The following is a 57,671-nucleotide window of genomic DNA, read 5'->3' on the forward strand; positions in this document are numbered from 1 at the left end:
CGCCACCAACTGTGAGTGGGCGACCGACCATCGGTTGGTCGCGCGCGCGTTCGGCGAGATCGAAGACCGGCCGAACACCCACTGTCTCGAAGCGTTTCAACACCGGTATCTGCAGGGGTACCGGGTGTTTGAGGCTGACTTGGTGTTGACTCAAGACGGTCATTTGGTCGCGAGGCATGATTGGCAGCCGTACCTGTATGAGTATCTGATGCAGGATCTGCCGGAGGATCGAAAGGGAGAGCGGCTGACACGCGAGGAGTTCAAGTCTCTCCCCATCCTGAAACGGTACACACCGCTCGACTTCGAGGACATCTGTCGCCTGATGCGCGATCATCCGGACATGTACCTGATCACCGACACGAGAGCGGTCGAGAGCGACGAGATCCGGCAACAGTTCACGGTGCTGGCGGAAACGGCCCGCCGCATCGATCCGGCGATCTTGGATCGCATCATCCCGCAGTTGTATCATGAGCGGATGCTGGAGGAGGTGCGGGCGATCCACGAGTTCAAGTCGTACGTCTATACGCTGTATCAGACACATGCGACCGATGCGGAAGTGATCTGGTTTGCCTATCGAAACGGCATTCGGGCCGTGGTGATGTCTGAGCAGCGGTATACACCGAAACTGGTGGAGCAGTTGCAGGAAAAGGGGATCATGACGTATCTGCACACATTGAATGATCCTGTCGTCATGGCAAAATATTTCCTGCAGGGCGTGCATGGGTTCTACTCAGACCGGACGCCGCCGCACGATCTGAACAAGATGAAGATCCAATCGGAGACAAAGCGTGAGGTCCTGCTCGATATTTTGAAAGACTATTGGGCGCTGCAATACCCGGAAGAGGTGGTGTCGGCGCTGCTGGAGCAGGTGGAACGTATTCGTTCCGTGGACAAACTAGACAAAATCGTGTCGGGTGTGTTCAAACTGGACAACCTCGCGGGCATCAAAGACCTGTTGGCGACCGAGGCGGAGTTTTATGACGAGCGGACGTGACGATTCTCCCCTTTTTGACTTGGGATATGTTACCTTAAGAAGCGTACAGGTTGAGAAAACAGGAGCGAGCATTCGATATGACGTTTGAATTGCGTGAAGGAGAGCGCTTGGACGATCTGCAGGCCAAGGGGTTGCAGATCATTCAGAGCGACGAAGTGTTTTCATTTTCCCTCGATGCCGTGCTGCTGGCCCGGTATGCGACCGTCAGACGGCGCGACCGGGTGATCGACCTTGGCACCGGCAACGGCGTGATGCCGCTGCTGTTGACCGCGAGATCCGATCTGCCGCGCGGCGAGATCGTCGGCCTGGAGATCCAGGAGCGGCTGGCCGACATGGCGGAGCGCAACGTGCGGGGCAACGCGCTGGAGGACACGATCAAGATCGTGCACGGCGACACCCGCGAGGCGGTCGATCTCTTTGGCAAAGAGTCGTTCGACACGGTGATCTGCAACCCGCCCTATCGACCGGCCGGGGTGGGCGACCAGAGCGAAAACGAGCACGTCCGCATCGCCAAGCACGAGATCACCTGCACGCTCGATCAGGCGATCTCGGCGGCGGCCGGACTGTGCCGCTACGACGGTCGGGTGGCGTTCGTGCACCGGCCCGACCGGCTGGCCGACATCATCGCCTTGATGCGCCACCATCGGTTGGAGCCAAAGCGCCTGTGCCTCGTGCACCCGCGCCCGCACAAACAGCCGAACATCCTGCTGATCGAAGCGTTGAAGGGCGGACGTCCCGAACTGCGCATCGACCCGCCATTGATCGTGCACCGCGAGGACGGATCGTACACCGACGCCATCCTCGACATCTACGCCGGACGAGGAGAGTGGCCCCGATGATGAAGCACCGCTATTCGTTTCAGGAGCCGGACGGCAGCGGCACTTTGTACCTGGTCGCCACGCCGATCGGCAACCTCGACGACATGACCTACCGCGCCGTCGAGACGTTGAAAGCGGTGGAGGTGATCGCCGCCGAAGACACGCGCCAGTCGCGCAAACTGCTCAACCATTTCCAGATCGACGGTCCGCGCCTGATCTCGTACCACGAGCACAACAAAAAGAGCAAGGAAGAGGCGATTCTCTCCTTGCTCCGCGAAGGCCAAAGCGTCGCCCTTGTCACCGATGCCGGCACCCCCGGCATCTCCGATCCGGGAGCTGACATCGTGCGTGCGGCCGTCGAGGAAAATCTCCCCGTCGTGCCGATCCCGGGTGCGGTCGCAGGCATCGCCGCCCTGATCGCGTCGGGAATGCCGACCGACCGTTTCACATTCGTCGGCTTTTTGCCCCGTGACAAAAAGGATCGCATCGCCGAATTGAAAAAGATCCAGCACCGGCCGGAGACGCAGATCTTCTACGAGGCGCCGCACCGCATCGGAGAAACGGTGAAGGCGTTGCTGGAGGTGTTCGGCGACCGCGAGATCTCCATCGGCCGCGAACTGACAAAACGATACGAACAGTTCTCTCGCGGAAAAATTTCGGCATGTGTCGAGTGGGTCGCCGAGGAAAAACCACGCGGCGAGTTTGTCCTCGTGGTGGCCGGCGGGGACGGCGAACTGGAAAATTCCCATGTCGAATCTTCGTGGTGGGAAGGGCTAACTTTGTCGGAACATGTCGACAAAATTGTCGAAACAGGCGTCTCCAAAAAAGATGCGATCAAAGTCGTCGCCAAAGACCGCGGGCTGCAAAAACGCGATGTCTACAACGAAGTGATGACCTGATCCCGGCCCAGTTGCCAAAAATACACATGAAAAAGCCCTTGGCTCATCAGAGTCAGGGGCTTTGTCGTCTATGGAAAAAGAAACGGCAGCGACTAGCGGCTCATCTCGCCCACGCAAACGGAGCAGATGTTTTTGCCACGGAAATGGATGATATCGTCAGCGGAACCACAGAACACGCAAGCCGGCTCATACTTTTTCAGCACGATGCGCTCGCCGTCCACGTAGATTTCCAGAGCGTCTTTTTCCCCGATGCCAAGCGTGCGGCGCAGCTCGATCGGAATGACAACGCGGCCCAATTCGTCAACTTTACGTACAATCCCGGTAGATTTCATTGTTGCACTCTCCCCTGAGTCATTGTTATTTTATCGTCTCTTTCGATTCTACAAACTTCGACAAACTTTCGACATCCCTAGCGTACCAGTTACTCCCATAATAGTCAATAAGTTTGGAAGAAAAAGAACAGAGGGTTTCATCGAAGAGTTTCGATAACGTACTATATTTTCGAAAATGGTTAAAAAATCCTGCCCGTCTTGACATTTATTTGAATAACATGGTACGGTTTGGGTAAGATATATGATGCACGAACCATGTGTAACAAACGCGCAATGAAGGAATGAGTACCCGAAAACGGGCCCAACCAGAGAGCCGGGAGTGGTGGAAACCGGCAGGGAGACGAGCGGCGAAGATGGTTCCGGAGCGCTCGAAGTCGAGAGGCTGACATGCCTTGAGGCTTTGACGGGGTGGCCCGTTACAGCCGTGTGGTCAGCGACAGTGATGCATCTGACCCACTGAGGTCGTGGGCTGCGAGGCCCCGGCAAAGCCAGGTGGTACCGCGAGAGCACAGCTTTCGTCCCGGCAGACGGGATGAGGGCTTTTTTTATTTCCTAATTTTTCAGTCAAGGGGGCACCATCATGAGCAAACCTTCCTTCTACATCACCACCCCGATCTACTACCCGTCCGACAAGCTGCACATCGGACATGCGTACACGACGGTGGCCTGCGACGCGATGGCTCGCTACAAGCGGCTGCGCGGCTATGACGTCATGTTCCTGACCGGCACCGACGAGCACGGTCAAAAGATCGAGAAGCGCGCCAAAGACGCGGGTCTTGAGCCGCTGAAGTTTGTCGACAAGATCGTCGAGGGCATCCAGGCGCTGTGGACGAAACTGGACATCTCCTACGATGACTTCATCCGCACCACCGAACCGCGCCACAAAGACGTGGTGCAGGCGATCTTCCAACGCCTGCTCGACCAAGACGACATCTACCTCGCTGAGTACGAAGGTCTCTATTGCACCCCGTGCGAGTCGTTCTGGACGCAGCGCCAAGTCGAAGAAGCGGACGGCAAATGTCCGGACTGCAAACGCGACGTCGCGCCGCTGAAGGAAAAGTCGTATTTCTTCCGCATGCAGAAATACGCGGATCGTCTCATTCAGTACTATGAAGATCACCCGGGCTTCATCGAGCCGGAGTCGCGCAAAAACGAGATGCTCAACAACTTCCTCAAACCGGGCCTTGAAGACCTCTGCGTCTCGCGCACGACGTTTGAGTGGGGCGTGAAAGTGCCGTCCGACCCGGAGCATGTCGTCTACGTCTGGCTGGACGCGTTGACCAACTACATCACGGCGATCGGCTACGGCTCGCAAGACCCCGCGATGCAAGAGACCTACAACAAATACTGGCCGGCCGACGTCCATGTCATCGGCAAGGACATCGTCCGCTTCCACACGATCTACTGGCCGATCTTCCTGATGGCGCTCGACCTGCCGCTTCCTAAGAAAGTGTTTGGCCACGGCTTCTTCCTCTCCGGCGGGGATAAAATGTCCAAGTCGAAAGGCAACGTCGTCGACCCGGTACCGCTGATCGACCGCTACGGCCTCGACGCGCTGCGCTATTTCGTCCTGCGCGAAGTGCCGTTCGGCCAAGACGGGACGTTCACCCCGGAGGCGTTCGTCCACCGCGTGAACTCCGACCTCGCCAACGACCTCGGCAATCTGCTCTCCCGCACCGTGGCGATGATCGAGAAATACAACGACGGCATCATCCCGCAGCGCGGTGAGTCGACCGAGCTCGACCTGACCCTGCAAGCGCTCGCGTCCGACTCGGTCGTGCGCGCTGAAGAGGCGATGGACCGCATGCAGTTCTCGCTGGCGCTGGGGGCTGTGTGGGATCTCGTCTCCCGCACCAACAAATACATCGATGAAAACGCACCGTGGGTGCTGGCGAAGGACGACGCACAAAAGCCGCGCCTCGACACCGTGCTCTATCATCTGGCCGAGTCGCTGCGGGTGTCGGCGATCCTCGTCCAGCCGTTCTTGACCAAGGCTCCGGCGGAGATCTTCCGTCAGCTCGGCGTGGCAGATGCCAGCCTGACCCTGTGGGAGAGCGCGAAAGAATTCGGCGCGCTGCCGGCGGGCGTGAAAGTGGAGAAAGCACCGGCCCTCTTCCCGCGTCTCGATGTGGCGGTGGAAGTGAAGGCGATTGAAGACATGCTGGGAGGTACGACTGTGAACGCTGAAGAAACCACGCAACCGGCTGTGGAAGAGAAACAAGAAGGCAAGCCGGGTCAAGAAACTCCGGACCCGAAAGGCGAGGAGAAACCGGCCGTCGCCGCTGCCGATGAAAAACCGGAAGGCGTCGCCCTGATCGGCATCGATGATTTTGCGAAAGTCGAGCTGCGCGTGGCGGAAGTCCTCGAGTGTGAGCGCATCCCGAAAGCGGACCGACTGCTCCTGTTCCAACTGGACCTTGGCACCGAAAAACGCCAAGTCGTCTCCGGCATCGCCAAATACTACGAGCCGGAACAGTTGATCGGCAAAAAAGTCATTCTCGTCTCCAACCTCAAGCCGGTCAAATTGCGCGGCTACGAGTCGAACGGCATGATCCTCTCCGCATCGGTCGGCGAAGAGCTGTACGTCACCACCGTGGACGGCCCGATTGCCAACGGCGCGCTGGTGAAATAAGCATGACGACGCCGCACCTGTTTGACACACACAGCCACCTGAACTCGCCCAAGTTCGAGAGCGAACTGCCGCAGTTGATCGAAGCCGCCCGTGCGAACGGCGTGCACAACATCGTCATCCCCGGCTACGACTACGAGTCGAACGTGCGGGCGGTGGAGATCGCCGAGGCGAACGACGGCATCTACTGCGCGGTGGGCTATCACCCGTGCGACCTGAACGATCTGACCGACGATCACTACCAGCAGTTGTATACGTGGGCCAAACTCGACTCGGTCGTCGCCATCGGCGAGATCGGCCTCGACTACTACTGGGACACGACGACCAAGGAACTGCAGGATGAAATGTTCCGCAAGCAGATCGCGATTGCAAAAGACCTGAGCTTGCCGATCGTCATCCATGACCGCGACGCGCACGGCGACATCCTGCGCCTCCTGCAAGAAGAGGACGCCGCCAAGGTCGGCGGTATCATGCACTGCTTCTCCGGCTCGTGGGAGATGGCGCAGGAATGCATGAAGCTCGGATTTTACATCTCCTTCGGCGGCCCGGTCACCTTCAAAAACGGCAAACGCCCGGCTGAAGTCGCGGCCAAAATCCCGCTCGACCGCCTGCTCGTCGAAACGGACGCCCCGTACCTGACGCCGGAACCCTATCGCGGCAAACGCAACGAACCCGCCTATGTCAAGCACGTGGCGGAGAAGATCGCTGCGTTGCGCGAGATGCCGTTTGAGGAGCTGGCAGCGGCGACGACGGCGAATGCGAAGACGCTGTTTCGAATCAGCTAAAAAAGAAATGACGAACAAAAGAAGGCGTTCCAGGCAGGTACCGAGCGATGTAGGCTGGAACATCTACTGATACGACAGAATGAAATTTTTCAGCTTCTGAAACGACAGGATCCCGTATCCGATTCGTTTCAGAAGCTTTTTTATTTCCGGTTCAGTAAGTGAAAAGGGACGATCGCCTCTGCTCAAAAAAGAGAGGGGATCGTCGCCCGGCGACTAGTCTACACGCAATACAGCTCCCGTGTTGGCCGAGGTCACCAACTTTGCATAACGCCCCAGCCAGCCGGATTTGACCTTTTGTTCCGGTTGTTCCCACGCGGCGCGACGCTGTGCCAGCTCCTGCTCGCTCAGTTTCACTTCGATCACGCGCGTCTCGACATCGATGCTCACCCTGTCCCCGTCGCGCAGCAAGGCTATCGGCCCTCCCGCTGCCGCCTCCGGGGAGATGTGACCGACGGAGATCCCGCGCGATGCGCCAGAGAAGCGCCCGTCTGTGATCAGCGCCACATCGGCATCCAGCCCCATGCCGGCGATGGCGGCAGTCGGCGCGAGCATCTCCGGCATCCCAGGGCCCCCTTTCGGTCCTTCGTAGCGGATCACCACCACATCGCCTTTCTGGACACGACCTGCCAAGATGCCGGCCAACGCGTCTTCCTGCGATTCAAACAGGACGCAAGGGCCTTCGAAGCGAACGACATCGGTCGCGCCGCTTTTGATGATCCCGCCATCGGGCGCGAGGTTGCCTGTCAGAACGCGCAGCCCGCCCTGCTCACTGTGCGGGTGTTCCAGCGTGCGGATCACCTCCGGATCTTGAATGTCCGCCGCGGCGATGTTTTCACCCAGCGTGTATCCGGTGACTGTCGGCCGGTCGAGATGAAGCACGCCAGGTTTCCGGGCCAACTCTTTCAGGATCGCGCTGATGCCGCCTGCCCGATGAATGTCTTCCATATGCCAGTTGGAGGCCGGGCTGACTTTGCACAGGTGCGGCACGCGGCGCGAGATCTCATCGATGCGCGACATGTCGTACTGGATGCCCGCCTCTTGCGCGATGGCCAGCGTATGCAACACCGTGTTCGTCGAACCGCCCATCGCCATGTCCAGCGCAAAGGCATCGTCGATCGCCTCACGAGTCACGATGTCACGCGGCTTCAGATCCTGTTCGATCAGCAGTTTCAATTTCTCGGCCGCCTGCGCGATCAGCGTCTTGCGCGCCGGATCGGTCGCGAGAATCGAGCCGTTGCCCGGCAGTGCGATGCCCAGCACTTCGCAGAGGCAGTTCATCGAATTGGCCGTAAACATGCCCGAGCAGGAACCGCAGGAGGGGCAGCCGTGATCCTCGATGTCCTTCAGTTCCTCTTCGGTGATGCGACCCGACTGATAGGCGCCGACGCCTTCAAATACAGAGCTGAGGTCGACCACCTGCCCTTTCGACGTCTTCCCGGCCGCCATCGGCCCGCCTGACAGAAAGACGGTCGGAATGTTGATGCGCATCGCCGCCATCATCATGCCGGGCGTGATCTTGTCACAGTTGGGAATGCAGATCATCCCGTCAAACCAATGGGCGTTGACCACCGTCTCGACCGAATCGGCGATCAGTTCCCGGCTCGGCAACGAATAGCGCATGCCGATGTGGCCCATCGCGATGCCGTCATCGACACCGATTGTGTTAAATTCGAACGGAATCATCCCGGCTGCCCGCACCGCTTCCTTGACCAGACGGCCAAATTCGTTCAAATGCATATGACCTGGGATGATCTCGACAAACGAATTGCAGATCGCCACAAACGGCTTGTCAAAATCCTCGTCTTTCAGACCGGTTGCCTTCAATAAACTGCGATGCGGCGCTCGGTCGAACCCTTTTTTGATCGTATCGCTTCTCATGCGCTGTCCCCTCCTTTACCGCTCGATCCAACTCATCATCTCGCGCAGGCGTGCCCCCACCGTTTCAATCGGATGATGCGCTTCGGCCTGTTTGATCGCGTTGTAGGACGGTCGTCCGGCTTGATTTTCCAAGATCCATTTTTTCGCAAACTCACCGCGCTGGATCTCGGCCAGCACGTGTTGCATCTCCCGTTTCGTCTCGTCCGTCACGATCCGCGAACCGGTCATATAGTCGCCAAACTCCGCCGTGTCGGAGATCGAGTGCCGCATGCGGGACAATCCCCCCTCATACATCAGGTCGACGATCAGTTTCAGCTCATGCAGACATTCAAAGTAGGCGATCTCCGGTCGGTACCCCGCTTCGGTCAACGTCTCAAATCCCGCCTTGACCAATGCGGTCACGCCGCCGCACAGCACCGCTTGCTCACCGAACAGATCGGTCTCCGTCTCTTCGCGAAACGTCGTCTCGATCACGCCGGCACGGGTGCAGCCGATGCCTTTTGCGTAGGCGAGCGCCAGGTCTTTCGCCCGCCCCGTCGCATCCTGATGCACGGCGACCAATCCGGGCACACCCGCCCCTTGCACATACACCCGGCGCACCAGATGACCCGGGCTCTTGGGTGCCACCATCGCCACATCGACATCTTCCGGCGGTTGGATCTGCCCGAAGTGGATGTTAAAGCCGTGCGAGAACAACAACATCTGGCCTTTGCGCAGATGCGGGGCAACCTCCTCCCGATACGTATGGGCCTGACTCTCATCCGGCAGCAGCATCTGCACCACATCGGCCGCTCTCGTCGCCTCGGCCACCGTCATGACTTCAAACCCGTCTTGTTCAGCCCGTGTCCACGACTTTCCACGACGGAGTCCAACGACGACGCGGACACCCGCATCGCGCAGATTTTGCGCTTGCGCATGACCTTGCGATCCATACCCGACCACCGCTACCGTTTTCGCTTGCAACAGCCCGAGATCCGCCTGCTGGTCATAGTACATTTCCATAATATTAAAACTCCTTTGAATATTATTTTAATTCGGAAAATATTCGACCTTGATCACGTCGATCAGCTTGTTCAGTTGTCTGACAAATTGCCCGCCTGCCCTTTCATCGATCCCGACGACGATGGTCATCTGCGCCATGCCCGGCTCTTCCGGCTTTTGACGGGATGTCAGCGAGACGATGTTGTACCCGCGCCTGACAAACTGTCCGGTCACCCGCGCCAGAACGCCCGGACGGTCATGGGCGGTGACGAAGATCGATACGCTCATTCCTCCCACCCCCTCAGCAAGATCTCATGATTCCCTTTCCCCGGCGGCACCATCGGGAATAAATTCTCTTCTTCCTCGACGAGGAAGTCGACCACCACCGGCCCTGGATGCGCCAACGCTTCGACGATCACTTGACGCGCTTCGTCCGGCGTCGTGGCTCGAAGCCCCTTTACCTTGTACGCTTCCGCCACCCGGACAAAATCAGGCGCACCGATCCGCGACTCGGACAGCCGATTTTCATAGAACATCTTTTGCCATTGGCGCACCATGCCCAAGAAACGGTTGTTGATCACCATCACCTTGACCGGAATGTTTCGTTCGGCGACCGTTTGCAATTCCTGAATGTTCATCTGGAACGATGCGTCGCCGGCGATGCAGACCACCGTCGCCTCCGGGACGGCCAGTTGTGCGCCGATCGCAGCCGGAAACCCAAATCCCATCGTGCCGAGTCCGCCCGAGGTCAGAAACGTGCGCGGTCGTTTGGCGCGGTAAAAATGCGCCGCCCACATCTGATGCTGGCCCACCTCCGTCGTCACTATCGCCTCCGAGCCGGTCATCTCATTCAGCAGATCGATCACATACTGAGGTTTCAAGCTCGATTCGTCCTGCGAATAGGTCAAAGGATGCTCCTGCCCCCACGCCTGTACTTGAGCCAACCAACTCGCGCATGTGCAGGGCGGCGACATCGACCGCAACGCTTGCAACGCCTGTTTGGCATCGGCGATGACCGGATAGTCCACCCTCACATTTTTCTCGATCTCAGCGGGATCGATCTCGATGTGCACCTTTTTCGAGTGCGGGGAAAACAGTTCCAGCTTGCCCGTCACCCGGTCGTCGAAGCGGACACCGCACGCGATCAGGAGATCGCACTGCTGCACCGCCAGATTGGCCGCATACGTGCCGTGCATCCCGAGCATCCCCAGAAACAGCGGATCATCCGGCGGGAAGGCTCCGAGCCCCATCAACGTGGAGACGACCGGAATCCCCGTCTGCCGAGCGAACGCCCGCAGTTCCTCTGATGCTCCCGCGCTGACAATGCCCCCGCCGATGTAGAGCAACGGACGTTGCGCCTCCGTGATCGCGGCACAGACTCGTTGCAGTTGCAGCGCATCCGGCAGTGTGGGAGGATGATATCCCGGAATCTCCACTGCCTCCGGGAACACAAAGGGTGCCACTTGGCTCGATACATCCTTGGGGATATCGACCAATACGGGGCCGGGACGTCCGGTACTCGCGAGATGATACGCTTCGCACAAGACGCGCGGCAGATCTGCCGTCTCTCGCACCTGATAATTGTGTTTGGTGATCGGCATCGTGATCCCGACCACATCGGCCTCTTGAAATCCGTCGCGACCGAGCAGCGGAGTGGCTACCTGCCCGGTGATGATCACCAGCGGCGTGGAATCCATAAAGGCATCGGCGATCCCGGTCACCAGATTGGTCGCGCCAGGTCCTGACGTGGCAAATACGGTCCCTGTGCGTCCGGTCGCCCGCGCATATCCTTCCGCGGCATGGATCGCGCCTTGCTCATGCCGTGTCAACACATGGTCGATCGAACTGCCGTGCAGCGCATCGTAGATCGGCAAGATCGCCCCGCCCGGATAGCCGAACACCGTCTCGACGCCCAATCTCTCCATGCATGCGATCACCATCTGCGCTCCTGACATCGTGGTTTGCGCGTGATTTGTGACGTTTGCATTCACAGTCATCACTTCCTTTCGGGATGGATATCAGATTAATTCAGGAGCCAGCCCCGGCACCTTGACACCGCGCTCTCTCGTCAATTTTCGAAACTCTTCGGTCAGCAGGAGCGTCGTCGCGCCGGGGGTGCCGTCCCCGATGGTGCGGGAGTCCACGTCGACGACCGCGATCACCTCGGCAGCCGTGCCGGTTAAAAACACCTCGTCGGCCACGTATACATCGTGGAGCGTAAACGGCTTCTCCTCGCAGGGGATGCCGTGCAGTTCGCACAGCTCCATCACCGCGTTGCGCGTGATCCCTTCGAGCGCGCCCAAGTAGGTCGGCGGCGTTGTCACTTTTCCGTTTTTGACGAGAAACACGTTGTCGCCCGAACCTTCGCACACATACCCTTCATGGTTGAGCATTAGTGCTTCCAAGACACCAGCTTGTGCGGCTTCGATCTTGACGAGGATGTTGTTCAGGTAGTTCAAGGACTTGATCTTCGGATTCAGCGCATCCGGCACGTTGCGCCGCGTGGGAACCGTCACGATCCGCAATCCCCGGTCGTAATTTTCCTGCGGGAACAGTTTTAACTGCTCGGCGATGATGATCACGTTGGCCTGCTTGCAACTTCTCGGGTCCAAGCCGAGATCGCCGACTCCCCGCGAGACGATGAGCCGGATATACGCATCCGGGTAGCGGTTGACCCGCAGCGTTTCCAAGACGGCCTGTTCCATCTCGTCCGGTGACATCGGGATCGTCAAGAGGATCGACTTCGCAGACTCATACAGCCGTTTGATGTGCTCGTGCAGGCAAAACACGTTGCCCGCATAGCTGCGAATCCCCTCAAAGATCCCGTCGCCGTACAGGAACCCGTGGTCATAGACAGACACCACCGCCTTGTGCTTTTCCACAAACTCGCCGTTCAGATAGATCAACTGCTCACTCATTCTCCACCACTCCTTGTTTTTTTGTGTTCTTGCAGGGGTCGGGAATAAAAAATTCCCTCGCCCCAGTCTTGGAATCTCTCGTAGGAGAGAATTATTCCAAGACTGGGGCGAGGGAATCGCGGTACCACCCAGTTGCTCCATCTTCTCACGAAGATGGACTCTGCGAGTTTTTGAAAAAACTCCGGCCTGATAACGAAGGCCCTCCGTCGCCCACTACTCGGACGCATCCGCGTCCTTTGGCAGGCAAAGCTCCAAGGTGATTTTCAACGTCGAGATGGTCACCGCCCTCCCAGCCTAGGGGCAGCTCTCTGACACCAGCGCTCACGTCTACTCTTCCTTTTCTACGCCTTTTATTTGGTTGTCTGAAAATAAAAACGCCCCAGTCATCGGAATGCCGATGACTGGGGCGAGGGGATCGCGGTACCACCCAGTTGCTCCATCTTCTCGCGAACATGGACTCTGTGAGTTTATCAAAAACTCCGGCCTGATAACGAAGGCCACTCCGTCGCCCACTACTCGAACGCATCCGCGTCCTTTGGTAGGCAAAGCTCCAAGGTGATTTTCAACGTTGAGATGGTCACCGCCCTCCCAGCCTAGGGGCAGCTCTCTGACACCAGCGCTCACGTCTACTCTTCCTTTTCTACGCCTTTTATTTTGTTGTCTGAAAATAAAAACGCCCCAGTCATCGATTTTTCGATGACTGGGGCGAGGGATCGCGGTACCACCCAGTTGTTCCATCTTCTCACGAAGATGGACTCTGCGAGTTTCTCAGAAACTCCGGCCTGTTAACGAAGGCCACTCCGTCGCCCATTACTCGGACACATCCGCGTCCTTTGGCAGGCAAAGCTCCAAGGTGATTTTCAACATCGAGATGGTCACCGCCCTCCCAGCCTAGGGGCAGCTCTCTGACACCAGCGCTCACGTCTACTCTTCCTTTTCTACGCCACGATATCGAGTGCGATCTGCTCGTTTACAGATCACATCAGGTTTGTTGAGTTCAATACTAGGCAACTCATAACCGAAAGTCAAGCCCCTTCGATGAGAATTTTTTTGGTCGGGGTGAATTTTGTATTGGGTACTCCTATTTAACAATACGACCAAGAAAGGGAGCGGGGGCTGAGGAATATCATTTAACAGATAAATGCAAACCATACCCTGATAATTGTAGTGTTCTTGTTGTGGAATACTCGAATGAATTCACACTTTACTGTAAATGTTTCCGTAACGAATCCTTCCTTTTTTTACTCGTAGGTAATCAAAAATTTGTATGTTAATGAATGACTTGTGCAAAACCCACAATGAAAACCGATTGACAAGGGGCTACCTGAAAAAGGTGAACCTCCAGGCTGGGAAGCACAAGGGAGGTCTATTTCTTTTTACATGATCATTCCTTCTGCCGCATATCTTTCAATTGGAAGGAAATCCTATTCCGACGCACAACTGTAACCCCTTTTTCACAGGATGTTTGCTATAATGGTACGGACTCTATAGAAGTGAGGAAACGCAGAATGGGGACTTATCATTCTCGATGGTATAAAGACTTAGATTTGTTCTTGATCTTTGTCGTGCTCGCGATCTGTGCGGCGAGTGTCGTGGCGATCTCGTCGGCGACGCATACGAGCGGCAATGGGTATGCGATCAAGCAGATGGCGTTTATCGGCATCGGGCTGGTCGCGATGATTTTCTTTATTCGGACTGATTATCGGCTGTTGGTCAGGCATGTGGAGATTCCGTATTGGTTTGTGATTCTGCTCCTGATCGTCGTGTTGTTTCTGCCGGAGATCAAAGGGGCGCATGCGTGGATTCCCATCGGGCCGTTCTCGTTGCAGCCGTCGGAGTTGTTCAAGGTCGTATTTGTTCTGATGATGGCGAAGTTTCTCGCCAATGAGGATGAGGACGAAAATGGGCATCGACCCGACCCGCTTCGAAATTATCTCTTCCTGGCCGCTTACGGCATTCTGGGCATCGGCTTGATCGTCATCGAGCCGGATCTCGGGCAGACGATGATCTTGATGGCGTTGATCGGTTCCGCCATGTTTGTCCATCTGCCGTCGAAGGTGTTCTGGTCGCTGGCGTTGGTCGCTGTCATCTTTATCGTGATCTTTTTCTCGGTTGTGGCGGTGTACCCGGATGAAACTTTGGCGATCTTTAAGGCGTGGAATGAAAAAGGCATTTTGGAAGACCATCAATACAAACGTTTCCTTACGTTCATCCACCCGGAGGACGATCTCGCCGGGGGCGGCTACCAAGTCTATCAAGCCAAGGTCGCCATCGGCTCCGGGCAGTTGTTCGGGAAGGGGCTCTACCAAGGCTCGCAGACGCAGGGCAACTGGGTGCCGGAGCAGCAGACCGACTTTATCTTCACCGTCATCGGCGAGGAACTCGGCTTTGTCGGTTCGGTCGCGGTGATCTTCCTCTACTTCCTGATGTTCTACCGGATCATCATGAACGGCCTGCGGGCCGGGGACCGCACAGGGATGTATATCTGCGCGATGGTAGCGGGGATGTTTACGTTCCAGTTGTTTGAGAACATCGGCATGAGCTTGCAGTTGATGCCGATGACCGGCGTCACCCTGCCGTTTATCTCCTACGGCGGCTCGTCGGTGCTGGCGAACTTCATGTTGATCGGCATCGTGCTCAACATCGGATTCCGTCGCCGCAAATTGAGTTTCCGCAACGCATGACCCATTTTAAAATACGTGTCGAGGAAGAGCGTCCGAACCAGCGGCGCTCTTCTTTTTCTTTCGCGACCGCATACTTGCCGAAAAATGACAATATTGATAAGGTTGTGCATGGATGAAGTCTACATCATCGCATCAGTCAGAGGAGGTCCTGCTGCCATGGCTTTTCTGCACGGATTTTTGTTGGCTTTCGGCTTGATCCTGCCGCTCGGTGTGCAGAATGTGTTCGTATTTAACCAAGGCGCGACGCAGCCACGCTATGTAAAGGCGTTGCCGGTGGTGCTCACGGCCTCCTTGTGCGATCTGCTCTTGATCTTGCTCGCTGTCACCGGAGTGTCCGTTCTGGTGCTGCAGTTTGCATGGTTCAAATACATCCTGCTGGTCGGGGGCCTGCTGTTTCTGCTCTATATGGGGTGGGTGACGTGGAAGAGCGGAGCCGCGCCGAATGAGGAAGACTCGGAGGCTCCCTCCGCGACCCAGACGGCACCCGTCTCCGCGAAAAAGCAGATCTTGTTCGCCGCCTCCGTCTCGCTGCTCAACCCGCACGCGATCCTCGATACGGTCGGCGTGATTGGCACGTCGTCCTTGCAATACGCCGGTGCGGACCGGGTGTGGTTTACGGCGGCATGCATCGCGGTGTCGATCCTGTGGTTTTTCTCTCTGGCGGCGGCCGGGCATTGGGTCGGGCGGCTCAATCCGAATTTCCTGCCGATGCTCAATCGCGTCTCGGCACTGGTCATGTGGGGAAGTGCGGTGTATCTGGCCGTCTCGCTGGCGTAGCGAATACCGCTCCATGTCCGTGGGAAAACTTTGCTATAATAAGATCAAGCAAACTGCGAGTCTCCGTATACGAGACTCGTTCTTTTTTGAAAAGAGGGAATCCCGAGTGAAGATCAAAGAAGTGATCGTCGTCGAAGGCTATCACGACAAGCAAGCGATTGACGCAGCGGTGGAGGCAGACTGTCTGCTGTCGAATGGCTCGGAGGTCAGTGAGAGCTTTTTGAAACAGGTGGAGCGCGCCGCCAAGGAGCGCGGTGTGATCATCTTCACCGACCCGGACTCGGCCGGCGAGCGGATCAGACGCCTCGTGTCCCGCCGGGTGCCCGGATGCAAGCACGCCTTTCTGTCCCGAGAGGAAGCGCGGGCGAAGGACGGCGACCTCGGCATTGAAAACGCCAACGCCGACTCGATCCGCCGCGCGCTCGAGAGCGTACGCACGGAGTGGACGGGCAGCGAGCCGGAGTTTTCCTGGGTGGAGATCATCGAGTATGGCCTGACCGCTCACCCGGCGGCTGCGCAGCGTCGGATGGCGATCGGGGAGCGGCTTGGCATCGGCTATGGCAATGCGAAGACGTTTTGGAAAAAGCTGAACATGCTCGGCGTCTCCCGCGCAGAGTTTGAAAGGGTGTACGCGGAGGTCGAACCTGACTATGTCCCGGAACCGCGTCCGGAATAGGAGGAGTACATACGGTGAACAAACGATTGGTCAACCCGTCGGTCACACGCGAGATCGTGAACCGTTTTGAGTTCCAATTTAAAAAATCGCTCGGTCAGAACTTCCTGATCGACGGCAACATCCTCGACAAGATCGTCGAAGCGGCCGAACTGGACAAAGAGTCCGGCGCACTGGAGATCGGGCCCGGCATCGGGACGCTGACCCAAGAGCTGTGCGAAGAGGCGGGCCGGGTGCTGGCGGTGGAGAAAGACAACCGCCTGCTGCGCGTGCTGGCCAAGACGCTGGAAGACTACGACAACGTCCACGTCCATCACGCCGACGTGCTGGAGGCGGATCTGCATGCGCTGTTTGCCGAGCACTTCGCAGGGCGCAAGGTCAGCGTCGTGGCCAACCTGCCGTACTACGTGACGACGCCCATCGTCATGAAACTGCTGGAGGAAAAACTGCCGCTGCGCTCCATCGTCGTGATGGTGCAGCGCGAGGTGGCCGACCGCATGGCAGCCAAACCGGGCGGCAAAGACTACGGGGCGCTGACGATTGCCGTTCAGTATTACACCGAGCCGTCGATCGTCTGCCGGGTGCCGGAGTCGTCGTTCATGCCCGCGCCAAACGTCGAGTCGACGGTGATCAAGCTGAAAGTGCGGGAGACGCCGGCCGTCGAGGTGGCGGATGAGCGCTATTTCTTCCATCTCGTCAAAGCGTCGTTTGCCCAGCGTCGTAAAACGCTGCTGAACAACCTGCAAAACAACCTCCAGCCGAAACTGGAAAAAGACGCGCTCCTCGCCGCTTGCGAACGCGCCGGCATCGAGCCGCAACGTCGCGGTGAGACGCTGTCTCTGGAAGAATATGCAAAATTGGCAACGGAACTGAAAGCAGCCCTCGTGTGAGGGCTGTTTTTGTTTTATAATGGATGTAAATATTTGGGCGACACAGAAGGGGGCGAGCTATGTGAAGGAAACGAAGTTTCACGAAACACAACCGCCGTATCTGTCAGAAGCTCCAGACCGGGAATCAGCCCTCGACCCGCAGATCGCGCAGTTGCAACGCATCGAAGCAGGCGGCCTGCTCAAACCGGTCCAGTTGAGCACGATGCCAAGGTGGTTGCGGATCGGGGGCTATGTGGTGCGGGCGATTTTTGTGATGATGCTCCTGTTTGGGTTGTATATGAGCTTGACGGGCCATTGATCGAGAACAAATAAGCTTATGATGTATTCTTACATCTGCCGGGTGATAAATAGGCACTCGTCTACATGATCCCTGCCGTTCCCGAATAAACTAGGGGCAAAGGCGGTGAGATCATGGACTTTGTGAACGCAACGAAGGGCAAGCTCAGCCTCCCTCTGGTCGTACAAGACATGCTGTCCTATATGCGCGAGGCACCGGATGCCGAATACAAGATCACGATCGGCTCCGATTCGCAAAACAAAGAACAGCGTCGGCAAACGACGTTCGTCACGGCGGTGATCGTGCATCGCGTGGGGAAAGGGGCCCGCTACTACATTCATAAAAAGTCACGGCCTCTGTTCAAAGCGATGCGACAACGCATGTATACGGAAGCCTCCATGTCTCTCTTGGTCTGCTCCAAACTGCAAGAACTGTTTGAAGAACTGCCGCAACAATCTCCCAACCTCGAAATCCACCTCGACATCGGCCAGAACGGCGCCACCCAGCCCCTGATCAAAGAACTGCTCGGCTGGGTCGAAGGCAGCGGCTACGAGGCCAAGATCAAACCGGATTCGTTCGCCGCTTCGAAAGTGGCCGACCGGTATACGCGCGTCTGAAAAACAGCCCGTCTCTCCACGAGATCGGGCTGTTTTTTTATCGTTGCGGTGCTGTCCTCGAATAGTCGGTCAGATCGCGCGGGAACCATTTGACGCCGATGCTGCCGCGTCCGGTGTGATCCGGTTTGTTGACTTGGTACTCGTCGGCCGACAAAGGCTTCATGTTGACCAACAGATGCGTTTTCTCCGGGTCTTCCACGTAGAAGGTCAGGCCGCGCACCTTGTCGAGCACGAGCGGTTGCGGACCGAACAGCGGGTCTTGGATCGCGGTGATGTTCAGCCAGGTCTCGCCGTCCTTATGAGCGACGGCATACTGGACGTATTTTTGCGCGACCGAGTAGTTGAGCAGGCGCGACGTGCGGGCGACGAGCACATGGCCTTGCTCTTGGTAGCTTTCCAGCATGCGCAGGGTCTGGACGCCTTTTTCGTCGAACGGGAACCCGATGTTGTAGCCGCCGAGATGTTGGCCGATCACGGCGTATTGCTCGTTCTCGATCAGGGCATCGAGGCGTTCCTTGGTGATCTGACGGTGTACCTCGCGCGGGACCCATGTCCAGTCGTGGGCTCGATTTTTTTGCTCGTGCGTGTAGCGGTGGATGCCCCAGATCTTTTGCCCGTCGCGCAAGGAGATCTCAAAGATCGGCGAGTCGTTGCCAAATTGGGACTCGCCCTTGGAGTTCCAGACGAAGTGGACGCCGTTTTTGATTGTCAAGTCGGTGTGGTAGTTCGGTGATTTGGGGTTGTCGCCTTCTTGGTATTTGGAGAACTGCTTCGGGTGAAAGGCACCGAAAGCATCGACGTTGGCTTCGTTGCCGTGGTTGATCCAGACTTCACACTGGATGCCGTTCGCCTTCATTTCCTCCCAGGCTTTGACTGCATACTCGCGCTTGAACACGACGTCCTTTGGATTTTTGCGGGAGAAATCGCCGAACGTGTGCATCGAGTCGATCCAGCCGGACTGCCAGTAGTGTTTGATCAGGTCTTTGTAGCGGTATTTCGTCATGTCGGTGTAATCGAACCACGTCATGATCCCTTCAAAGCCGTGACCCGATTTGTCGGCGATGTTCGGCTTGTCATTGGCGAGGTAGAACCACATCGAGTCGCCGACGTCGAGACCGACTCCCGGCCCCACGCCGGGGATCTCTTCCTTTGTATTTAAAAAGCGATGGTATTCGGCGAACTCCTCCGGTGTCGTATCGTCGATGTCGGACGCGAACGCCAACATGCCGCGATACGGGTGCGGAAATTTGCGCAACTGGCGCTGATTGGCGGGAACAGACCGTTGCAAGGCGGCTTTGAGATCTTCCGGCACGGCCACCGATCCGGCCCGCTGTCGGAACAAGATCGCGTCTTCCAGATGCGGCGGGTAGAACGCGGGCGTTTCCGCTTTGAAAGAAAGCTCAGTCCCAGGCTCCGTGCTGGTCTTCTCCGCAGCCGGAACGCAGCCGCTGACCGCAAGCATCACAATGAGACTGGACGCGAACCCTGCTTTTTTTATGTGTTTCATCCCTTATCCCCCCCAGGTCGGCTTCCTCTTCATTATCAGAGGAATCCCAATTTTTGTCTATTGGTAATTTGATGTTTATTTATTGAAGGTAATATTTACATATCTCCGAAGTATGATAAAGTAGGGGTAAGAAGCGATCCTTGAAATCGCATACAAAGAGGGAGGAATATTTATGAAAAAAATTCTGAAGATTACAACAGCGGCAGCGATGCTGGGTGTCTCGCTGGCTCCGCAAGCGGTGATGGCGGCGGCTCCGGCCCCGATCTTGCACAATGACAACGCAACGTACAAGTTTGGCGACTGGTACCACGGGGCGATCCCGCCGAACGTTGATTCTAACAAGCCGGTCATCCTTTTCGTTCAGGGGCTGCACTCCGACTACACGACGTGGTACAACTCGGACGGTTTTTATGACGCCGCGTACAACGCAGGCTACCGCACGGCGTTTGTCCAACTGAAGGACGCGGACGGCGGCGGCGGCAACATGTGGACCAACGGTCCGGTGCTGGCGAACGTGATTCAGAAAGTTCGCACCTACTACGGCGTGAACAAGATCAACATCGTCGCCCACTCCAAAGGCGGCATCGACACGCAGACGGCGTTGGTGCATTACGGCGCGTATCCGTACGTCAACCTCGTGCACCAGCTCTCCACTCCGAACAAAGGCTCGGAGATCGCCGACATGGCGTACAGCTCGTGGACGTGGTGGCTGGCGGCGATCATGGGGCAGCGCGATGACGCGGTGTATTCGTTGCAGACTTCCTACATGAGCAATTTCCGCAATCAAACGGATGGTCGGTCGGAAAACAACTACACCCGCACCTACATGTCGGGCGGCACGGGTGATGACGGGTTCTTCTCGGCGACCTATTACTCCCGCGCGTTCCTGCCGGGCGAGGATGACGGCGCGGTGGCGATCTACTCCGCGTTTGGCCTGCCGTACGGGTACTACGGATTTACAGACAACGGGTCGGACCGCCTGTCGCACACCGAGATGCGCTACGCTTCAGAGACGTGGTGGCAAGTCAGACCGCGCCTGACCACGACTTCCTACTACGGCGCAGTGGCACCGAACATGCTGGCTTCGAAGGATCTGATCTCGCCGACCGCATCGGTGGAAGAGAGCAGCAACTACATCCTGCGCGGCGGTGAGATCGCCGGGACGGCAACCGACACCTTCACGCTGGAGAGCGGCCTGAACGCGATCCGTCTCGACCTGATGACCGCGTCGAAAGCGACCCAAGTCACGCTCGTCTCCCCGTCCGGCAAAACGTACACCGGCACGGCGTCTGACGGCTCGACTGACGACCTCGCGTTTGCCAAGGCGTCGCACAACCTCTTCTCTATCGACAAGCCGGAAGCGGGCACTTGGACGGTGCAGATGGAGGGCGCGAACGACGCGTACTTTATGAACGCGGTCCTCGAAGGCGGCTCCCAAGTAAAAGTGAAAGCGAACAAAAAAGTCCACAGCAAACAAGACGCGACCGTCTCGCTCTCCCTCGCCCTCGACGGGGCGAAAGTCGACGGTAAACAGGTGAAGATCGCCAAGCTGAACAAAGCGGAGAAAAACGGCACCTCGAAGAAGAGCGACGTCGAACTGAAAGCCGACAGCAAAGGCGGCGTGACCGCAACCTTCGTCAAGCCGACCGAAGCGGGCGTCTACAACCTCTCCTTCGACGTCGTCGGGACGAACGCAAAAGGCGAGGCTGTGACCCGCTCGGTCAACTACAACTTTGCCGTGACCGACGAAGCGGGCAATCTGCCGAAGTAAGGAAAGGAATAGGAAGGCAACGAACCCCTGTGCGGATGCACAGGGGTTTTTGGGGTGGGGGGAGGTTGGATCGGGGAGCATTGCGGAGGTTACAGCAGATTTGAAGGAATGTTGCAGTAAACATTTATTGGAAGCCGTTGTAAAGTGATGGTAGTATTGGATTACACCAATTAGTCATTTTTTCGAGGTGAATCCTGATGAGTCGCATGATTGATACAGCAAACATACGAGTCGGTGCGCGAAATTTTTACGCGGCGGCACATGAAATGCACGGGAATGCCAAGCATTTGGATCACATCTATCAGAACCTTTCCAGCGGTCAAAACGGGTGGAAAGGCGAAGGGGCAGAGGCGTTTCAAACGGTGAACAATCAGATGCGGGATGACTGTTATGCAGCGGCCCGGGCGTTTGAACGCACCTCGTCTGTACTGAGTACGTTGGCCGGGATGTTCGATCAGGTCAACCAATTGCGTCAACAGGCTGACCATCTCGACCGGCAGATCGATTCTCTGGAGTCGCAACTTTGGGGTGCGGAAGAGACCCGTCGGTCCTCGTTGCGCAGTGAGATCACGCAGTTGCGTCATCGGAAGTCTTCGCTGGAGCATGAGGCGGACTCGCTGGAGTATCGGGCTCATTCGGCTGCTTCGTCGCAATTCCAACAGATTGAGGCGATGGCCAATCGCTTGCATTACGGGCCTGGAGGCTCTGCTCATGCAGAAGAAGGGGGCCTGATCGACAAGACGAAAAATTTCCTTGGCGGCTTATGGGATTCTGCAAAAGAAGCCGTGGACGAGATCGGAGACAAGGCCGAGGAGTTTGGTGACTTTCTCGAAGCCAAAGCGGGAGACCTTGAGCACTTCGTCGAAGAGAAAATGGATGAGTGGCTAGATGATGAGATGGAGTACTACGCCCGGATCGCATGGGGCAACTTCGGCGATTTTGCCGAGGGGGCTGTGTGTTCATTTGCGAACAATATGACCTACGGGTTGTTTGAAGAGTATTTGCTTGATGACGATCCCTCGCGCGGACAAGCCTATTTCCTCGGCCGCATCGGCGGCGATGCGGCCGCCGGCGCGGTAGGGGCCGCACTCACAGAAGTCGGTTTCGGCGCCGCATCCGGCGGTGGCTCGACCGCTGTCGCCGCCTTGGCAGGAGGCCCGGCAGGCTGGGTCGTCTCCGGCGGAGCTCTGGTCGTCGCAGGTGTAGGCGTCGCCGGCATGGCATACGGCGGGGGCGTGGCTCTCCATTCGGCTGCACAGGCCTCGAAGGACTGGGATCTTTTGATGCGGGCACAGGGGAGCGGTGGAGGAAAATCCGGTGGGAACGGTACTGTTGAAAAGCCTGTTAGTTACGACCGTCCATCTGGTTTCAGAAAAGGAGTTCGTGACAAGGTATGGGATAATGCAAAAGACGCGGATGGAAAAGTAAAAGATCCGCTAACCGGTCAAGAAATGGATAGAGGCCAGCCTTGGGATATGGGGCATAAGCCAGGTTTCGAGTTCCGTAAACATAAGGAGAGCGCAAAAGAACGTGAAATCACACGTAAAGAGTTCTTGGATGAATATAACGAACCGAATCATTATCGACCTGAATTGCCAAGCTCTAATAGAAGTCATAAAGGGGAAGACATGTCAGATGATTACTTTGGGCCATGATACGTCGAGGAGGAATTGTAAATGACAGTATCCATTCAAAAGAAACAGATCGCAAAAGCTGCCTTTCAAGTCTTTGGTGGCAAGCCTTCTGTCTTCAAATATTGGGATAACCAGCAAAAGAACGATGTCGACATTCTTTCTTGTCCGGACCGCCCGCAGGCGGGGGTGACCTCCTATTCGACGATTGGACTGTCGGATGCGTCGATTGGCCTGACTTCGGATGAAGTCCCGTTGCGAGTGGAGATTGTGGGGGCTTGCGGGAGTGCGTTTGCGGGATATGCGAATGTATTGGCGACGTGTGCGTTTGATGTGATGGAAGCGAATGCAGAGTGTCGACCGGGTGCTGTTCTTCGCGATGCGGTGGCGGTGAACGTTCCGGATGTGGAGATGAAGCATGTGTGGCTCGTTCCGCCGTTTTTATGGGAAGAGGAGCTAAAGACGCTGGAGTTTCCTTCGATGAAAGTGGCTTGGTTGCTTGCTGTGCCGATCTCAGAGGCGGAGCGGGCCTTTGCCGAGGAGCAGGGGGCAGAGGCGCTGGAATCTTTGTTTGAAGAGAAGCAGATCGATCTGTTTGATCTGCGCCGTGCGTCCGTTTTATAAGTTTCATGGAGGAAGGAGCCGTTGCCGGGTGCAAAGGCCCTTTTTCTTTTCATTGACGCCCCGCCGCCTGAGGGTGGATAATAAAGCTAAATGTGCATTACGGAGAGCGGTTTGTACTTTATAAAAATTTGTAAACGGGAAGAAGGAGCGAGGGTGAAAAAGGTCGGGATCATCTATCTGCTGATGCTACTCGTGCCGCTGTTCTGGGGCGGGGCGTTTGGGGCGGGGAAGCATGTGGTGACGGAGTTGCCACCCTTTACGACGGCGGCGATCCGGTTTGGGATGGCCAGCGTGTTGCTGGTGATCTGGTTGACGGTGCAGAAGGGCTGGGATTGGCAGCTGATGCGGGAGCGGTGGAAGGGGCTCTTGTTCGTGTCGGTGACCGGGATCTTTGCGTACAACGCGTTTTTCTTCCTCGGGCTCCAGTACACGTCCGCGACGAACGGGTCGCTGGTCGTGTCGATGAATCCGATGACGACGACGCTGCTCGCCGTGCTGTTTCTCGGCGAGGTGTGGAACCGGCAGATCGGGTTCGGGATGGTGCTGTCCTTGCTCGGGGTGCTGACGGTCATCTCCGGCGGATCCCTCGATGTGATCCGCACCTTGTCGTTCAACGTCGGCGATCTGATCTTGATCGGGGCGGTCCTCTGCTTCTCCACGTACGGGATCGTCTCCAAGGCGGTGCTCAAAGGCGTGCCGTCGCTGCTCGTGACGACGGTGACGATGACGATCGGCTCGCTGTTGCTCTTTGCCGTCTCGCTGTTTGAAGGCGGCTGGGGGCAGGTGCCTGCGATCTCCGGGCAGTCGTGGCTGGAGTTGGTCTACATGGCGGTGTGCGCGACGGTGGTGGCGTTTGTGATCTGGAACATGGGCATCGCCCGCCTCGGACCGAGCAAAGCCAGCGCGTATGTCAATCTGGTGCCGATCAATGCGATGTGGATCTCGTCGGTCTTTTACGGCGAGTCGCTGCATCTGTCGCAGTTGGTCGGGGTGGTACTGGTCATCGGCGGTGTGGTGCTGACGACGCGTGCGCCGGGGAAAAAGACCGCGCCGCTCCCGCAAAAAGGAGCAGAGGTGTAGTTTTCAGGCAAGTTTTGGGACAGGATAGTAGATGAACCGTTTCCATCGCGATCTCATATCCTATATAATAATGTTTGATTCTGTAGACAGGCGCGATAGGGTTTATTTGTAAAACGGAGCCAGTTCAGGTTTCAATATAGGATGGTGCAGCTTTTCCATGAATTTTGCAGAGACGATAGCGAAGATGAGAGGAGAGCACAACCTGGTGCTCTGTCATGATCAGGCTGACAGCGACGCCATCGGCGCCGCCTACGCGGTGTCCCGCTACATCGGGGCCGATGTGGGCGTGCCGGGGGCGGTGGCGACTCATGCGTACCGCCTGATGGACGAACTGGAGCTGGAGGTGCTGATCGCACCCGACCCGAGCCGCTACGACAATGTCGTGATCGTGGACGCCGCTTCGCCCGTGCAGTTGAAGGAATCGCTGCCCGACAGGTATTATTTTGTCGATCATCACCCGGAGAACACGTTGCGGGAGAAGGCGCTCGGCGGCCTGTATGATCAGGTGTCATCGACCTGCCAGTTGGTCTACCGCCTGCTGTGCGAGCTGAAGGCACCGCTCGACCGCAAGACCGGCCTCGCACTGGCGGCGGGGATCATGACCGATACGATCAATTTCCACAAAGGCGACTCGGAGGCGTTCCGCTCGTTCGGCGAGATCTTGGCGACGTGCGGGCTGACGTACGAGGAGATCCAGCGGCTGTACGTGGTCGACGAGCGCAAGGATCGCGGCGCAATCTGTCAGGCTGCGCTCGATGCGCAGAAGTACACGTTCAACGGCTATCACGTGCTGGTGACGACGATTGAGTCGAACATCCCGACGTTTGCCGCCCGGGCGCTGTTTGACCTCGGGGCGGACGTTTCCATCGTCGGGCACATGCGCGGCGAGGAAGCGGAGATCCGCATGTACATCCGCCAAGAGCTGTCCCAGAAATACAACATCAACGCGGCCCATGTGTTTAAGGCGGCACGCGGGATGGACGGAGGCGGCATCTGGGGCTACGCGCTGTTTGCCGGCTACCGGGCAAAGGGCGATCTGAAGGTGCTGCTCCCGAGCATCATCGAGCAGTTTTCGACGCTGCTTGGCGACGAGGAGTAAAAAAGCAGAAAAGAGGTTCTGTCGCAGATGACAGAACCTCTTTTTTTTATGTGCGGGTGAGCGAGCGGGCGAATCGAGCCAACAAGTCGAATCTCCGCTCGGAGTCGTATCCGTCAAAGAGGCGGCTGTGCAGGCGGCGACTGCGCGGGCGGCCGTCGAGGTAGCAGAACGCCTCCAGGTGGTCGCCGATGATCGTCTCGCGGATCTTCGCATAGTGCTCCGGCCCTTTGTGTGCAGAGCCGAGGCGCGCGTGCGGGATGCGGGCGAGGGCGTCGAGGTGCAGACCGGCGCGCGCGGCGTAGGCGAGCACGAGCGGCGGCTTGGCGAGGAAGTCGAGCGGGATGTGGCGCAGGAGGGCGCGGGAGACGATGTGCGGGCCGTGAGCCGGGTTGGAGAGCCCGAGCCGCCCTTCGAGGCCGAGCCGCCGGGCAAGGTCGCGACGCAGGGCGAGCAGCGGCTCGCGGGCGACGTCGAGGCCATGCGCGGTGCCGTAAGGATCGGTGAGCGCGAGGTCGAGGGAGAAGCGGCGGGCGCTGTCGATCAACTTGCCCAGTTCGTCGCGGTGGGGGCCGATCAGGTCGCCGTCGTAGAACAGCACGTGCTCCGCCCCTTTGCGGTAGGCGTAGGCGGCCCCGACGGCGCGGGGGATGTCGACGCCGAGCGCCTCGTCGAAATGCAGAAGGGTCAGGCGGCCGTCCTGCAGGGAGGCGGCGACGTCTCTCGTGTGATCCTGACAGCCGTTGACCACGACGATGAGATCGCGAAGGCCGGCCTGCCGCACGGTCTGGACCGCCTGCCGCAGACGGGTGCCTTCGTTGCGGGCGGGAATCACTGCGTACACGAGTCATCACCTCCTTGTACCTCAGTCTATGCGGCATGTGACCAAAGGGCACTGATCGGAATACACTGGGAGAGCACAGGAAAGGAGGGGGCTCGCACATGTGGAAAATCGGTGATCTCGTCACGCGCAAATCGTACGGCAAAGACATCTGTTTTCACATCGTCGAAGTCGAACCCGACAAAAGCGTGGCCACGCTCAAAGGGATCGAGGTCCGCTTGATGGCCGACGCCCCGCTCTCGGATCTCGAACGGGTGACGGAGAACGAACTGCGCCATTATCGGGAGAGCTACACGCGGGAGGAAAACGACTGCCTGCGCTTGATCCGAATGCGCCGTCTGGTCGAAGAGGAAAAGCGGATGATGCGTTCGGATGTCAAATTTCGCGCCAGCCACGATTTTTTTGAAAAGCCGGGACGCGTTCTGCATGTGGACGGGGATGTAAACTACCTGGACAAATGCTTGATGTTCTATGAAGAACTGCGCATCCCGGCGGTGGGTCATCATGTGAATGAGGCGCGGATGGCCGAGGTGTTGCCGCATTTTCTGGAGGAGTACCAACCGGACATCCTGATCCTGACCGGCCACGACGGGCTGCTGCGCAAGGGGCAGGATCTGGGCAACCTCTACAACTACCGCAACACGGAGAAGTTTATCAAGGCGGTCAAAGCAGCGCGGAAATATGAGCGCAGCTTTGACGATCTGATCATTTTTGCCGGGGCTTGTCAATCGCACTACGAGTCGCTCCTCGACGCCGGGGCCAATTTTGCTTCGTCGCCGCACCGGATCTTGATCCATGCGCTCGACCCGGTGTTTATCGCGGAGAAGATCGCCTATACGCCGATCAACCAGACGGTGAATATCTTCGACGTGGTCAAGTCGACGATCACCGGGACGGACGGTCTGGGCGGCTTGGAAACGCGAGGGAAATACCGGATCGGACTGCCGCGATCTCCGTATTAATCGCGGGTGTGGTTCTAAAGGGAAAGTAAGGCGAATGAAAGAGCTAAACTGACTTTTCAGACAACATTCGAGATTAATCCCTATTTTTTCTTTGTAAAGGTCGTTGACAGGTTTTTCGAGTCGCTGATATAATAGTTCGCGTCATTTGACAAAGTTCGTCATACATGCTACACTATGTACTGGAAAGAGGTGGTGTGTATGACAGCGAAAAACGCACTGAACGAGATCAAGCGCAGCCTCGACCGTCATGTCGGCGAGAAGATCTTGCTGCGCGCTAACGGTGGACGTCGAAAAACCATTGAGCGCACTGGCGTTCTCGAAGAGACATACCCTTCTGTTTTCGTCATCAAGTTGGATCAGGAGAACTCTTTCAAACGCGTCTCCTACAGCTACGCAGATATCCTCACCGAAACTGTAGAGCTTATGGTCTGCAATGATGATGGTGAAGTACGTCTGGCTTACGAGCCGGGATACTTAGAGGCATAAAATACAATCTTGACCCTGGAGCTTCTCATAACACATGAGAGGCTTTTTTCTTTTTTCCGGAATGGAGCATACTACCCCCATACGCCGGAACTCAAAAGGAGGAAGCACCTGTGGGACGCAGACGACGGGGCGGTGTGATGTCGGAGTCGTTGAAGTATGAGATCGCAAAGGACATGGGCATCCTCGATACGGTACAAAAGGAAGGCTGGGGCGGCATCAAAGCGAAGGATGCGGGCAATCTGGTCAAGCGGGCGATTGAGATGGCGGAGCGCTCCGTTTCGGATCGTCCGTAGCGTGATTTTGACAGGATCAGGGCGGTCGGTCTGGCACCGATTTCGCCCTGATTGTCATTTTGAAAACAAAACGGATGAATAACCGCTCGCAACAAGAGGGAAGACTGTCATCCTGAAGCAGTATTTCCAACTCCTAACAAGAATGAGGAGGCTATTCGTTTTGAGTATGCGAGGAGGCAAGTTGGTCATCATCGGCGGTGCGGAGGAGAAGCAGAACGATTGTGAAATTCTTCGCGAAGTGGTCCGTCTCGCGGGCGGCAAACATGCGCGCGTGGTCGTGATGACCGTTGCGACCGAATTGCCGATCGAGGTCGGGTCGGAGTACATCGAGGTCTTTGACCGGATCGGCGTGGCCGACGTGCGCATGTTCGACGTGTCAACGCGGGATGCGGCCGACCGTGCCAGCGCGATCAAAGCGATTGAGGACGCCACCTGCGTCTTTTTCACAGGCGGTGATCAGGTGCGCGTGACCAAACTGCTCGGCGGCACCAAAATGGATACGACCCTGCATAAGCGATATCAGGAAGATGGATTGATCCTCGCCGGGACGTCTGCCGGCGCATCGATGATGTCCAGCACGATGATCGTGACCGGCCTTGGGGAGACCAATCCCAAAGTCGGGATCGTCGAGATGGCGCCGGGGATGGAGTTTATCTCGGGCGTGGTGATCGATCAGCATTTTGCTCAGCGGGGGAGGTACGGACGTTTGTTTTCGGCGGTGGCTCAATACCCGCACCATATGGGGCTCGGCATTGATGAAAATACTGCCATCGTGGTGGAGGGCCAGGAGTTTCATGTGATCGGAGCAGGCGCGGTCTCTGTCATCGATGCGGCGCATCTCACCTATTCCAATCTGGAGCAGGTGCGTCATGGCGATGATCTCGCGCTGTTTGGCATCAAGATGCACATTTTGCCCCGAGGGTCGCGCTTTCACTTGCGCGACCGGGAACCGATTCCAGAAGCGGACACGGCGAAGACGTCCGAACGAACACGAGGAGTGGACAACGAATGAAAATCGAGGATATTCGGTTCATTCCCGGACCGAATCTCTATTTGCATCGGCCGGTGATGGTGATGCGTTTACATTTGGAACAGTATACAGGCACAGAGTCGTATGAACTCGCAGGCATGACGGAGCGGCTGCTCGGCGTATTGCCGGGGCTCCATGATCATCATTGCGCAAAAGGCGAGCCCGGCGGGTTTGTGGAGCGGCTCTACGGCGGTACATATATCGGACATGTGATCGAACATGCCGCGATTGAGATGAGTCAGCTCGCAGGACTCACCGCCAATCGCGGACAGACGCTGTACGCCGATGAGGGCGTGTACGATGTGATCGTCGAATGCCAGAACGAAGCGGCGATGGAGCATTTGCTGCGCAGCGCGTTCGATCTGATCGAAGCGATGATCGCAGGCGAGCCGTACTCGGTGGAGGCGGCTGTCGAGGAAGCGAAGCGGTTGATCGGCCGCACCGGGCTCGGAGAGAGTACGCGCTCCCTCGTGGAAGCGGCGGAGAAGCGCGGGATCCCGTGTTTCCGGCTGAACGGAGCCTCGCTGGTGCAATTGGGCAGTGGACGGCATTTGAAGCGCATCCAGGCGACGATCACTGAGCAGACGTCCTGCATCGGCGTGGACATCGCCGGCGACAAGGATCTGACGAAGGAGTTGCTCTATCTCGCCGCCATCCCCGTGCCGTATGGCCGGGTGGCAGGCGATGCGGAGGAAGCCGTGGAGATGTTCCGCGACGTCGGGGCCCCGGTGGTCGTCAAGCCGCTCGACGGCAATCAGGGCAAAGGCGTGTCGCTGAATCTCGTCACAGAGGCGGAAGTGCGCGACGCGTATGAAAAGGCGTCGTATTACGGCCCGGATGTGATCGTGGAGAGCTATCTGGAAGGCCGTCATTACCGGGTGCTGGTCGTCGGCGGCGAAGTGGTCGCGGCGGCGGAGCGGATGCCGGCCAGCGTGGTCGGCGACGGGGTGCATACGATTGAGAAACTGATCGCGCTGGAAAATGAGAATCCGCTCCGTGGCGACGGTCATGAGAAGCCGCTGACCAAGATCCGCATCGACGAAGCGGTGATCACCAAGCTGGCCCGCGCCGGACTCGCCATCGGCGATGTGCCGCACAACGGCGAGCAGGTGATGCTGCGCGACAACGCCAATCTGTCGACCGGCGGCACGGCGGCCGACCGCACCGGGGAGATCCACCCGAGCGTCGCCGATGTATGCAAGCGGGCGGCGAGGATCGTCGGCCTCGACGTGTGCGGGCTCGACCTCGTCTGCCCGGATATCTCGAGGCCCTTCGATGAGCGAAAGAGCGCGATCATCGAGGTCAACGCAGCGCCCGGCATCCGGATGCACACGCGTCCGAGCACCGGGGAGCCCCGCGAAGTGGGCGAGCGGATCCTCGACATGCTCTATCCGCCGGGGAGTGAGTCGCGCATCCCGGTGATCGCGATCACGGGCACCAACGGCAAGACGACGACGACGCGGATGATCGGGCATGTGATGCAGCAGACGACAGGCAAGACGGTGGGGATGACGTCGACCGACGGCATCTACATCGACGGGACGTGCATCGCCAAAGGCGACACGACCGGCCCGCGCTCTGCGAGGGCGATCCTGTGCGACCCGGGCGTCGACATCGCGGTGCTGGAGACGGCACGCGGCGGGATGGTGCGCGGGGGCTTGGGATTTGACTGGGCGGACATCGGCATCATCACCAACGTGCAGCCGGATCACCTCGGGCAGGATGGCATTCACAAAGTCGAGGACCTGCTCGCAATCAAATCGCTGATCGCCGAGCGGGTGCGTCCGGGCGGCACGGTGATCCTCAACGCGGACGATCCGAACATCCGCGAGCTGCCCAAGCACCTGAAACCGCGCCACCGGGAAGGGCGGCAGTACGTGTTCTTCTCGCTCGATCCGCAATCGCGCATCTTGCGCCGTCATCTGTCGGAAGGCGGGACGGGGTATTTCCTGCGCGACGGGGTGATCTTCGAGGCGGTCGGCGACACGGCACAGCGGATCATGCGGGCCGACGAGATCCCGGTGACGATGCACGGAGCGGCACTGTTCCACGTTGCCAACGCGATGGCGGCGATCGCAGCCTGCCGGGCGTACGGCCTGTCGAAGGAAAAAGTGGTCGAGTCTCTGCGCGGATTTCGCAGTGATCTGCACAATCCGGGGCGGGTCAATCTCTATCAGGTCGGACGCGGCTACGTGCTGGTCGACTACGGGCACAACCCGCACTCGTTCGCCGCGATCTGCGAGATGGCGGGCCGGATGCCGAACCGCCGCGTCACCGGCGTCGTCGGTGTGCCGGGCGACCGCAACAACGAGATCGTCTCCGAGTCGGGCCGCGTGGCGGCGAGCGGCTTCCACCGCTTGTTCGTCAAGGAGGACACCGACCTGCGCGGACGGCACAAAGGCGAGGTGGCCGACCTGCTGCACCATGCGATCCGGCGCGTCGACCCAAAGAAGGAGTGCCGGGTGATCCACAACGAATGCGAAGCGCTGGAGACGGCGTTGCGCGAGATCGAGGACGGCGAGCTGATCGTGGTGTTTTATGAAAAGCTCGCTCCGGTCCTCGACGTGCTCAAGCGGCACGATGCTGTTTCCGTCTCGCACATGTCGCTGTTTGACCAGGGCGGGGTCTTGAAAGCATAACGAACGGCGCGTCGGGAGGAACAGGGAAAAAGCGTCTTGGCACGCTTTTTTTCCTGTTGACGGGAGGAAAATGACCTATTGCATGGAACAGTATCGTGAAAAGAAGGAACAGAAGCGATGAAAGTAGGTCATTCTTATGTGGACTGAAAAAGCACAAGCGAAAATCAACCTCACCCTCGACGCGCTCTACAAACGCCCGGACGGCTACCACGAGGTGGAGATGGTGATGCAGACGGTCGACCTCTCCGACCACCTGACGTTCACCGAGCGGGAGGCGGACGAGATCGCGCTCTCCTGCACCGCTCCGTACATTCCGCTCGACGAGCGCAACTTGGTCTACCAAGCGGCGAAGTTGATGAAAGAGACGTTCGGCGTGCAAAAGGGCATCCACATCCACATTGACAAGCGCATCCCGGTCGCAGCAGGCCTTGCAGGCGGCTCCAGCGACGCGGCGGCGACGCTGCGCGGATTGAACAAAGTCTGGAACCTCGGCCAGTCGCTCGACCAACTGGCGGAGCTCGGCGCAAAGATCGGCTCGGACGTCCCGTTTTGCATGTATGGCGGAACGGCGGTGGCGAGAGGACGCGGCGAAAAGATCGAGCGGCTCCCGAACACCTGCCCGATGTGGGTCGTGCTGGTCAAGCCGCCGATCGCGGTGTCGACAGCAGAGGTCTACGGCCGTCTGCGCACCGATGAGATCGAAAAGCACCCGAGCACGAAGGCGATGGTGGAGGCGCTCGCCAAAGGCGATCTCCGACAGATCTGCGCCGAGATGGGAAATGTACTGGAAAAAGTGACGTTTGCGATGCACCCGGAAGTTGAGCGGCTCAAGTCGCAACTGCTCAAATTCGGCGCACCGGGCGCGATGATGTCCGGCAGCGGCCCGACGGTGTTTGCGCTGGTGGAACGCGAGGAAAAAGCGCTGCGCATCTGCAACGCCCTGCGCGGTTTCTCGCGGGAAGTGTATCTCTGCCGATTCTTTTAATAACAGAAGATGAGGGATCTTCGTGATCGATGCAATCGTGATGGCGGGCGGCCGTACAGACCGCCTGCCGCTTCCATATAAGGCGGACCTGACCCTCGGCGACCGGAGGATGGTCGACTATGTCGTCGCCGCTTTGCAGGCGGTGCCGGAGATCGGCGACGTGCGCGTCCATCGCGGCACTCACAAGGATCTCGTGCCCAATTTGCTCGATGCGCTGACCGATGTGGCCGACGACAGCCGCTATGTGCTGGTCGTCTCCTGCGACATCCCCTTTCTCACGCCGGAAGCGGTGCAGGATTTTCTCGGCCGCTGCGACGGGACGGCCGACGTGTACTACCCCATCATCTCCCGCGACGCCTGCGAACGGCAGTTTCCCGATGTGCGACGGACGTATGCGCGGCTGCGCGAAGGGACGTTTACGGGGGGCAATCTGTTTTTGATCCGGCCCGGCATCCTGCCGCCCCTGTCCGTGCGGCTGGAGCGGCTGTTTGCGTTGCGCAAGAGTCCGCTGCGGCTATCGAAGGAGCTCGGCTACGGGGTGATCGGACGATTTCTCCTCTCCGCGCTGTTCCGCACGCTGTCGGTGCACGCGCTGGAAGCGAGAGTGGGTCGGATCGCAGGTCTGCGGGCCAAAGCGGTGATCAGCGACTACCCGGAGATCGGAACCGACATCGACAAGGAGAGCGACCTGATCCTCGCCCGGCGAGTTCACTTGCTATAAACACGAAAATGGTGATATATTCAATGAATCAATGTTCGTGTTTTTGAAGGGAGATCAGCTTTGTGAGTAAAATGCGACGCAGTGAGCGCATCGTGCGATTGACCCAGATCCTGCTCGAACAACCGCATCGCGTGCTGTCTCTGACCGAGATGGCAGACAAGCTCTCCTCCGCCAAATCTTCGCTCAGCGAAGACCTTGCGATCATCCGCGAGGTGATGGAGGCGGAGGGCTTGGGCACGCTGGAGACGCAGGCGGGCGCGGCCGGCGGTGTGCGCTATGTACCGGGGTACCGCCGCGATCTCGGCTTGCGGTTTATTGAAGGGATCTCCGAGACCCTGACGGACGGCGATCGCATTTTGCCGGGGGGTTTCCTCTATATGTCGGACGTGCTCGGACTGCCGGAGGTGCTCGATACGGCGGGCAAGCTGTTCGCGTCCCGCTTTCGAGAGTCGGGCGCGGACTATGTGGTCACCGTCGAGACCAAGGGCATCCCGCTGGCGGTGGCGACCGCACGTTTTCTCAACGTGCCGATGGTCGTCGTCCGCCGCGATCACAAGGTGACCGAAGGCTCGGCCGTGTCGATCAACTACGTCTCCGGCTCGCGGCGCATCCAGACGATGTCGTTGTCGCGACGCTCGTTGCCGCAGGGGACGAAAGTGCTGTTGATCGACGACTTTATGAAAGCGGGCGGCACGTCGAAAGCGGTGATCGACCTGATGCACGAGTTTCATGTCGACGTGGTCGGCATCGGTGTGTTCATCGACACGGCTGAACCGCAGAACAAGATCGTCAAAGAGTATCTCTCGCTCGCCACCTTGCAAGAGGTGGACGAAGAGACCCGGCAGGTAAAAGTCGTGCCGGGCACGTATTTTGAAGAAGACGCATCTGAAGGAGGACGTTAATCTCATGGAAAAACAAATCATCTCCACCACCAACGCGCCGGCTGCCATCGGCCCGTACTCGCAAGCGGTCAAAGCGGGCAACATGATCTTCACCTCGGGTCAGATCCCGCTCCTGCCGAACGGTGAACTGCTCACCGGCTCGATCCAAGAGCAGACGCACCAAGTCTTCAAAAACCTGCAAGCGGTGCTCGCGGAAGCGGGCGCGACCTTGAACGACGTCGTCAAAGCGGGCGTCTTCATCGCCGACATGAACCAGTTTGGCGAGATCAACGAAGTGTATGCCCAATACTTCGGCGACCACCGTCCGGCTCGCTCCACCGTACAAGTGGCGCGCCTGCCCAAAGACGTCGGCGTCGAGATCGACCTGATCGCCATCGTCAAATAACAAAGCCTGCTGCACCATCGAAAGCGCCCCTGTTAACCGGGGGCGCTTTTTATTCGTTTAAGAGGTTAATAACGACATGACCCGGTTTTCGTATTTGCAAAAATAAACTAAAGTAGACCTGACAAACTTTTTAAAAAATTTTCTGTAGTAAGCAGGAATTAAGTCCCGAACCGTGGTATTATAAAAGTAAAGTTAGGCAACACGTACTACATCCATACTTTCGAGGTGACCAATTGTGCAAATTACAGACGTACGTCTTCGCAAAATGAACACGGAAGGCCGCATGAAAGCGATCGCCTCCATCACGATTGACCATGAGTTCGTCGTACACGACATCCGCGTGATCGACGGCAACAACGGGATGTTTGTGGCGATGCCGAGCAAGCGCACGCCGGACGGTGAGTTCCGCGACATCGCGCACCCGATCTCTTCCGAAACGCGGAAAAAAATTCAAGACGCTGTCTTGGACGCTTATTACCAAGCGGACGAAACCGAAGAAGTTGTCGAGGAATCGACGATTGCCTAAGCCAAATCGGCATACGTAAACAGACCTTGCATGCTCCCCCAGCGTGTCGAGGTCTGTTTTTTTTACGATATTTTGAAGTCGGTTGAAAAGGGTACCCCTTTAAGATATAGTTTGAAATGGACAACCTAAAGATCGTGTAAACTCTTCTACTCTTACATAACCGTTTTTTCGGAATCCTGATGGGAGGATTGTCAGATGGCAGGAACTTTTGCGGTGGTCCTCGCGGCCGGCCTCGGGACACGGATGAAGTCCAAGACGCACAAGGTGCTTCACCCGATCTGCGGCAAGCCGATGATTCAGCACATGCTGGACACCTTGAATACGACCGGATTTGACCGCAAGATCGTGGTCATAGGCAAATTGAAAGAACAGGTGATGGCGGCGCTCGGCGAAGGCTACGAGTACGCCGTCCAAGACGAGCAACTCGGCACCGCGCACGCGGTGATGATGGCACAGCCGCAGCTGGCAGGCGAGGACGGCACCACGCTGGTCTGCGCCGGTGACACGCCGATCATCCGTCCGGCGACGATTGAGAAGATGCTGGCGGAGCACCGGGCGAGCGGCGCGGCTGTGACCGTGCTGACCGCCATCGTCGACAACCCGTTTGGCCTTGGGCGGATCATCCGCGACGAGGAGACGGGCGACGTGCTGCGCATCGTCGAGGAGAAAGACGCGACGGAGGCGCAGCGGCTGATCCGCGAGATCAACTCGTCCGTCTACCTGTTTGACAACCGCCTGCTCTTTGACGCGCTCTCCAAGATCGATAACAACAACTCCCAAGGGGAATACTACCTGACGGATTGCCTGGAAGTGCTGCGCGGTGCAGGCCACAAGGTCGGCGCGTTCATCACAGATGATCCGAAGGAGATCCAAGGGATCAACGACCGCGCCCAACTGGCTGTGGCGAACGGGATCATCCGCGAGCGCATCGCGCTGGAGCACATGAAAAACGGCGTCACCATCGTCGATCCGGGCAACACCTACATCGACGCAGGCGTTGTGATCGGCGCGGACACCACCTTGCTGCCGGGCACTGTGCTCGAAGGCAAGACGGTGATCGGCGAGGGCTGCACCGTCGGCCCGAACGCGCACCTCAAGGACGTGACCGTGGGCGACGACGTCAAGATCCAGCACTCCGTGCTGACCGAGGCAGTCGTCGAAGATCTGGCGACGGTCGGCCCGTTCGCGTACCTGCGCCCGAAGGCGCACATCGGGAAAAAGGGCAAGATCGGCGATTTTGTCGAGATCAAAAACGCCCGCATCGGCGAAGGGAGCAAGGTCTCGCACCTTTCCTACATCGGCGACGCGGAGGTGGGAGCCGGTGTCAACGTCGGCTGCGGCACGATCACGGTCAACTATGACGGCGTGAACAAATACAAGACGATCATCGGCGACGGCACCTTCATCGGCTGCAACTCCAACCTCGTCGCGCCGGTGACGATCGGCAACAAAGCGTACATCGCCGCCGGTTCGACGATCACCGACGACGTGCCGGACGGTTCGCTGGCGATCGCCCGCGAGCGTCAGACCACCAAAGAAGGCTATACCGACAAATTAGATGCCCGTCTGCGGCAGAAAAAATAGTGAGGAGCTTAGCGCATGCCATACATGGATAACAAGCTGAAGATTTTCTCGGGGAATGCGAATCCGGAACTGGCAAAGGAGATTGCAGATCACGTCGGCATCGAGCTTGGCAACGCGAGCATCGTCCGCTTCTCGGACGGTGAAGTGCGGATCAAGATCGAGCAGAGCGTTCGCGGTTGCGACGTGTACGTCGTCCAGCCGACCTCCGCTCCGGCCAACGAGCACATGATGGAACTGTTGATCATGATCGACGCGCTCAAGCGGGCTTCGGCCAAGTCGATCAACGTCGTCATCCCGTACTACGGCTATGCACGCCAAGACCGCAAAGCCCGCGCCCGCGAACCGATCACGGCCAAGTTGGTCGCCGACCTGCTGTCGACGGCAGGGGCGCAGCGCGTGATCACCATCGACCTGCATGCAGGCCAGATCCAGGGCTTCTTCAACATCCCGGTCGATCATCTGCTGGCAGAGCGCATCCTCTCGAACTATTTCCTCGAAAAGAACCTCGACGACGTGGTCATCGTCTCCCCGGACATGGGTGGCGTGACCCGTGCGCGCACGATGGCAGACCGCCTCGGCGCCGGCATCGCGATCATCGACAAGCGTCGCCCGGAGCCGAACGTCTCCGAGGTCATGAACATCATCGGCAACATCGAAGGCAAGACGGCGATCATGATCGACGACATGATCGACACCGCCGGCACCATCGCCCAAGGCGCGAAAGCCCTGATGGAGCGCGGTGCCCGCGAAGTCTACGCGTGCTGCACCCACCCGGTCTTCTCGGGCCCGGCGATCCAGCGTCTGCAGGACTCCGTGATCAAAGAGGTCGTCGTGACCAACTCCATCGCCCACTCGGCGGAGGACTTCGAAGGCTGCGACAAGATCACCGTCCTCTCGATCGCACCTCTCATCGGCGATGCGATCATCCGCATCCACGAGGAAGTGTCGGTTTCGACGTTGTTCTAAATTAGCAAAAAGGACCTGGCAACTTTACGTTGCCGGGTTTTTTTATTCTCCTTTTGGGCATCCTGTTCAGGTAGAAGCACCGACAGTTTTGGAAAGAACGGGAGGAACTCGCAAATGGCTACCAACCGCATCACACTGGAAGCAGGGCGCAGACTTGCGCTGACCAAAGGCGAAAAGCGCCAAATCCGCAACCGCGGCGACGTGCCGGGCGTTCTGTACGGCAAAGACGTGCCGCCGCAAGCGATCTACATCAAGCATGAATCGTTCAAGCAGATCAAAGGCCACGGCCGGATGCTGGTGGACGTGAACATCGAGGGCACGAACCGCATTGCGGCGTTGATTCAAGAGATCGACCGCGACATGCTGAACAAATTCCCGGTGCACATCGACCTGCACGCCGTCGACCTGCGCGAACCGGTCAAAGTGGAAGTGCCTGTCATCCTCGACGGACTGGAAAGAGTCGAGAAACAAGGCGCGGTGATCCAACAACTGATGCGCGAAGTGGGCATCCGCTGCCTGCCGACCGAAGTGCCGGAGTTCATCACCCACAACATCGCCGACCTCAAAATCGGCGAAAACCTCACCTGCGCACAGATCGTGCTCCCGAGCGGCGTCGAGCTCAACCAAGAAGGCGGCGACGTCATCTGCATGATCGTCGAAGCGAAAAACGCACCGCCGGAAACCGAGATCGAACCGAAAGAACCGGAGATCGTCCACGACCAAGAAGGCAAGGGCAAGGAAGCGATGGTATAAGAACCAAATAAGATGTTCAGAAAAAGTACCGACCTTACAGGTGGGTACTTTTACTATTTAATAAAATAATAAATGACCATGTCCGAACGATTGACCTTTGGGATGATCGAACCAATTAAAAGGGGTGATCAAAGATGATGAAGAAGATCACAATCGCTACTGCCGCGCTCCTATTGGCAGCAAGTACTTTGCATATCACAGGCAAAATGCTGGCAGCGGGGATGTCGATTGAGGCACCAACGTCTCCTGGAAAAATCAAAGAGAGGGAAGCACTTGAAAGTGCCAAGCAACAGTCCCCTGGTTGGGCACGGGACGCCAAGGAAGTGAAAGTAGAGTACCACTTGATGACAAATAAACGGTACCAAGGATTTTCCGAGGAAGCATTGGAGAAGAACGCAAATTTAAAAGCAAACAAGCACATGAACAAGACTCCAGTATACATCGTCTCGTTTATAGGCATGGAGTACGAAGTCGGTGCACCCATCAAGTACAAAGGTGAAAAGATAATCCATCATGAATACAACGTTGTGGTCGACGCCACGACAGGAGTTCCTTTGATGGGGTTCTCGCATCGATAAGAGAGGGATCATCCATCTCTTTTTATTTGCATCCCCTACCCAAAACGGGTATCGTAAAGGAATAGGCTACCATCAGGAGGAACGCCCCGCATGAAACTGATCATCGGACTTGGCAACCCGGGCAAGGAATACGAGATGACCCGGCACAATATCGGCTGGATGGCGCTCGACCGTCTGGCGAAAGAGTGGAACATCGACGTCACGAAAAGCAAATACCGCGCGCTGTACGGCGAAGGCACGGTCAAAGGGGAAAAGGTCGTGCTGCTCAAGCCGATGACCTATATGAACTTGTCCGGCGAATCGCTGTCGCAGGCGATGCAGTGGTACAAGCCGGATCTCAAGGATATCGTCGTGCTCTATGACGACATGGACATCCCGCTTGGCAAGCTGCGTCTGCGCACCAAAGGCTCACCAGGCGGGCACAACGGCATCAAGTCGCTGGTGCAGCACCTCGGCACGCAGGAGTTTAACCGCGTGCGCATGGGCATCGGCCGTCCGCATCCGGGCAGCGATGTCATCAAACATGTTCTGACAAATTTCCGCAAAGAAGAAGTCGAAGATGTCGAAAATGCGGTCTCAAAAATCGGCGACGTCATAGAATGTATCATCGACCAAGGCTTCTTGATCGCGATGAACCGGTTTAATTAGGCAGGAGATGCTCATACTAGTTGGGAGCACACACAAGGAGTGATTCCCAATGCGTATCATCTACTATTGCAGACACTGCCACACCAACCTCGGGGAGATCGACGGTCAGCGCGTCGACGAAGCAAGACTCGGCTTTCGTTCCTTGACGCCTGAAGAAGCGGCCGATATAATTACTTATAATTCCATTGAAAATTCAACCTACGTTAAAACGGTCTGCGAACATTGCCAAGAAGCACTCGATGCACATCCGGAACTGAATCTGCTATCCAATCCGTTGCAATAGACCACCAATACTGAAACTGACAAGGCCTTAGCAGACGGCTAAGGCTTTTTTTGCTCTTGCGGAGGGGATGTCTTTGTTTTCATTGATCAACATCTTGCATACGGACGCTGAGTATCTGCGCGTCATCAACGGCATTCGCGAAGGGCTTCGCGAACAGCTCGTCACAGGACTGACAGGCTCCTCCCAGCACCTCTGGTTTGCCGGGATTCGGGGCTCTTTGGCGCGTCCGATGCTGATCGTCACGCACAACACCAGCCGTGCCCAGCAGGTCTACGAAGATCTGCTGGAACTTCTGCCAAGCGAAGACGTGCGCCTGTTCCCGGAGCGGGAGATCGGATTTGCCGACATCATGGCCTATTCGCCGGAACTGGCGGCCACCCGCCTTGCCGTGCTGGAAGCGCTGGCAGCGGGTCGCGCCCCGGTCGTGATCGCACCGGTGTCGGCGATCCACCAACCGATCTCGTCGCCGACGGCGTTTCGCGATGCATTCCGGGAGCTGGCGGTCGGTGACTCGGTCGACCTGAACGAACTGATCTCGCATCTGATCCTGCTCGGCTATGAGCGGGTTGACATGGTCGAGGCCAAGGGCGAATTTTCTCTCCGGGGAGGCATTCTCGATCTGTTCCCGTTGACCGGGGAGGATGCGATCCGAATCGAGTTCTTCGACGTGGAGATCGACTCGATCCGGATGTTTGACGCGACCAACCAGCGCTCGAAAGAAAAACTCGACCGCGTCACGCTCGCTCCGATCCGCGAAGTGTTTGCCGAGCCGGAGCGTCTGCAAGCGGCAGGTCGGGCCCTGCGTCTGCGCCTCGATGAGCACCTGACCAAACTCAAAGATCAGGAAGTGGCCGACAAACTGCGCGAAAATCTCGGTGCCGATATCGAGCAGATGGAGCAGGGCCTGAACTTCCCGAACCTCGTCCGCTATCTGGAACTGCTCGATCCGCAGACGCCGAATCTGCTCTCCTACCTCTCGCCGGACGCGCTGTTGCTGTTCGACGAGCCGGCCCGCCTGCGTGAGACGATCAAGATCATCGAGCGCGAGGAATCGGAGTGGCTGACCACCGCCCTCGAATACGGCGAGATGATCCCGGGCCTCGTCTCCGAGCGCAACCGCGCCGAGATGATGAGCGACAAGTCCAAGCAAAAGCTGATGTTCTCGCTGTTCACCCGCGCCATTCCGGGGCTCTCCCCGCAGGCGATCATCAACACCAGCGTGCGGTCGATGCAAAACTTCCACGGCCAGATGAACGTGCTCAAAGCCGAACTGGAACGGTGGGGCAAAATGGGCTACCGCGTCGTCTTCCTCGCCGCCAACCAAGAGCGGGCCGAGCGGATGCACCGCGTGCTCGAAGACTACAAGATGGAAGCCGACCTGCGCAAAGACTGGGACGGACACGGGCTGCGTCCGGTCATTTTGGAAGGCAACCTCGCCACCGGCTTTGAAAATACGGGTCTGAAACTGGCGGTGATCACCGAGACCGAGGTGTTCACCAACAAAAAGAAAACCCGCAAAGTCCGCTCCTCGATGTCGGATGCTCAAAAGATCAAGTCGTACCAAGATCTCAAAGTTGGCGATTACGTGGTGCACATCAACCACGGCATCGGCAAATACATGGGCATCCAGACCAAAGAGATCCTCGGCATTCATAAAGATTATCTGCAGATCAAATACAAAGGCAAAGACGAGCTCTTTGTCCCCGTCGAGCAGATCGACCTCGTGCAAAAATACATCGGTGCCGAAGAGAAGGAGCCGAAGATCTACTCCCTCGGCGGCACCGACTGGCAGCGCGTGCGCTCGAAAGTCCAGTCGGCCGTCCAAGACATCGCCGAAGAGCTGATCAAGCTGTACGCCAAACGGCAAGCGACGCCGGGTCACCCGTTCGGTACTGATACGGCGTGGCAGCGCGAGTTTGAGGCGATGTTCCCGTACACAGAGACGGACGATCAGATGCGCTGCATCGAAGAGATCAAAAAGGACATGCAAAAGTCCCGCCCGATGGACCGCCTGCTCTGCGGCGACGTCGGCTACGGCAAAACGGAGGTCGCCGTGCGCGCTGCCTTTAAAGCGGTGATGGACGGCAAGCAGGTCGCCGTGCTCGTGCCGACGACGATCCTCGCCCAGCAGCATTACGAGACGTTCAAAGAGCGTTGCTCCGGGTTCCCGGTCAACGTCGAGCTGATCTCCCGCTTCCGCAGCAAAGCGCAGATCACCGAAGTGCAAAAAGGGATGAAGGCAGGCTCTGTCGACATCGTCATCGGCACGCACCGCCTCTTGTCCAAAACGTTCGGCTTCAAAGACCTCGGCCTGCTGATCATCGACGAAGAGCAACGCTTTGGCGTCACGCACAAGGAAAAGCTTAAGCAGCTCAAGACCAACGTCGACTGTCTGACCCTCACCGCGACGCCGATCCCGCGCACCCTGCACATGTCGATGATCGGCGTGCGCGACCTGTCTGTCATCGAGACGCCGCCGGAGAACCGCTTCCCGGTGCAGACCTACGTCGCCGAATACAGCGACGCGGTGGTTCGCGAGGCGATCGAACGGGAGCTCGGACGCGGCGGGCAGGTGTATTTCCTCTATAACAAGGTCAACGGCATCCAAGAGATGGCCGCCCACCTGCAGATGCTCGTCCCCGATGCAAAAGTCCTCGTCGGCCACGGCCAGATGAACGAGGATGAGCTGGAGCGGACGATGATCGATTTCCTGCAAGGCGACGCCGACGTGCTCGTCTCGACGACGATCATCGAGACCGGTCTCGACGTGCCGAACGTCAACACGCTGATCGTGCACGACGCCGATCACCTCGGCCTCTCGCAGCTCTACCAATTGCGCGGCCGCGTCGGTCGTTCCAATCGCATCGCCTATGCCTACTTCACCTATCAACGGAATAAAGTATTAACAGAGGTGGCCGAAAAGCGTCTGCAGGCGATCAAGGAGTTTACGGAGCTAGGCTCCGGTTTCAAGATCGCGATGCGCGACCTCTCGATCCGCGGTGCGGGCAACCTGCTCGGGGCGCAGCAGCACGGCTTTATCGCGTCGGTCGGCTTTGACCTGTACTCGCAGATGCTCGGCGAGGCGATTGAAGAGCTGAAAGGCGAAAAGGTCGAGCAACTGCCCGATCCGACCGTCGAGCTGTCGGTGGATGCGTACATCCCGACGCATTACATCATGGATGCCATGCAAAAGATCGAAATCTACAAAAAATTTGTGGGCGCACGCACGCTCGAAGAAGTGCGCGATCTGGAGGAAGAGGTCGAGGACCGCTTTGGCGACATCCCGACCGAGGTGCGCAATCTGCTCGCCGTCTCCCGCCTGAAAGCGTACGCGATCCGCTACAAGATGACCGAGATCAAGCAGACGCACACCGGCGACGTGCTGATCAAACTGCATGAGAGCGAAAACGGCAACGTGGACGGGGAAAAACTGTTCTCGCTTTCCCGCGAGTTTAAAAACTTGAAGCTCACCGCGCAGCAGCAGATCGTCATGACGTTCAAAGTGAAAGGCTTGAAAGAGGATCAATTGCTTCAAATGCTGGAGAAATTCATGGAAGCCTACAAGATCGTGCCAAAGCACAGGGAGGTCTTGGAGAATGTCACCGGGTAACAGATGGCGTTCCTTGTCCTGCGCCTTCGTGCTGGCGGCGTCGCTGTTTTTGACCGGTTGCACCGATGGGGACACCGAGAACAAAACGGCGGTCGTCGCCACGTACCAAGGCGGGCAGATCACCGCCGCCGAGTTTGAAAAGCAATTTCACCTCGGCCGCGATCTGATCATGCCGGATTTCCAAGTGAACGAGGAGAACAAGCGCAAATTTCTCATCGAGTACATCACCTTGTACAAAGTGCTAACCAAGCAAGCGACCGACGCCGGGATCAAACCGGACGAAGCCGCTCTCGACGGCCAGGTGAAAGAGTACAAAGAACAGGTCGCCGCTCTGGTCTACAACGGCGACCAACAGGCGTTCGAACAGCGGCTGAAGCAATTTGCGATCCGCGACGAAGACATCAAGGAGCTCGCCCGCCAAGACGAACTCCTGCGTCTCTACAAATCGGCGAAGATCGGCGAGATCAAGCCGACCGAGGAAGAGCTCCAGACCTATTTCGGGCAGCACAAAGGCGCACTCTCGACCGGCACCGTCTCTCACGTACTCGTGAAGACAGAAGCGGAAGCGAAGGCGGTCAAAGAGCGCCTTGGCAAAGGAGAGGACTTTGCCGCCGTCGCCAAAGAACTTTCCCTCGATCCGACAGCCAAGGAGAACGGCGGCCGGATGGCGGACGTGCAGTTTGACCTGTTTGTCCCGGAGTTTCGCGATGCGGCGGCCACGTTGCCCCTGAACACGCTCTCCGACCCGATCCGGACCGAATACGGCTGGCACATCCTGCGCGTCGACAGCCGCCAAGAGCCCGCCTTCGACGCGGTCAAAGCGGACGTGATCCTCAAGGTCAAAGAGGTCAAAGAGAACGCGATCTGGAACGATATCTATGAAAAAGCGCAGGCAGAAGCGGAGATCAACGTGAAGATATAAATCTCGATCTGTCTGCCGCAACAGGAAAGCCGCCCCGACTCGGGCGGCTTTTTCTTGTGCTGGCAAATGATGAATAAATGGGCAAATCCCGCCCCATACTATCATCACTTTCCCCACAAAAAGGAGGGCGGACGCACGGGAGAGACGGCATCCCACCAACAGTTTCCTTTGGTAAAAACGTTGACAACGGGACAAGATAATGCCAACAACATAACTGCTGACCCAGCCAATCCATACACCATTCATACCCCATTCTTCCACGGAAAGAGAGGTCGAATCGAAGAAATGAAAGCAACAGGTATTGTACGTAGAATCGACGATTTGGGCCGTGTCGTAATTCCGAAGGAAATCAGAAGAACCCTCCGCATTCGCGAGGGCGATCCGCTGGAGATCTTTGTCGACCGCGACGGAGAAGTCATCCTCAAGAAATACTCGCCGATCGGTGAGCTGGGCGACTTCGCCAAGGAATATGCAGAATCGTTGTCCGAAACGCTGGGTCACATCTGCCTGATCACCGACCGCGACGTCATCATTGCCGTATCCGGCACGTCCAAGAAAGACTTCATGGAAAAGCCGATCGGCGCAGACGTCGAAAAGGCGATGGAAGACCGCAAGACGGTCGCCACCTTCACCGCCGGTGAGTTTGGGATCACCCGCGACAAAGCGGAGGCGTTCTCCGGGCAAGTCATCGCCCCGATCATCGCCGGCGGCGACCCGATCGGCACCGTGATCATGCTCTCCCGCGATGAAGCCGCCAAGATGGGCGAATTGGAAACCAAGCTGGCCGAGACGGCAGCCGGATTCCTCGCCAAGCAGATGGAGCAGTAATTCTACTCACAGCCAGCCAGCAATCATCCGATTCATACGGAAAGGGACAGGCCGATCCCAGATGGCCTGTCTTTTTTCGCCTCCCCGCTCATAACATGGAAAAAGACAAGTTGACTGTTATAATGGGGAGGAGACGCAAGATGTCGGACCGCAACCTGTTTTTACGCGGCGCGCTGGTGCTCGGGCTGGCCGGGATCTTATCCAAGCTGCTCGGGTCTGTCTATACGATCTTTTTGCAAAACATCATCGGGGACCGGGGGATCGGGCTGTATCAGATGGCCTATCCGATCTATTCGACGCTGTTGATCCTGTCGACCGCCGGATTCCCGGTCGCCGTCTCCAAATTTGTCGCGGAACACATTGCGTTGGGCGACTACACCGGCGCCAAAAAAGTGTTTCGCGTCTCGTCGGTGCTGCTCGCCGTCACCGGGGTGGCGTTTTTCCTGTTGCTGTTCTTTGGCGCGGATGAGTTTGCTCGGATGTTTGGCGATGCGGACGCGGCCTACGCCATCAAAATGATCGCGCCCGCGCTGCTGGTCGTGCCGCTGATGAGCGCCATCCGCGGCTATTTTCAAGGCTGGCAGCGGATGGAGCCGACCGCCACGTCGCAGCTCGTCGAGCAGTTCGTCCGCGTCGGGACGATCCTCGCCTTGGCCACGCTGCTCCTGCAATGGGGCTACAGCGAGGCGCACGCGGCGGCGGGGGCAGCGTTTGGCGCGTTTACCGGCGGGCTGTGCGGATTTGTCGTCTTGCTCGGCTATGCCTGGCGCAAGCGGGAATATTTCCGCCACGATGTGCGCATGAAAAATAAAGTGCCGCCGCAGCGGACGTGGGCGGTCGTCAAAAAGCTTTGCTGGTACGCGTTTCCCGTCTCGCTCGGGGCACTGGTCGTCCCGCTGATGAACAACATCGACGTGGTGACGGTCGTCAACCTGCTCAAGCAATGCGGCTACTCGCAAGCGGAAGCCACGGAGATGTTCGGCCTGCTGACCGGGCGCGCGTTCAAATTGATGCTGCTCCCGACCACGTTTGCCTCCGCCATCGGCACGGCGCTGATGCCCGCCATCGCGGCGGCGATCGCCATCCGCAACATGCGGCAAGTGTCCGCCCGGATGGAGCTGTCGATGCGGATGACGATGCTGGTGGCGCTGCCGTCGGCGGTGGGGCTGGCTCTGCTCGCCGAGCCGATCGACATCATGCTGTTCAAAGACATGCAGGGCTCCGAGGTGATCGTCTGGATCGCGGCCGCCACGCTGTTCGCCTCCATCCAGCTGACGACCTCGGCGATCCTGCAAGGCATCGGCCGCGTGTATCTGCCCGTCAGAAACCTGTTCATCGGCGCGGTGGCAAAGCTCGGCCTGAACGTCGCGCTGATCCCGCTGTTTGGCATCAACGGGGCCGCTCTGGCGACCGTCGTGTCCTACCTGATCGCGACGATGCTGAACCTCTACAGCATGTACCGCCGCACCGGCGTCGTGTTCGATCTGCGCTCGATGCTGGTCCGCCCGATGCTCGCGACATTCTTCATGGCGGTGGCGGTGTTTGGCATGGTGACGTACGTCGCTCCGATCCTCGACGCGCAGATCGAGTCGGACCGCCTGTTCGCCGGTGCGACCGCTCTGTCGTCCATCGGGGCGGCGACGCTCGTCTATGTGGTCGCACTGCTCGTGACCGGGACGGTGACGCGTCAAGATCTGCACGCCGTGCCGCGATTTGGCCCTCGACTGGCCGCCTTTTTCGCAAAGCTCGGCATGATACGATAGGAGTGAAATGACAGATGGCACAAGTGACCATCGTCGGGCTCGGTCCCGGCTCGTGGGCGGGGCTCCCGCTCGGGTCGTGGAACCTGCTCGACGAACAGACTCAGCAAAACGGTGCGATCCTGCTGCGCACCGAACGCCATCCGGTGGTAGACGATCTCCGCAACAAGGGGATCGTCTTCACTGCGTTGGACAGCTATTACGACGCAGGAGACAGCTTTGAAGAAGTCTACAACCGCATCGCGGAGCACGTGATCGCGACGGCGAAGGAAAAAGGGCATCTCGTCTACGCGGTGCCGGGTCATCCGGGCGTGGCGGAGACGACCGTGCAACTGCTCCGCAAAAAAGGCCCGGAGGCGGGCGTCGCCATCAAGATCGGCCCCGGCCACTCCTTCCTCGACGACCTGTTTGCCGCCGTCGGCGTCGATCCGAACGACGGGACGCTGTTGCTCGACGGGACGAGCCTCCTGCCGCGCCAGATCAACCCGAGCCTGCACACGGTGATCGCGCAGGTGTATTCCCGCGACGTGGCGTCCGACGTGAAATTGACCCTGATGGGGCAGTATCCGGACGACTACCAAGTCACCGTCGCCCGCGCCATCGGCATCGAGGGAATGGAGCGGATCGAGACGATGCCGCTTTTCGAGATCGACCGCCTCGACTGGATCGACCACCTCACCTCCGTCTACGTGCCCGCCACGCTGGAGGAGCGCGTGATCAACCGCCAGCTCTGGCAGTTCCGCGACATCATCGCCGCCCTGCGCGACCCGGACACCGGCTGCCCGTGGGATCTCAAGCAGACGCACCAATCCCTGCGCAAATACCTGCTCGAAGAAGCGTACGAAGCGGCCGACGCCATCGACCGCGAGGACTCGTTCGACCTGGCCGACGAGCTCGGCGACGTTTTGCTCCAGATCGTGCTGCACGCGCAGATCGGCTCGGAGGAAGGCACGTTTGATCTCTATGACGTGATCCAGTCGGTCACCGACAAGATGATCCGCCGCCATCCGCACGTCTTTGCCGCCGCACAAGCGGATACGGCGGAAGACGTGGTGGCAAACTGGCAGGAGATCAAACAGCAGGAAAAGGCGGACGCGGGCGTGGAAGAGCTCTCTCTGCTCGACAGCATCCCGGTGTCGTTGCCTGCTGTGACGGCCGCTTACCGCTTGCAAAAGAAAGCGGCCGACGTCGGATTTGACTGGGATGATATGCAGGACGTATATGCGAAGATCAAAGAAGAAATAAATGAGTTGGAAGAGACGGACGATAAAGAAGATGAGTTTGGCGACCTGCTGTTTGCGATGATCAATCTGTCCCGCTTCTGGAAGATCGACCCGGAAGAAGCGCTGTCCCGCACCAACCGCAAGTTCCGCCGTCGTTTCGCCTATGTGGAAAAGCGTCTGCGCGAGATGGGCAAAACGCCGGAGCAGAGCACGCTCCAAGAGATGGACAAGCTGTGGGACGAGATTCGACATCAGGAAAAATCCTGAAAAATCAACAAAGAGCCCGCACCGATGCAGGAATTTGCAACCATCAGGACGAATTAGCAAGTGGAATTTTTTTTAACCCACAGACATTTGTCACTTGAAAGGGGCATTTTTCGACAATGAACAAAGTGGAACTGATCGCGGCAGTCGCCGAGAAGTCCGGCCTGAAGAAAAAGGACGCAGAGATTGCGGTTAACTCCTTCCTGGAAACGATTGAAGAAGCGTTGAAAGCTGGCGACAAAGTCCAGTTGATCGGCTTTGGCACGTTCGAGACCCGCAAGCGTTCCGCACGCTCCGGCCGCAACCCGAAGACCGGCGCGGAGATCACCATTCCGGAATCGGTCGTTCCGGCTTTCAAACCGGGCAACAAGCTCAAGGAAGCGACGAAGTAATACATGCGTTTGGATAAATTTTTGAAGGTATCCCGGATCATCAAACGCCGCACCTTGGCCAAAGAAGTCTGTGACCAAGGCCGCATCGCGATCAACGGCCGCCCGGCTAAAGCCAGCGCCAAAGTCGCAGCAGGCGATGTCCTCACGATCACCTTCGGGACCAAGATCGTCGAGGCTCGCATTGAGATGATCCAAGAGTCCGCGAAAAAAGAAATCGCCGCTCAGATGTACACCATCCTCTCCGAAACGCGCAAAGAAGGCGACCCCGCCTTGGATGACAGCGACGACGAGGAGTAGGGAGACGGAGCCGGCTCAAACAGAAGCATCCTGTCAGCGGAAACGCGGGCGGGGTGCTTTTCTTTCTGTAACCAAACACAACCCGGCCGCGTCCCAAACATAGGAGGTGCGAGTCGGCATGTGGAAAAAAATCATTCTCGCCGCCCTGGCACTTGGGGCGGCTTTGTTTATTTATGGAGAAGCAAAGACGGAACAACAGGAGCTCGTCTCCTCATTTGGCGGGCTGACGCAGTTGGTCGTGCTCGACGGAATCGAGAAAAAGCGGGTGCTGGTGCTCGATGCCGGAACGCAGGAAGTCCAGTATGAGATCCCCGCCGGGAACAATCCGCAGGTGGAGGTCTCACCGAAACAAAAGCGACTCTATTTGTTTGACGGAGATCGCCTGAAAGTGATCGATCTGCAGAGCGGGCAGGTGCTGAAGGAGACGGACGTGCCGCATCGCGTCAAATACACGATCTATGCGGATTTCACCGAGATCTCCCGCGACGGCCGGACGCTCGTAACGGCTGCACTCGATGATGAGACGAGGACGGAGTGGGTCACGCTGATCGACACCGAGACGCTCGAAGTGCGCAGCACGGAGCCGCGTCCGTACGACAGCCTCGACATCGCCTGTGCAGGCCGTGACACCGCGCAGATGCTCGTCACCGACGCAACAGGGCACAGAGCCTGCTCGACGTCGCACAGGCGGTTCTGAAGCCGCGTGAGGGGGTGGAGACGAACGGGATGGATCTGCTCACCGCTGCCGAGCACGACGGAGACGGGTACATCCGGGTGCGGGAGGACGGCACCGTCTATGAAGTGAACGGCCAAGACTTGAGCGTCACCCGCACGTGGAAGATCCCTCTCCCCCGATTGACGAAGGTCGTCAACGTGCGCGGACTTGCTTTGACGCCTGATGATCGGACGCTCATCGTCGGCGTGCTCGATCCGAAATGGATCGGCACCGGGTTTGACCGTATCCTGATGGTCGATCGGCAGACGGGTGAGATTCGCGACACGATCAAGATCACCGACAGCGAAACGGCCCGCTCTCTCCAGTTGCTCCCGGACGGCACGATCGCCGTCTACGGCAACGGCTCCTACAAAAAAGGGGTCCACGACGTCATCGAAATCTACAACATCGCCGACACGGCGCACGTCAAACGCATCGCCGGCATCGAGTCGATCCCGATGCCGGTCGAAGTCCTTGGAACGGTTCTGTGAAAACAGGGCCGTTTCTTTTTTTAGTATTGAAGAGACGACCCCCCGCATAGATTGTACCAATACGAAATCTGGGAACTATCGACGGGGAGGAACAGACAAATGCCGGACGATCGCATCCGAAATAAACAGTATCAACTCCACGAAGTGACTCTCAAAAACAGACAGAACCTGGAAGTCAACGGGGTGCTGAACGTGGAGAGCTTTGACGCTCACGAGTTTGTGCTCCAGACGCACTATGGATTTTTGGCGATCCGCGGGGAGAACCTGCACATCAAAACGCTCAATCTGGAAGGCGGATTTGTCGCCATCGAAGGGTTGATCTACGACATGGGGTACTTTGACGAAGGTGTGTCGCCGGGTGAAAAGGCAAAAGGCTTTTTCTCCAAGCTGTTCAAATAACGGGCGGGGTAATGCCGGAAAGGAGGAGGGGCAGTGACCCTCACGATGCAATACCTCACCGTGTTTGCGATGAGCGTCAGCGGCGCGGTGCTCGGCGCTGTGTACGACGTGTACCGCACCATTTTGAAGGAATGGAAATATCTTAGATGGATGGGATCGATCCTCGATTTCTCCTACTGGATCTTCGCCCTGCTCTGGGTGTTGTGGTCTTTGCACTGGGCCAATCACGTCGACATGCGGCTCTATATCTTCTTGATCATGGCGATCGGTCTCGGTCTGTACAGGCTCTTGCTGCGCAAGGCGGTCGTCGGCTCCACCGTCGGCATGGTCATGGCGGTCACGTGGTTCCTGCAGGCGGTGTGGCGGATCTTCCTGATCACCGTCGTCGGCCCGCTGCTGTGGCTGTGGCGACTGCTGCTGGCTCTGCTGCGCCTGATCGACCGCGTCGCGCGCGGGATCGAGAGCATCCTGCTCTGGCCGTTCAAGCCGCTGCTCCACACACTGGAATGGCTCGGACGCGTGCTCTACCGCTGGACGGTGCAGCCGTTGATCGAGCCGGTGATCAAGCCGGTCAAAAAGCAGATCGACGCGTGGATGCGTCCGTTAAGAAAATTTGCTAGTCAGACAAAGGCAAAGTGGAAAGGATTCCTGCGTCGCGTGGCGAATTGGTTAACAGATTCCGACTCGGATGAGAACAACCAAAAACGCGATTAGACAGGAGGAAGCCTCACGATGACAAAGCCGGCCCGATCGAACGTTCTGTCCCTGCCAAAGGATCAGGAGACGAAGCCGCATCCTGCAAAACAACCTGCTGGCAAAGGACAAAAACGCCGAGTGAAAGGGCGCACCGTGGTGCTGCTGGGCATCACAGCTTGGGCTGCGTACGTGTTCTTCTTTGTCCAAACGCCGGATATGAACCGTCTGGAAGAGGATCAGGCGCGCCTCGACGCGCAGATCCAACAGGCAGCTCAGACGAATCAGGAACTGCAAGAAAAAATCGACCAACTTCAAGATCCCGATTATATCGCAGAGCTCGCCAGGAGAAAATATATGATGGTCAAAGAGGGCGAAACCCTCTTCGTCGAGCCCAAACAATAAGCTTCCAACCTTTGCTTTTCTTGGGCTCCCTTGAACTTTTCCCGATCTCTCGTTATAATTTTTTTAGTGGAATCTTTTTGTGTACCTTTAGAGGAGGAGCTTTTTTTACATGGCCATCGAATTGGGCAGCAAATTGGAAGGCAAAGTCACCGGGATCACGCATTTCGGTGCATTCGTATTGCTTCCTGGTAATGTGACGGGTCTCGTACACATCTCGGAGATCGCAGACACCTACGTCAAGGATATCAACGATCATCTGAAGGTCAACGACATGGTGCAGGTCAAAGTCATCAACGTAGACAAGGATGGCAAGATCGGCCTCTCGATCCGTCAGGCGAAAGAACCGGCTCCGGGCGCACCGGCACCGGCTCCCAAGCGCGACTTCGGTCCGCGCGGTGACCGTCCTCCTCGCGGGGATCGTCCGGGCGGCGGTCCGCGCGGCGGCAACCGTCAAGGCGGCGGCGGTCGTCTGAACTTCGAAGACAAGCTCAACCGTTTCATGAAGGAAAGTGAAGACCGTCTGTCCGCACTCAAGCGCAACGATGCGAAACGCGGCGGACGTGGCGGACGTCGCGGGTAACACCCCGCATATACCGGCATCCTGAATGACTCGGGATGCCTTTTTTCTAGTGACGAAACCTGAGTAAAATTCTCCATTTTGACACACCCTAGATCTTGTCTTTATAATAAAATAGTTGTAGACCGGATTTTTGGGTATTCTTAATGGATAATCCTGAGTTTTGAGAGGTGACAAGTCTCATGTTCTTGCTTGAAGGTATGACTTTGCATCCGATCAGCGTCGGTATCTGCTTCCTGCTGTTCGCGATCCTGGCTCTTTCGACCATGTTCTCCATGGTCAAACAACGCAAGATGGGCCTCGCGGGCATGATGTTCGTCTTCGCAGCGCTGCTGGTCTGGAGCGCGTACATCTCGGCATCCGTATCGGCTGTCTAAACACCCGGAAAAAGCCTGCTCCCTCGCGGAGCAGGCTTTTTCAATGCGTGCAATAATCAGAATAATGTTATTTTACATGAGCCGTGCACTTTTCATACCCCTCCACATACTGTATAACGTCAAGCGACAAAATTAGAGAAAGTACGTGGAGGGAAATCATCATGGGTTTTAATTTGAATGAGATGCAAGAGTACAGCGCGCTGAAATATCACGAACTGCGGATCGCCGAGCTGGAGTCGTTCTGGAAGCGGTTTGGCTATTGGCTGTTCGATGACAAAAAGAAACAAGCATCCTGACGAAAAAAGCCACCGACCTTTGTGGTCGGCGGCTTTTTTCTATTTGGCTTTGCGCGTGTATTTGCTGTACATCCACCAGATGGTGAGACCGACCAGCACGAGCACGCTGACGCCGATGAATGCGTACGACCAAAGATAATGGCTCATCAAATTGTACCCTCTCCTTCGCATTCCAGTTCTTGTGATAGTATGTGTCATGTGATATAATTTCATTTGCTCCAGATGAAGAGAAAATGGAATATATTCTCTGTCTGTGGCTAAACTAGAGTATTGAATTTGTACGTTGTACATACATAGAAACGATTTCGAGAGGATGTGGCTAGCAGTGGCTGAAACCAACGCAATCTCGCTCAACGCACAAAACAAAGCCGAGATGTCCTTGATCGATATGGCATATGCGATCTTGAAGCAAACGAACAAACCGTTTCATTACCGCGACTTGATGCAGGAGGTCGCCCGTCTCAAGGGCCTGACCGAAGAGCAAGTCACCGAGGTGATCGCCCGCCTGTACACGGAGATCAACATCGACGGCCGCTTTGTCTGCATCGGCGGCAACGTATGGGGCCTCAAGCGCTGGTACCCGACCGACAAGACCACCACGGAGAAGGCGACCGGCGGCAAGAAGTTTGTCCGCAAAGACATGGATGACGACGATGACTTCTTTGACGAGGAAGAGGAAGTCGAGGACGAGGATGATGCATTCGACGACTACGACCGCGTAGCGGACGACGACGAAGAGGCTGTGGAAGGCTTCGAAGACGAAGAGGTCGAAGGCGAGGAAGAAGAGATCGAAGGCGAAGAAGTCGAGGAAGAAGACGAGGTCGACTCCTACGACGAAGACGACGATTTTTAAATCCCAAACGTTTTGCAAACAAAACAGTCTGATCCAGCCGCGAACCTGAAAAGGGGCGCGGCTGTTTTCGCTGGACTCTATTGACAAACTTTTGCGGTGTGGTACGATACTAGAGGTTATTTTCAAGGAAAAACGAGATGTTCGTTTTTTTTTGTGCGCGGAAGAGAATGTTAAGATCATGCAGTACATAGGAGGAGCAGCTGAGTTATGGCCAAGTATATTTTCGTCACGGGCGGTGTCGTGTCGTCTTTGGGCAAGGGTATCACGGCAGCTTCACTCGGACGTCTGTTGAAAAATCGCGGTTTGAAAGTGACGATCCAGAAGTTCGACCCGTACATCAACGTCGATCCGGGCACGATGAGCCCTTACCAGCATGGGGAAGTATTTGTCACCGATGACGGGGCTGAGACGGACCTCGACCTCGGGCACTATGAACGCTTTATCGACATCAACCTCTCGAAGAACAACAACATCACGACCGGCAAAGTCTACTGGTCGGTCATCTCCAAAGAGCGTCGCGGCGACTATCTCGGCGGCACGGTGCAGGTCATCCCGCACATCACCAACGAGATCAAGGAGCGCGTGTTCCGCTCGGCAAAAGACACCAACGCCGACGTGGTGATCACGGAGATCGGCGGCACGGTCGGCGACATCGAGTCGCTGCCGTTCCTGGAAGCGATCCGTCAGATCAAGTCGGACGTCGGTCGGGAAAATGTGATGTACATCCACGTCACCCTGATTCCGTTCCTTGGCAAGGCCGGCGAGATGAAGACCAAGCCGACCCAGCATTCCGTCAAGGAACTGCGCTCGATCGGCATCTCGCCGAACATCATCGTCTGCCGCACGGCGCACCCGCTGTCGCTCGATGTGAAGCGCAAGATCGCGATGTTCACCGATACCGATGCCGACGCGATCATCGAAGCACGCGACGCAGACACGCTGTATGATCTGCCGCTGATGTTCCAGGAAGAGGGCCTCGACGATCTGGTCGTGCGCCACTTCGGATTTGACGTGCCGGCAGCCGATATGACCGAGTGGGTGCAGTTGGTTGACAAGGTGAAAAACCTCCAGCACACCACCCGCATCGCGCTGGTCGGCAAGTATGTGGCACTGCGCGACGCCTATATCTCCGTGGCGGAGGCGCTGTATCATGCCGGTTTCGCCGCCGACTCGAACATCGAGATCGACTGGGTGCAGGCGGAAGAAGTCACCGAGGAGAACGTGCATGAGTTGCTCGGCCGTGCGGACGGCATCCTCGTGCCGGGCGGATTTGGCGATCGCGGTGTGGAAGGCAAGATCGCGGCTGCTCGCTATGCTCGCGAAAACAACGTGCCGTACCTCGGGATCTGCCTCGGGATGCAAGTGGCGTGCATCGAGTATGCGCGCACGGTGCTCGGCTTTGAAAACGCCAACTCGGCGGAGATCAACGAGCTGACCGACTACCCGATCATCGACCTGCTCCCGGAGCAAAAGGATGTCGAGGACCTCGGCGGCACGCTGCGCCTCGGTCTTTACCCGTGCAAGTTGGAGCCGGGTACGAAGGCGATGGAAGCGTACGGAGAGAGCTTGATCTACGAGCGCCATCGTCACCGCTACGAGTTCAACAACGAGTACCGCGATCAGATGAAAGAGGCTGGCTTCATCTTCTCCGGCACCTCGCCGGACGGCCGACTCGTCGAAGTGATCGAACTGCCGAACCACCCGTGGTTTGTGGCAGCCCAGTTCCACCCGGAGTTCACATCGCGTCCGAACCGCCCGCAACCGCTGTTCCGCGAGTTTGTCAAAGCGGCGCTGGAGAACCACCAAGGCCGCTAGAACGCATGCAACACCAGGATAAGAGAAGAAGAGCCGGTTTCCCTAAGGGGAGACCGGCTCTTTGCGTGTGAGGAGGAGCAGTTCGACGCGCCACCGTTCTGGGAGCGGTGAGTGGATGTCGTGCGTCGGATCGGCGTGCTGTTCCGCTTGAGGCTGGCAAATCGTCTGCTCTCTCATCGAAAATTGAGCGAGAAATACGGGCATTTGCATCAGAAATGCGTCCCCCCTGCTCCTTTTGTCGATTTGCGGCCCTACACATTACGGATATGACGGCTGTGAATGTCTTATACCTTTAGACTCCGGCCGTTTGTTTGGACTTCCAGACGGCGTACTCGATGAACTCTTTAAATTGCTCTTGGGTCAGGCCGCTTTCGGCAGCTTGTTTGGTGAGTTGGAGCCAGCCGAGATCGAGCTCCTTGACGATCTCGACCATCTCGGGGGCGACCTGATCGGCGAGCGCTTGAGCGGTGGTGTACGTTTTATCGATAAAAAACTCGGTCGGTACATGCAGCACCGTGCCGATCTTCTCTAAGAACTGGATGGAGGGGTTGTCGCGCACACCGCGTTCGATGTCGCTCAGATAGCTTTTGGCACAGTCGGCCCGTTCGGCCAGCTCGCCGAGGCTCATGCCTTTTTCTTTGCGCAGTTGTCTGATCTTGGCTCCGAGCACGGTCTTCGCTCCTTTCCAACTAGGCGGTACACCTATTGTATCAACGTTGCAAAGGGTGGTAAATGCGTCCACGCGCCCATTTACACCCGTATGAAAAAAGGCCGGAGAGCAGGGAGCTCTCCGGCCTTTTTTTCGTTCCACGCTTTATTTGATGTCCAGACGCACGTCGCGGCCGTCGTTTGCAGCGGAGACTTGTTTGCCTGCTGCATGCAGGGCTTTCGTGTGGTTGACCCACGCGTCGAGCAGGATCGCGCCGTCTTTCCATTCCTTCACTTGGCCGAATACCGCATAGCCGTCGCCGGTGCCGGTCGCCATGAAGTCGTTGGTGGTAACTTGGAAGGTGCGGTCGGTGTTGAACGTGCCGTCGACGTATACCGGAGTGCCGTCTACCAGCGTGATCTTGGTGAACTTGTCACCTTTCTCGCGGGTGTTGTCCCACTCGACCTTCAGGCCGGAGAACTGGAGAGCCGGGAGATTGGTGTATTTGTCGAGGACTTCCAGAGCCGTTTTGACTTGCTCGGCCGTCATCGTGCCGGTCACGTTGTAGTTGCCGAACGGCAGGACTTCAAACATCTCGGAGTAGGTGATCTCGCCCGGCTCAACGTCCGCACGGATGCCGCCGATGTTGGTGAAGGCGATGT

The 57,671-nt window shown here is 57.6% G+C and carries 60 protein-coding genes and 2 other annotated features (2 of these 62 cut by a window edge); of the genes, 49 read left to right on the plus strand and 11 right to left on the minus strand.

All coding sequences use genetic code 11. From position 1 onward, the window contains the following. From OS242_RS18565 to rsmI, 3 genes are all read left to right on the plus strand, one after another. A protein-coding gene (locus tag OS242_RS18565; protein ID WP_267153194.1) for a phosphatidylinositol-specific phospholipase C/glycerophosphodiester phosphodiesterase family protein crosses the window boundary here: on the plus strand, positions 1-994 show its 3' end. 1,001 nt of this gene lie to the left of the window's left edge; the window shows 994 of its 1,995 coding nt (coding positions 1,002-1,995); its start codon lies beyond the left edge, outside the window; the stop codon is at positions 992-994. A gap of 77 nt (positions 995-1,071) precedes the next feature. Beyond that, a complete protein-coding gene (locus OS242_RS18570) occupies positions 1,072-1,833 on the plus strand; it encodes a tRNA1(Val) (adenine(37)-N6)-methyltransferase (RefSeq protein WP_267153195.1) in 762 nt (253 codons plus the stop codon). Next, positions 1,830-2,711, plus strand: coding sequence for a 16S rRNA (cytidine(1402)-2'-O)-methyltransferase (rsmI, locus tag OS242_RS18575; protein WP_323372977.1), 882 nt, complete (start codon positions 1,830-1,832; stop codon positions 2,709-2,711). Before OS242_RS18570 ends, rsmI begins: the two co-directional genes overlap by 4 nt. 92 nt (positions 2,712-2,803) lie before the next feature. Here rsmI and OS242_RS18580 read toward each other — a convergent pair whose 3' ends face one another. Further along, positions 2,804-3,043 (minus strand): AbrB/MazE/SpoVT family DNA-binding domain-containing protein, encoded by a 240-nt coding sequence (locus tag OS242_RS18580; protein ID WP_267153196.1) that lies wholly within the window; start codon positions 3,041-3,043, stop codon positions 2,804-2,806. A 580-nt stretch (positions 3,044-3,623) separates the two neighbouring features. On the opposite strand from OS242_RS18580, the gene metG reads away from it, so the two are divergent. Next, the gene (gene metG, locus OS242_RS18585) at positions 3,624-5,675 is read left to right on the plus strand and encodes a methionine--tRNA ligase (protein ID WP_267153197.1); all 2,052 of its coding nucleotides are present in this window, start codon (positions 3,624-3,626) and stop codon (positions 5,673-5,675) included. Between the two features lie 2 nt (positions 5,676-5,677). Further along, positions 5,678-6,457, plus strand: coding sequence for a TatD family hydrolase (locus OS242_RS18590; protein ID WP_267153198.1), 780 nt, complete (start codon positions 5,678-5,680; stop codon positions 6,455-6,457). A gap of 213 nt (positions 6,458-6,670) precedes the next feature. Here OS242_RS18590 and ilvD read toward each other — a convergent pair whose 3' ends face one another. From ilvD to ilvE, 5 genes are read right to left on the minus strand one after another with little or no spacing between them, the layout of a single operon-like run. After that, positions 6,671-8,335, minus strand: a complete 1,665-nt coding sequence (ilvD, locus tag OS242_RS18595) for a dihydroxy-acid dehydratase (RefSeq protein ID WP_267153199.1) — start codon at positions 8,333-8,335, stop codon at positions 6,671-6,673. Between the two features lie 15 nt (positions 8,336-8,350). After that, positions 8,351-9,337 (minus strand): ketol-acid reductoisomerase, encoded by a 987-nt coding sequence (locus tag OS242_RS18600; RefSeq protein ID WP_267153200.1) that lies wholly within the window; start codon positions 9,335-9,337, stop codon positions 8,351-8,353. Between the two features lie 27 nt (positions 9,338-9,364). Continuing rightward, positions 9,365-9,604, minus strand: coding sequence for an acetolactate synthase small subunit (gene ilvN, locus OS242_RS18605; protein WP_267153201.1), 240 nt, complete (start codon positions 9,602-9,604; stop codon positions 9,365-9,367). After that, positions 9,601-11,313, minus strand: coding sequence for an acetolactate synthase large subunit (gene ilvB / locus OS242_RS18610; RefSeq protein WP_407702131.1), 1,713 nt, complete (start codon positions 11,311-11,313; stop codon positions 9,601-9,603). Before ilvB ends, ilvN begins: the two co-directional genes overlap by 4 nt. A gap of 21 nt (positions 11,314-11,334) precedes the next feature. Further along, positions 11,335-12,234 carry a branched-chain-amino-acid transaminase gene (ilvE, locus tag OS242_RS18615; protein ID WP_267153202.1) on the minus strand — a complete coding sequence of 300 codons (900 nt, stop codon included), beginning with the start codon at positions 12,232-12,234 and terminating at the stop codon, positions 11,335-11,337. Positions 12,235-12,334: 100 nt separating this feature from the next. Then, positions 12,335-12,587, minus strand: a binding site (T-box leader). A gap of 46 nt (positions 12,588-12,633) precedes the next feature. Next, positions 12,634-12,886, minus strand: a binding site (T-box leader). A gap of 856 nt (positions 12,887-13,742) precedes the next feature. Here ilvE and OS242_RS18620 point away from each other — a divergent pair. The 6 genes from OS242_RS18620 (at position 13,743) to OS242_RS18645 (ending at position 18,152) form a co-directional block, all read left to right on the plus strand. After that, a complete protein-coding gene (locus OS242_RS18620; protein ID WP_267153203.1) occupies positions 13,743-14,918 on the plus strand; it encodes an FtsW/RodA/SpoVE family cell cycle protein in 1,176 nt (391 codons plus the stop codon). Positions 14,919-15,074: 156 nt separating this feature from the next. Next, entirely contained in the window at positions 15,075-15,695 is a 621-nt protein-coding gene (locus OS242_RS18625) for a LysE/ArgO family amino acid transporter (protein WP_267153204.1), read from the plus strand. 106 nt (positions 15,696-15,801) lie between these two features. Beyond that, positions 15,802-16,371 (plus strand): ribonuclease M5, encoded by a 570-nt coding sequence (gene rnmV, locus OS242_RS18630; RefSeq protein WP_267153205.1) that lies wholly within the window; start codon positions 15,802-15,804, stop codon positions 16,369-16,371. A 14-nt stretch (positions 16,372-16,385) separates the two neighbouring features. Then, entirely contained in the window at positions 16,386-17,258 is an 873-nt protein-coding gene (gene rsmA / locus OS242_RS18635; RefSeq protein WP_267153206.1) for a 16S rRNA (adenine(1518)-N(6)/adenine(1519)-N(6))-dimethyltransferase RsmA, read from the plus strand. Positions 17,259-17,319: 61 nt separating this feature from the next. Continuing rightward, complete coding sequence (locus OS242_RS18640; RefSeq protein ID WP_267153207.1) at positions 17,320-17,556, plus strand: hypothetical protein; 237 nt, start codon at positions 17,320-17,322, stop codon at positions 17,554-17,556. Between the two features lie 113 nt (positions 17,557-17,669). Then, positions 17,670-18,152, plus strand: coding sequence for a ribonuclease H-like YkuK family protein (locus OS242_RS18645; RefSeq protein ID WP_267153208.1), 483 nt, complete (start codon positions 17,670-17,672; stop codon positions 18,150-18,152). A gap of 37 nt (positions 18,153-18,189) precedes the next feature. Here OS242_RS18645 and OS242_RS18650 read toward each other — a convergent pair whose 3' ends face one another. After that, entirely contained in the window at positions 18,190-19,659 is a 1,470-nt protein-coding gene (locus OS242_RS18650; protein WP_267153209.1) for a hypothetical protein, read from the minus strand. Between the two features lie 172 nt (positions 19,660-19,831). Here OS242_RS18650 and OS242_RS18655 point away from each other — a divergent pair, with 172 nt between their 5' ends. From OS242_RS18655 to OS242_RS18675, 5 genes are all read left to right on the plus strand, one after another. Then, on the plus strand, positions 19,832-21,430 hold the full coding sequence (locus tag OS242_RS18655; RefSeq protein ID WP_267153210.1) for an esterase/lipase family protein: 1,599 nt from the start codon (positions 19,832-19,834) through the stop codon (positions 21,428-21,430). 197 nt (positions 21,431-21,627) lie between these two features. Beyond that, on the plus strand, positions 21,628-23,085 hold the full coding sequence (locus OS242_RS21340; protein WP_323372978.1) for an HNH/ENDO VII family nuclease: 1,458 nt from the start codon (positions 21,628-21,630) through the stop codon (positions 23,083-23,085). A 21-nt stretch (positions 23,086-23,106) separates the two neighbouring features. Next, positions 23,107-23,685, plus strand: coding sequence for a suppressor of fused domain protein (locus tag OS242_RS18665; RefSeq protein WP_267153211.1), 579 nt, complete (start codon positions 23,107-23,109; stop codon positions 23,683-23,685). A gap of 153 nt (positions 23,686-23,838) precedes the next feature. Then, on the plus strand, positions 23,839-24,765 hold the full coding sequence (locus OS242_RS18670; protein ID WP_267153212.1) for a DMT family transporter: 927 nt from the start codon (positions 23,839-23,841) through the stop codon (positions 24,763-24,765). 205 nt (positions 24,766-24,970) lie between these two features. Then, a complete protein-coding gene (locus OS242_RS18675) occupies positions 24,971-25,864 on the plus strand; it encodes a DHH family phosphoesterase (RefSeq protein ID WP_267153213.1) in 894 nt (297 codons plus the stop codon). 46 nt (positions 25,865-25,910) lie between these two features. Here the strand turns inward: OS242_RS18675 and OS242_RS18680 are convergent, their stop codons facing one another. Next, positions 25,911-26,705 (minus strand): glycosyltransferase family 2 protein, encoded by a 795-nt coding sequence (locus OS242_RS18680; protein WP_323372979.1) that lies wholly within the window; start codon positions 26,703-26,705, stop codon positions 25,911-25,913. Between the two features lie 98 nt (positions 26,706-26,803). On the opposite strand from OS242_RS18680, the gene yabG reads away from it, so the two are divergent. The 33 genes from yabG to OS242_RS18845 all read left to right on the plus strand — a co-directional run bounded on the left by yabG (position 26,804) and on the right by OS242_RS18845 (position 56,360). Then, on the plus strand, positions 26,804-27,664 hold the full coding sequence (gene yabG / locus OS242_RS18685; protein WP_267153214.1) for a sporulation peptidase YabG: 861 nt from the start codon (positions 26,804-26,806) through the stop codon (positions 27,662-27,664). 198 nt (positions 27,665-27,862) lie between these two features. Next, a complete protein-coding gene (gene veg / locus OS242_RS18690; protein WP_267153215.1) occupies positions 27,863-28,150 on the plus strand; it encodes a biofilm formation stimulator Veg in 288 nt (95 codons plus the stop codon). Positions 28,151-28,287: 137 nt separating this feature from the next. Then, positions 28,288-28,443, plus strand: a complete 156-nt coding sequence (locus tag OS242_RS18695) for a small, acid-soluble spore protein, alpha/beta type (RefSeq protein WP_267153265.1) — start codon at positions 28,288-28,290, stop codon at positions 28,441-28,443. Positions 28,444-28,609: 166 nt separating this feature from the next. Then, the gene (locus tag OS242_RS18700; protein WP_267153266.1) at positions 28,610-29,455 is read left to right on the plus strand and encodes a cyanophycinase; all 846 of its coding nucleotides are present in this window, start codon (positions 28,610-28,612) and stop codon (positions 29,453-29,455) included. Continuing rightward, the gene (cphA, locus tag OS242_RS18705; RefSeq protein WP_267153216.1) at positions 29,452-32,112 is read left to right on the plus strand and encodes a cyanophycin synthetase; all 2,661 of its coding nucleotides are present in this window, start codon (positions 29,452-29,454) and stop codon (positions 32,110-32,112) included. Before OS242_RS18700 ends, cphA begins: the two co-directional genes overlap by 4 nt. A 136-nt stretch (positions 32,113-32,248) precedes the next feature. Then, entirely contained in the window at positions 32,249-33,097 is an 849-nt protein-coding gene (gene ispE / locus OS242_RS18710; protein WP_267153217.1) for a 4-(cytidine 5'-diphospho)-2-C-methyl-D-erythritol kinase, read from the plus strand. Positions 33,098-33,119: 22 nt separating this feature from the next. Continuing rightward, complete coding sequence (locus tag OS242_RS18715; protein ID WP_267153218.1) at positions 33,120-33,818, plus strand: glycosyltransferase family protein; 699 nt, start codon at positions 33,120-33,122, stop codon at positions 33,816-33,818. A 62-nt stretch (positions 33,819-33,880) separates the two neighbouring features. After that, positions 33,881-34,720, plus strand: coding sequence for a pur operon repressor (gene purR, locus OS242_RS18720; RefSeq protein ID WP_267153219.1), 840 nt, complete (start codon positions 33,881-33,883; stop codon positions 34,718-34,720). Between the two features lie 4 nt (positions 34,721-34,724). Beyond that, positions 34,725-35,105 (plus strand): RidA family protein, encoded by a 381-nt coding sequence (locus tag OS242_RS18725; protein ID WP_267153220.1) that lies wholly within the window; start codon positions 34,725-34,727, stop codon positions 35,103-35,105. Between the two features lie 235 nt (positions 35,106-35,340). Then, positions 35,341-35,631 carry a septation regulator SpoVG gene (gene spoVG, locus OS242_RS18730; protein WP_267153221.1) on the plus strand — a complete coding sequence of 97 codons (291 nt, stop codon included), beginning with the start codon at positions 35,341-35,343 and terminating at the stop codon, positions 35,629-35,631. Between the two features lie 195 nt (positions 35,632-35,826). Beyond that, on the plus strand, positions 35,827-37,215 hold the full coding sequence (glmU, locus tag OS242_RS18735) for a bifunctional UDP-N-acetylglucosamine diphosphorylase/glucosamine-1-phosphate N-acetyltransferase GlmU (protein ID WP_267153222.1): 1,389 nt from the start codon (positions 35,827-35,829) through the stop codon (positions 37,213-37,215). Positions 37,216-37,230: 15 nt separating this feature from the next. After that, positions 37,231-38,181: a ribose-phosphate diphosphokinase gene (locus OS242_RS18740; RefSeq protein ID WP_267153223.1), complete on the plus strand. Its 951-nt coding sequence runs from the start codon at positions 37,231-37,233 to the stop codon at positions 38,179-38,181. Positions 38,182-38,295: 114 nt separating this feature from the next. Beyond that, positions 38,296-38,934 carry a 50S ribosomal protein L25 gene (locus OS242_RS18745; protein ID WP_267153224.1) on the plus strand — a complete coding sequence of 213 codons (639 nt, stop codon included), beginning with the start codon at positions 38,296-38,298 and terminating at the stop codon, positions 38,932-38,934. Between the two features lie 134 nt (positions 38,935-39,068). Further along, positions 39,069-39,512 carry a hypothetical protein gene (locus OS242_RS18750; protein WP_267153225.1) on the plus strand — a complete coding sequence of 148 codons (444 nt, stop codon included), beginning with the start codon at positions 39,069-39,071 and terminating at the stop codon, positions 39,510-39,512. 90 nt (positions 39,513-39,602) lie between these two features. After that, positions 39,603-40,160 carry an aminoacyl-tRNA hydrolase gene (gene pth, locus OS242_RS18755; RefSeq protein WP_267153226.1) on the plus strand — a complete coding sequence of 186 codons (558 nt, stop codon included), beginning with the start codon at positions 39,603-39,605 and terminating at the stop codon, positions 40,158-40,160. Positions 40,161-40,209: 49 nt separating this feature from the next. Next, positions 40,210-40,443, plus strand: a complete 234-nt coding sequence (locus OS242_RS18760) for an anti-sigma-F factor Fin (RefSeq protein WP_267153227.1) — start codon at positions 40,210-40,212, stop codon at positions 40,441-40,443. Between the two features lie 73 nt (positions 40,444-40,516). Next, on the plus strand, positions 40,517-44,053 hold the full coding sequence (gene mfd, locus OS242_RS18765) for a transcription-repair coupling factor (protein WP_267153228.1): 3,537 nt from the start codon (positions 40,517-40,519) through the stop codon (positions 44,051-44,053). Further along, the gene (locus tag OS242_RS18770) at positions 44,040-44,975 is read left to right on the plus strand and encodes a peptidylprolyl isomerase (protein ID WP_267153229.1); all 936 of its coding nucleotides are present in this window, start codon (positions 44,040-44,042) and stop codon (positions 44,973-44,975) included. The genes mfd and OS242_RS18770 overlap by 14 nt, the downstream gene beginning before the upstream one ends. 285 nt (positions 44,976-45,260) lie before the next feature. Beyond that, on the plus strand, positions 45,261-45,803 hold the full coding sequence (gene spoVT / locus OS242_RS18775; protein ID WP_267153230.1) for a stage V sporulation protein T: 543 nt from the start codon (positions 45,261-45,263) through the stop codon (positions 45,801-45,803). Between the two features lie 140 nt (positions 45,804-45,943). Beyond that, on the plus strand, positions 45,944-47,566 hold the full coding sequence (locus tag OS242_RS18780) for a putative polysaccharide biosynthesis protein (protein ID WP_267153231.1): 1,623 nt from the start codon (positions 45,944-45,946) through the stop codon (positions 47,564-47,566). Between the two features lie 14 nt (positions 47,567-47,580). Then, entirely contained in the window at positions 47,581-49,053 is a 1,473-nt protein-coding gene (gene yabN, locus OS242_RS18785) for a bifunctional methyltransferase/pyrophosphohydrolase YabN (protein WP_267153232.1), read from the plus strand. Positions 49,054-49,169: 116 nt separating this feature from the next. After that, a complete protein-coding gene (locus tag OS242_RS18790; protein WP_267153233.1) occupies positions 49,170-49,442 on the plus strand; it encodes an HU family DNA-binding protein in 273 nt (90 codons plus the stop codon). A gap of 3 nt (positions 49,443-49,445) precedes the next feature. After that, positions 49,446-49,739 carry an RNA-binding S4 domain-containing protein gene (locus OS242_RS18795; RefSeq protein ID WP_267153234.1) on the plus strand — a complete coding sequence of 98 codons (294 nt, stop codon included), beginning with the start codon at positions 49,446-49,448 and terminating at the stop codon, positions 49,737-49,739. A 118-nt stretch (positions 49,740-49,857) separates the two neighbouring features. Continuing rightward, positions 49,858-50,436, plus strand: coding sequence for a YncE family protein (locus OS242_RS18800; RefSeq protein ID WP_267153235.1), 579 nt, complete (start codon positions 49,858-49,860; stop codon positions 50,434-50,436). A gap of 29 nt (positions 50,437-50,465) precedes the next feature. After that, a complete protein-coding gene (locus tag OS242_RS18805) occupies positions 50,466-50,945 on the plus strand; it encodes a YncE family protein (protein ID WP_267153236.1) in 480 nt (159 codons plus the stop codon). A gap of 99 nt (positions 50,946-51,044) precedes the next feature. Continuing rightward, the gene (gene yabP / locus OS242_RS18810; RefSeq protein ID WP_267153237.1) at positions 51,045-51,344 is read left to right on the plus strand and encodes a sporulation protein YabP; all 300 of its coding nucleotides are present in this window, start codon (positions 51,045-51,047) and stop codon (positions 51,342-51,344) included. A gap of 33 nt (positions 51,345-51,377) precedes the next feature. Then, positions 51,378-52,058 (plus strand): spore cortex biosynthesis protein YabQ, encoded by a 681-nt coding sequence (gene yabQ, locus OS242_RS18815; RefSeq protein WP_267153238.1) that lies wholly within the window; start codon positions 51,378-51,380, stop codon positions 52,056-52,058. 18 nt (positions 52,059-52,076) lie between these two features. Then, positions 52,077-52,442 (plus strand): FtsB family cell division protein, encoded by a 366-nt coding sequence (locus OS242_RS18820; RefSeq protein WP_267153239.1) that lies wholly within the window; start codon positions 52,077-52,079, stop codon positions 52,440-52,442. Positions 52,443-52,551: 109 nt separating this feature from the next. Beyond that, the gene (locus OS242_RS18825; protein ID WP_267153240.1) at positions 52,552-53,022 is read left to right on the plus strand and encodes a S1 domain-containing RNA-binding protein; all 471 of its coding nucleotides are present in this window, start codon (positions 52,552-52,554) and stop codon (positions 53,020-53,022) included. Between the two features lie 179 nt (positions 53,023-53,201). Then, positions 53,202-53,396: a hypothetical protein gene (locus tag OS242_RS18830; protein WP_267153241.1), complete on the plus strand. Its 195-nt coding sequence runs from the start codon at positions 53,202-53,204 to the stop codon at positions 53,394-53,396. Between the two features lie 161 nt (positions 53,397-53,557). After that, positions 53,558-53,692 carry a hypothetical protein gene (locus OS242_RS18835; protein ID WP_267153242.1) on the plus strand — a complete coding sequence of 45 codons (135 nt, stop codon included), beginning with the start codon at positions 53,558-53,560 and terminating at the stop codon, positions 53,690-53,692. A 325-nt stretch (positions 53,693-54,017) separates the two neighbouring features. Beyond that, the gene (rpoE, locus tag OS242_RS18840) at positions 54,018-54,545 is read left to right on the plus strand and encodes a DNA-directed RNA polymerase subunit delta (RefSeq protein ID WP_267153243.1); all 528 of its coding nucleotides are present in this window, start codon (positions 54,018-54,020) and stop codon (positions 54,543-54,545) included. Between the two features lie 207 nt (positions 54,546-54,752). Further along, a complete protein-coding gene (locus tag OS242_RS18845) occupies positions 54,753-56,360 on the plus strand; it encodes a CTP synthase (RefSeq protein WP_267153244.1) in 1,608 nt (535 codons plus the stop codon). 42 nt (positions 56,361-56,402) lie between these two features. On the opposite strand, the gene OS242_RS18850 is transcribed toward OS242_RS18845, so the two are convergent. The 3 genes from OS242_RS18850 to OS242_RS18860 form a co-directional block, all read right to left on the minus strand. Beyond that, positions 56,403-56,570 carry a hypothetical protein gene (locus OS242_RS18850; protein ID WP_267153245.1) on the minus strand — a complete coding sequence of 56 codons (168 nt, stop codon included), beginning with the start codon at positions 56,568-56,570 and terminating at the stop codon, positions 56,403-56,405. 82 nt (positions 56,571-56,652) lie between these two features. Next, on the minus strand, positions 56,653-57,030 hold the full coding sequence (locus tag OS242_RS18855; protein WP_267153246.1) for a helix-turn-helix domain-containing protein: 378 nt from the start codon (positions 57,028-57,030) through the stop codon (positions 56,653-56,655). Positions 57,031-57,174: 144 nt separating this feature from the next. After that, positions 57,175-57,671 carry the 3' end of a 5'-nucleotidase C-terminal domain-containing protein gene (locus OS242_RS18860; protein ID WP_267153247.1) on the minus strand. Its footprint extends 1,651 nt past the window's final position, so 497 of the gene's 2,148 nt are visible here — the last part of the coding sequence; its start codon lies off the right edge, out of view — the gene reads right to left on this strand; it ends in the stop codon at positions 57,175-57,177.

The organism is Tumebacillus lacus (assembly GCF_026410385.1).
GTDB lineage: Bacteria > Bacillota > Bacilli > Tumebacillales > Tumebacillaceae > Tumebacillus > Tumebacillus lacus.

Bases quoted from the DNA above. Each gene is read 5' to 3' on its own strand.
- OS242_RS18825 (WP_267153240.1), top strand. From the start codon at position 52,552: ATGGCCATCGAATTGGGCAGCAAATTGGAAGGCAAAGTCACCGGGATC.
- OS242_RS21340 (WP_323372978.1), top strand. From the start codon at position 21,628: ATGAGTCGCATGATTGATACAGCAAACATACGAGTCGGTGCGCGAAAT.
- ilvB (WP_407702131.1), bottom strand. From the start codon at position 11,313: ATGACTGTGAATGCAAACGTCACAAATCACGCGCAAACCACGATGTCA.
- yabN (WP_267153232.1), top strand. From the start codon at position 47,581: ATGGCACAAGTGACCATCGTCGGGCTCGGTCCCGGCTCGTGGGCGGGG.
- OS242_RS18600 (WP_267153200.1), bottom strand. From the start codon at position 9,337: ATGGAAATGTACTATGACCAGCAGGCGGATCTCGGGCTGTTGCAAGCG.
- OS242_RS18805 (WP_267153236.1), top strand. From the start codon at position 50,466: ATGGATCTGCTCACCGCTGCCGAGCACGACGGAGACGGGTACATCCGG.
- ilvN (WP_267153201.1), bottom strand. From the start codon at position 9,604: ATGAGCGTATCGATCTTCGTCACCGCCCATGACCGTCCGGGCGTTCTG.
- glmU (WP_267153222.1), top strand. From the start codon at position 35,827: ATGGCAGGAACTTTTGCGGTGGTCCTCGCGGCCGGCCTCGGGACACGG.
- ispE (WP_267153217.1), top strand. From the start codon at position 32,249: ATGTGGACTGAAAAAGCACAAGCGAAAATCAACCTCACCCTCGACGCG.
- OS242_RS18645 (WP_267153208.1), top strand. From the start codon at position 17,670: ATGGACTTTGTGAACGCAACGAAGGGCAAGCTCAGCCTCCCTCTGGTC.
- OS242_RS18620 (WP_267153203.1), top strand. From the start codon at position 13,743: ATGGGGACTTATCATTCTCGATGGTATAAAGACTTAGATTTGTTCTTG.
- veg (WP_267153215.1), top strand. From the start codon at position 27,863: ATGACAGCGAAAAACGCACTGAACGAGATCAAGCGCAGCCTCGACCGT.
- OS242_RS18665 (WP_267153211.1), top strand. From the start codon at position 23,107: ATGACAGTATCCATTCAAAAGAAACAGATCGCAAAAGCTGCCTTTCAA.
- spoVT (WP_267153230.1), top strand. From the start codon at position 45,261: ATGAAAGCAACAGGTATTGTACGTAGAATCGACGATTTGGGCCGTGTC.
- OS242_RS18845 (WP_267153244.1), top strand. From the start codon at position 54,753: ATGGCCAAGTATATTTTCGTCACGGGCGGTGTCGTGTCGTCTTTGGGC.
- yabP (WP_267153237.1), top strand. From the start codon at position 51,045: ATGCCGGACGATCGCATCCGAAATAAACAGTATCAACTCCACGAAGTG.
- OS242_RS18800 (WP_267153235.1), top strand. From the start codon at position 49,858: ATGTGGAAAAAAATCATTCTCGCCGCCCTGGCACTTGGGGCGGCTTTG.
- OS242_RS18770 (WP_267153229.1), top strand. From the start codon at position 44,040: ATGTCACCGGGTAACAGATGGCGTTCCTTGTCCTGCGCCTTCGTGCTG.
- metG (WP_267153197.1), top strand. From the start codon at position 3,624: ATGAGCAAACCTTCCTTCTACATCACCACCCCGATCTACTACCCGTCC.
- OS242_RS18830 (WP_267153241.1), top strand. From the start codon at position 53,202: ATGTTCTTGCTTGAAGGTATGACTTTGCATCCGATCAGCGTCGGTATC.
- ilvE (WP_267153202.1), bottom strand. From the start codon at position 12,234: ATGAGTGAGCAGTTGATCTATCTGAACGGCGAGTTTGTGGAAAAGCAC.
- OS242_RS18835 (WP_267153242.1), top strand. From the start codon at position 53,558: ATGGGTTTTAATTTGAATGAGATGCAAGAGTACAGCGCGCTGAAATAT.
- OS242_RS18820 (WP_267153239.1), top strand. From the start codon at position 52,077: ATGACAAAGCCGGCCCGATCGAACGTTCTGTCCCTGCCAAAGGATCAG.
- OS242_RS18740 (WP_267153223.1), top strand. From the start codon at position 37,231: ATGCCATACATGGATAACAAGCTGAAGATTTTCTCGGGGAATGCGAAT.
- OS242_RS18625 (WP_267153204.1), top strand. From the start codon at position 15,075: ATGGCTTTTCTGCACGGATTTTTGTTGGCTTTCGGCTTGATCCTGCCG.
- OS242_RS18650 (WP_267153209.1), bottom strand. From the start codon at position 19,659: ATGAAACACATAAAAAAAGCAGGGTTCGCGTCCAGTCTCATTGTGATG.
- OS242_RS18795 (WP_267153234.1), top strand. From the start codon at position 49,446: ATGCGTTTGGATAAATTTTTGAAGGTATCCCGGATCATCAAACGCCGC.
- OS242_RS18590 (WP_267153198.1), top strand. From the start codon at position 5,678: ATGACGACGCCGCACCTGTTTGACACACACAGCCACCTGAACTCGCCC.
- OS242_RS18745 (WP_267153224.1), top strand. From the start codon at position 38,296: ATGGCTACCAACCGCATCACACTGGAAGCAGGGCGCAGACTTGCGCTG.
- OS242_RS18760 (WP_267153227.1), top strand. From the start codon at position 40,210: ATGCGTATCATCTACTATTGCAGACACTGCCACACCAACCTCGGGGAG.
- cphA (WP_267153216.1), top strand. From the start codon at position 29,452: ATGAAAATCGAGGATATTCGGTTCATTCCCGGACCGAATCTCTATTTG.
- OS242_RS18580 (WP_267153196.1), bottom strand. From the start codon at position 3,043: ATGAAATCTACCGGGATTGTACGTAAAGTTGACGAATTGGGCCGCGTT.
- OS242_RS18780 (WP_267153231.1), top strand. From the start codon at position 45,944: ATGTCGGACCGCAACCTGTTTTTACGCGGCGCGCTGGTGCTCGGGCTG.
- OS242_RS18790 (WP_267153233.1), top strand. From the start codon at position 49,170: ATGAACAAAGTGGAACTGATCGCGGCAGTCGCCGAGAAGTCCGGCCTG.
- OS242_RS18695 (WP_267153265.1), top strand. From the start codon at position 28,288: ATGTCGGAGTCGTTGAAGTATGAGATCGCAAAGGACATGGGCATCCTC.
- OS242_RS18570 (WP_267153195.1), top strand. From the start codon at position 1,072: ATGACGTTTGAATTGCGTGAAGGAGAGCGCTTGGACGATCTGCAGGCC.
- OS242_RS18725 (WP_267153220.1), top strand. From the start codon at position 34,725: ATGGAAAAACAAATCATCTCCACCACCAACGCGCCGGCTGCCATCGGC.
- OS242_RS18750 (WP_267153225.1), top strand. From the start codon at position 39,069: ATGATGAAGAAGATCACAATCGCTACTGCCGCGCTCCTATTGGCAGCA.
- pth (WP_267153226.1), top strand. From the start codon at position 39,603: ATGAAACTGATCATCGGACTTGGCAACCCGGGCAAGGAATACGAGATG.
- OS242_RS18700 (WP_267153266.1), top strand. From the start codon at position 28,610: ATGCGAGGAGGCAAGTTGGTCATCATCGGCGGTGCGGAGGAGAAGCAG.
- ilvD (WP_267153199.1), bottom strand. From the start codon at position 8,335: ATGAGAAGCGATACGATCAAAAAAGGGTTCGACCGAGCGCCGCATCGC.
- yabG (WP_267153214.1), top strand. From the start codon at position 26,804: ATGTGGAAAATCGGTGATCTCGTCACGCGCAAATCGTACGGCAAAGAC.
- OS242_RS18655 (WP_267153210.1), top strand. From the start codon at position 19,832: ATGAAAAAAATTCTGAAGATTACAACAGCGGCAGCGATGCTGGGTGTC.
- OS242_RS18850 (WP_267153245.1), bottom strand. From the start codon at position 56,570: ATGCAAATGCCCGTATTTCTCGCTCAATTTTCGATGAGAGAGCAGACG.
- rsmI (WP_323372977.1), top strand. From the start codon at position 1,830: ATGATGAAGCACCGCTATTCGTTTCAGGAGCCGGACGGCAGCGGCACT.